Genomic DNA, 57,671 nt, shown 5'->3' with positions numbered 1-57,671 from the left:
CGCTCCCAGGTGGCCATGGTGAGGGCGTCGGTCTCACCCGGTGTGGGGGCGATGGCGTGCACGTTCATGCCCGCCGAGTACGACGCCTCCCAGTAGGGACCGGCGGCGGTGATGACGACCGCCGCGGGGTCGTCGATGAGCAGGATCAGGTGGGGGTTGCCGAGGTCGACGGTGAGGTCGCACCGGGGCGACGCCGCCAGCTGCGCCGAGGACAGTGCACCTGCGTCGACGGCGGCGAGGGCGCGATCGGGCTCGGGGCCGGGGCCGGCGGGGCCCATGTCGACCGAGACCAGCACGGTGGCGGGGTCATGACCGGGCGCGACGACGACGATCCGCTCGCCGCCGACGGTGAGGACCCGCAGCTCGGCCCGGTCGACGCCCCGACGGGTGGCCTCGGCCTGAGCCAGACAGCGGATGCCGTTGCCGCTCATCTCGGCCCGACTGCCGTCTGCGTTGTGCAGCGTCATCACGACATCGGCCCGGGGGTCGTCGATGACGCCCAGCAGCAGGCCGTCGGCACCGACACCGCGGTGGCGGTCGCACCAGCGGCGAGCCTCGTCGGCCCCGACCCCGGCCAGCTCGGCGGCGGCGCCGAGCAGCACGAGGAAGTCGTTCCCGAGGCCGTGGTGCTTGGTGAGGCGGTGAGGCATGGATCTCCGGGGCGCCGAGCGCAGCCGGTGCGCCGCGTGCGGGTGGTCGCCACAGTCTCGCAGGGCGAGGGACCGTTCCCCCACCGTTTCTCCCGAGTCCGCGCCCGAGGGCATCCACCGACCGGTCCGGCCGGGCGCGGAGGCGACGCGTTCCTGAAACCGCCACCACGGTGGGTCGCACGCTCCCAGCAGGGCGGCAGTTTGGCGGTCCGTGCCGGCGGACGACTGCGGTGAGCCCGTGGTGGCCGGCTCGGTCACCCCAGTGCGGCGGTGACGCGAGCCGTGAGGGCGGACGCGACCTCGTCCGGGTCGCGCTCGGCGTCGAACCAGCTGATGCGGGGGTCGCGCCGGAACCAGGACCGCTGGCGCCGGGCGAAGCGTCGGGTGCGCGCCACGGCGACGTCGAGGGCCTCGTCGAGCGATGTGTCGCCCCGACGGTGGGCGATCAGCTCCCGGTACCCGAGAGCTTGGGCCGCGCTGCGGCTGAGGGGCCGGTCGAGGGACAGCAGGGCGTCAACCTCGGCGAGGAAGCCGGCGGCCACCTGTTGGTGGTACCGCTCCTCGATCCGCTGCGCCACGACGGCGGAGGGCAACCGCACGCCCACCTGGGCAATGTCCGAAGGTGGATGGGTCTCGAGGCCGGGGCCGTAGGTGGAGAAGGGCCGCCCGCTGCCGAGGCTGACCTCAAGGGCCCGGATGGTGCGGCGCCGGTTGTCGGGCTCGATCCGCGCCGCGGCGGTCGGATCGAGCTCGACGAGGCGGGAGTGCAGGGCCGGGGTGTCGCCGTCGGCCTCCAGCTCGGCGCGGACCTCGGGGTACCGGCCCGGGATGTCGAGGTCGTCGACCACGGCGCGGAGGTAGAGCCCGGTCCCACCGACCAGCACCGCCCGCCGGCCCCGGTGGGCCACCTCGGCGAGAGCGGCCCGGGCGTCGGTCTGGAACCGGGCGACGGAGTAGTCCTCCCAGGGCTCCGCCAGGTCGAGGAGGTGGTGGGCCACCTCGGTCCGTTCGCCCTGCGTGGGCTTGGCCGTGCCGATGTCCATCCCCCGGTACACCTGCATCGAGTCGACCGAGACCAGCTCCACGTCGCGGAGGGTGCGGGCGAGGTGCAGGGCCAGGGCCGACTTGCCCGATGCGGTGGTGCCGACGAGGGCGACGGCGCGCGGTCGCGACGTCGACGCCCGGATCACCGGTCGGGACCGACGGGCGGATCACGCAGGTCGACGGTGGCCGACCCGGTGCCCGGGGTCGGCGCGGTGACCCCGATCGGGCCGGGCGCCGGGTGCGGGGAGCGATCGAGGCGGCCGCCCTCGACGCCGAGGTCACCCAGGAGCCGAAGCAGCACGCCGGCCACCGCCGCCGGGCGGGCGGCGGCGGCCATGTGCCCGCCCGGGTGGCGGCGCACCGCCCAACCCATCGCGTCGGCCGCCCGGGCCTCGGCCTCGTAGGTCAGCGCCAGGTAACCGACGGGGTGCCCCGGCCAGCCGCCCGGGACCTCCGGCACCACGTCGAGGAGCCGGCGCGGCACGGCCCGGCACCCGGCCGCGACGCGGCGGCGCAGGTCCCCGTCGCCCAGCTCGGCCGCCACCGCCGCGGGCGGCCACCACTGGGGCCACGGCGGCAGCATCCCGTCCGGTCCGGTCAGCGCGTCGAGGTGGGCGGCGAGCTCGGGGGGCGTGGCCGACGGCACGCACGGCGCCACCGGAGGCAGGACGGCATCAAGGAACACGGTGGCCGCGACGGTCCAGCCCACGGGGTGCAGGGCGGCTCCGATCGCCGGCAGCCAGGCGCCGGCCCGGCTGTGGCCGACCAGCACGACCCGGTGGTCGTCGGGCCCGGAGGGGCCGAGGGCCTCGATCACGAGCCGTGCCGCGGTCGCCCGATCTCCGGTGGCGACCGGGCGGAGGTCGGGCACCGACGTCGACCACCCGCCCTGGGCCAGCACGAGGGCGAGCGGGAGGAGCGTCTCGGGGCCCACCACGGGGCTGTGGGCGAGGAGGACCACCGGTCGCACCGGGCCATGATGCCCCGGCTCGACCCGCGTGCCGCCTCAACGATCGGGTGGCCGAGACGGGGACCGACGGGTTCTGGGCGCCGAGCCCCCCGCAGGGTAGCCTCCGGCGTCCGGGCGCCGCTGCGACGCGACGGGAACCGGCCTGTCGCCGCTCCCGCCAGGATCCGTCCGCCGTCCCCCCGTCCCGGAGGTCGAGGTGCACCCTGACCTGACCCGGCGGCTGGCGGCCGAGGGCATCGGCACCGCCTGGCTCGTGCTCGGTGGGTGCGGCACCGCCGTGCTCGCCGGCGACCACGTCGGGGTGCTCGGTGTCTCTCTCGCCTTCGGGCTGAGCGTGTTGACGATGGCCTACGCCCTCGGCCACATCTCCGGCGGGCACTTCAACCCTGCCGTCACCCTCGGCCACGTGGTGGCCAAGCGCTTCGCGCCCAGGGACGCCCTGCCCTACATGGCCGCCCAGGTCGTGGGCGCGGTGCTGGGCGCGGGCATCTTGCTGGTCATCGCCAACGGCGCGCCCGACTTCTCCTCGAGCGACAACTTCCTCGCCGCCAACGGCTTCGGGGCCGACGGCTCGCCGGAGGCCTACAGCCTCCTGGCCGCCGTGGTGGCCGAGGTGGTGCTGAGCTTCGGCTTCCTCCTCGTGTTCCTCGGCGCCACCGACCGCCGGGATCACCCGGCCCTGGCGGGCCTGGCGATCGGTCTGGCGCTGACCCTGGTCCACCTCATCTCGATCCCGGTCACCAACACCTCGGTGAACCCGGCCCGCTCGATCGGCCCGGCGCTCTTCGTCGGCGACATCTGGATCACCCAGCTGTGGCTCTTCATCGTCGCCCCCCTGGCGGGCGGCGCCCTGGCCGGCTCGTCTACCCGGCGTTGTTCGGCCACGACCCGGGCGACACCAGCGCGGCGTGAACGTCTCGTCGACGCCCACGGTGAAGCCGTGCCGGTCGACGGCGTCTCCCCGCACCGGGGTCGGGGCGACCGGCGGGGCGACCGGCGGGGCGGACGCCTCAGGCCGTCGCCGGTGAGAGCGACCGCGGGTCGGCGGCGGTGAGGTCAAGGGCGAACGAACGCGACAGGGCCTCGTCCGCGTACTTGCCGTAGGGCGAGATGGGGTGCCACCCGGCGGACCGGTAGAGGGCCATGGCCTCGGCCTGGCGGGTTCCGGTCTCGAGCACGAGGCCGGTGTAGCCCAGGTCGGTGGCGACGGATACGAGCCGGCTCAGCACAGCCCGTCCCACGCCTCGGCCCCGAGCCCCCGGCGCGGTGTACATGCGCTTGATCTCACCGATGCCCTCAGGTCCGCCGGGCAGGGGGCGCAGAGCGCCGCAGCCGACCGGGCGGCCGGCGAAGCGGGCGATCACGAACGCTCCGCGAGGCCGCACGAGGCTCTCTCCCGCCACCGCCCACCGGGGGTCACCGGTCGGGGCCGACGCTGGCGCCGGGCCGGCATCGGGCGGTGGAGGCGGATCGGCGGCGGTGGCCTCCTTCGCGTACCGCGCTCCGAGGTCGACGAGCAGGGCATCGATGAGGGCCACGCCCTCGGGGGCGCCCCACTCGGCCTCGACCACTTCGGGGGCGGAGACAGCGGGCGATCGGGGCACGCCTGCCATCATGGCGCCCAATCGCGACCTCCCAGCGCCGACCGCAGCTGCAACCGCCATTGCGCCTGCGGGGCGGCGACCGCTTCCCGTTCCAGACATCCAGGCCCTTTGCTCAGGCGCTCAGGCTTCGAGGTCGTTGCTCAGGTCGAGGCGACCGGGATGCGGGTGCGGTGGCGGGCCGCACCGACCACGTCGACCAGATCGCCGCGCAGGTGGTGGGCGGCGGCGCCCGTGACCCGAACGGTGGCGTAGGTGCCCACCCGCAACGGGGCCGGCGCTGGGAAGTGCAGGAGCTTGTTCTGGCCGGTCCGCCCCGTGAGCACCGACGGGTCCTTGCGGGACGGGCCCTCGACGGTGACCTCCTCGACCCGGCCGATGCGGGCGTGGTGCCGGGCCACCGCCGAGCGCTCGACCACAACCGTGAGCCGTTCGAAGCGTTCGGCGACGACCTCCGGGGGCACCTCCTGGTCGGCCATGGCCGCCGCCTCGGTGCCCGGTCGCGGGGAGTACACGAAGGTGTAGGCCGAGTCGTAGCCGGCCTCCGCGGCGACCTCGAGGGTGCGGGTGAAGTCGGCCTCGGTCTCACCCGGGAAGCCCACGATGATGTCGGTGGTGACGGCCAGGTCCGCAATGGCAGCCCGCGCCGATGCGAGTCGCTCGAGGTAGCGCTCGGCGGTGTAGCCCCGGTGCATGGCGGCGAGCACCCGGTTGCTGCCGGACTGGAGTGGAAGGTGCAGGTGGTTGCACACCTCGGGCACCTCGGCCATGGCCGCGATCGTCTCGGGCCGGAGGTCCTTCGGGTGGGGGCTGGTAAAGCGAACCCGGCGGATGCCGTCGACCGCCCCGGCGGCCCGCAGCAGGTCCGCGAACAGGGGGCGGACCCGCACCTCGGCGCCGGCCCGCCGCTGGGCGAGGGTGAGGTCCCGCCCGTAGGAGTTCACGTTCTGGCCCAGCAGGGTGATCTCGCTGACCCCGTCGGCGGCCAGCGCACGGACCTCGTCGACCAGGGCCTCGAAGGGGCGGCTCGCCTCGGGGCCGCGCACCGCGGGCACGATGCAAAAGGCGCAGGCGTTGTCGCACCCGACCTGGATGGTGACCCACGCGTTGTGGCCGTGGCCTCTCCGGCCCTGCAGCGCCGAGGGGAACATGGTGGCATCGTCAGCCACCGCGGCGTCGAGGATCTCGGTGATCGGCCCCCCGGCCCGGGCGCGGGCGACCAGCTCGGAGGCCCGGTGGACGTTGTGGGTGCCGAGCACGACGTCGACGTACGGCGCCCGTTCCCGTACCCCGTCGCGATCCTTCTGGGCCAGGCAGCCCCCGACGACGATCTGCAGCTCGGGGCGGGCGTCCTTGCGCGACTTCAGGTGCCCCAGGGTGCCGTAGAGCTTGTTGTCGGCGTTCTCCCGGATGCAGCAGGTGTTCAGCACCACGACATCTGCGTCGTCCTCGCTCGTGGCCGGGACCAGGCCGTCGGCCTCGAGCAGACCGGCGATGCGCTCGGAGTCGTGCTCGTTCATCTGGCACCCGAAGGTCCGCACCAGGTAGCGCCGAGCGGGTGCGTCAGTCGTGGTCTCCATGGGGGCTGCCAGCCTACGGGTCACGGTACGGCCGCCCCCAGCCTCCGTCTTCGACCGAGCCCGCCCCGGGCCCCTGCGTCAGGGACGACGAGGACCCATCGATGGCGCGACCGCGCCATGGGTCGAAGGCCGAGAGGCGTCGGGCAGCGGCCGGCGCCGGTCGCGATCTTCGAGCCGCAAGCGGAGCGCGGTGCGAGCCTCGCCGTCGATCTCGATGTCGGCGAAGGACGGGGTGACGACGATGTCGAGCCCACTGGCCGAGAGGATGCCGCGGGCGATCACCGATGCCTTGGTGGCCTGGTTCAGCGCCCCGGCTCCGACGACCTGGATCCACACCGCCCCCGAGGACCGGATGGCTCCGGCGATGGCGCCGGCGACCGAGTTGGGGTTCGACGTGGTCGAGACCTTGAGGGTCTCGACGTTTGTGGTGGCGGGCACCGACAAGGGGTTCGACAGCGCGGAGGTCACTCCTCCCGCCGAGCGCCATCTCACCGTCCCGGGTGCTCACGGGGCCCAGAGGCCAGTGCCCCGGCGGCGCGGCAGCTCCGCCGACGCGAGGCGGACCCGCTCCCGTCCAGGAACGGCACGACCCGCCCGGGAGGGTGCTCCGGGCGGGTCGCGCCGGGCCGAGGGCAGGCGGCAGCCATGTGGGGCAGAGCCACCACCCGCCCGACCAGTGGGACGGACGAGGCCGAGGCCCCGGCCCGCCCCGGCCGGATCACTCCTCGAGGTCGAGGGCGATCGGCTCGTCGTCGGCGTCGGACATCTCGTCATCGGTCGCTTCGAGCTCGTCGCCGATGCCCATCTCCCGACGGATGCGCTCGGAGACCTCGACCATCACCTCGGCGTTGTCGAGGAGGAAGCCCTTGGCGTTCTCGCGGCCCTGACCGAGCTGCTCGCCCTCGTAGGTGTACCAGGCCCCCGACTTCTTCACGATGCCGAGGTCGACGCCGATGTCGAGGACCGAGCCCTCGCGGCTGACGCCCTTGCCGTACATGATGTCGAACTCGGCCTGCTTGAAGGGCGGGGCGCACTTGTTCTTCACGACCTTGACCCGGGTGCGGTTGCCCACGACCTCGACGCCGTCCTTGATGGACTCGATGCGGCGGATGTCGAGCCGGACCGACGAGTAGAACTTGAGCGCCCGGCCGCCGGGCGTGGTCTCCGGGCTGTTGTGCACCATCACCCCGTCGGCGAAGTAGTTGTGGGTGCCCTCGATCTCGAGGTCGTAGCGGTCGCCCCGGTGCATCGCGGTCGTGGCCTTGGGGGCGATCGACAGGATGGGAAGCGGCACCAGCTCGTCGTGGACCGGCGCGAAGGTCGGCTCGACCGCGAACCGTCCGCGGTAGCGGGGAAGCAGCTTGTACTGCATCGACGGATGGACGAACGGAGCGATGAGGGCGTGGAGCTTGGCCGTCTCGTCCTTCGGGAAGGTGAGCACGGCCATCCCCCGGGCTCCTCTCTCCGTGAGCCGAGCGTGGAGGCCCCAGGTGTCGGAGAGGTAATCCCGGAGACGCTCGCGTGAGCCCGGCGAGAACGCCTGGACACAGATCTCCGAGCGCCCGCTGCCGCCGACGGTACGGGCTTCGAGACCCTTCGACCGCAGGGTGAAGCCGCCGTCGTCCTGATACCAGATGGCCAGCGACAGCGGCGTCAGGGCCTTGAGGTAGTCGTCGCTCAGGACCTTGTCGCCGCCCATGTAGACGGAGCGACGAAGCTCGGCCAGCTCTGCGAGGGGCTGCACGTCGTGGAACACCGCACCCTTGGGGTTGGTCGACCGGCTCACCGTCAGGTTGGCGAAGAGAGACGTCTTCCAATCGCCGTACTCGGACTGCCCCGCCCCGTGGCCCCACCGGAACCGGGCGGCATGCCCGGTTCGACTGGGCGACAGAGCGCCGTCGCCCATCACGCCCCCCAGGATGACCTCCCACTGGTGGCCGGAGAGGTGGTGCGGCACGGATTGCATGACCCGATCGCCGACGGCCAGCTCTCGCGCCTCACGCCAGCCGCCCGGCGTCATGATCTGGTGGTTGGGGGTGACGGCGAAGCCGAGGTGGGCACCGGATCCCATCGCCCGCGGGACCCGGAAGTGCAAGAAGTCGTCCGCCGGGCCGTTGTTGAACCAGTTGACCACCTTGCGGGGGACGACGTGACCCGTCTCGAAGTCATACGAGAGCACCTCGACCGGCAACTTCTGGTTGACGATGGTGGCGATGCGCCTCTGGGTGCCATCGGACAGGGTCACCTTGGTGTCGCCCGACAGGCACCCGAACATGACACCGATCTTCTCCCGCAGCTGGTTGATGAAGATGCAGATCGTCTGGGTCTTGCTCAGGTTGCCGGTGAGCTTGCGCAGGGCCTGGGACATGAGCCGGGCCTGGAGGCCGACGTGGGTGTCGCCCATCTCGCCCTCGATCTCGGCCCGCGGCGTGAGGGCGGCCACCGAGTCGATGACGACCACGTCGAGAGCCCCCGAGCGGACGAGCATGTCGCAGATCTCGAGGGCCTGCTCACCCGTGTCGGGCTGGGAGATGAGCAGCTCGTCGACGTCGACGCCGATGTTGCCGGCGTAGATCGGGTCCATGGCGTGCTCGGCGTCGATGTAGGCGCAGATGCCGCCGTTGCGCTGGGCCTCGGCCACCACGTGCATGGCGAGGGTGGACTTGCCCGAGGACTCGGGGCCGTAGATCTCGACCACCCGGCCCCGGGGCAGGCCGCCGATGCCGAGGGCGAGGTCGAGGGCCAGGGCGCCGGTGGGCACCGAGTCGATGGCCATCGAGCCCTTCTCGCCCATCTTCATGACCGCGCCCTTGCCGAACTGCTTCTCGATGCTGCCGAGCGTCGTGTCGAGTGCCTTGTGCCGATCCACGTTCATGGTGGTCCTTTCGTGGGTGGCCCCCATCGGGGGCCGGAGAGGTGCGGCTGCGGAACGCCGCAGCGATCGATGGGGGTGACCCTACGGAGGGGGTGTGACAGTCAGCCGCCGGAGGGGTCCGGCCCGGGGCCGCTGCGGGAGGGAGGGACGACAGGACTGTAGTTTCGAACAATCGTTCGGTCAAGGATCCCGGCCCGGGCGGACGACCGGCGACCGGCCCCGTCCGAGCGCGGGCGCGCCGCCGCGGTGGGCGGCGTCCCTGAGCCGCCGCCCACCGCGATCCGACCGGCGATCAGCCCAGCACGAGCAGTCGCACCGGCACCGCCACCGGCCCGTCGGTGCGGGCGCGGGTGGCAGGCATGGGCTGGACGCGGTCGTAGAACTCCCGGGAGATCACGAGGGAGGCCCAGAAGCGCTGCTCGTCACCGGTGGCGCCCAGCACGTCGACCCAGAACGCCAGGCCCTCCGCGTCGGGCGTCCGTCCGAGGAAGCCATCGAAGGCCAGCCGGACGTCGAGACGGCGGGCCTCGGACGAACCGAGGAAGCCCCGGGCGACCGTGCCGGGGGGTGTGCCGGCCTCGAGCTCACCGACCCAGAAGTCGGTGTCGGCCGACGACGGGGCCCGGCGCAGGACCACGTCGTAGTACGCGTCGATGAGATCCTCCGGGGTCGAGCCGGCCCGGCTCTGGAACTCGGGGGAGCCGAGGAGGCGGGCCTCGAAGGATCGCAGTGTCGCGCCGCGCTGCTGGAGGAAGTCGAGCCAGAACGTCGCCCCTTCGGCCTCGGGGGTCCGGCCGAGGATCCCGAGGTACTCGGCCTCCACGAGCTGGGTCTCGAGCTCCTCGCTACCGGCGAGGGGCACCACCAACGAGCTGCGGGATCCACCTCCTCCGAGCGTCGCGACCCAGGTCGCGGTCTCGTCCTCGGTCGCGTCCCGGCCGACCAGGGCCCGGTGGGCACCATCGGCATACGCGGCGTCGGAGGCCGGGTCGGCCCCGGCCGGCGGCCCGCCCGCCACCAGGGCGAGGACCGTCGCGACAGCGGAGGCGAGGACGGCAGCCGAACGGCGCCGGGGGTGGCGAGGGGGGGCGGGGTGGGACACGGGTGCTCCTGGGGTGCGGGTCGGTCGGAAGGCGGGTGCGGGTGCGGTCACTCGGGGGTCACGATCTCGATGCGGCCGTCGCCACCGGGGACGTAGCGGGGATCCGACGCCGGGATCGTCGGTCGGCCACTGCTGCCGGCGGGGAACGACAGCAGGTACTCGACCCAGGCCTGCTCGTAGGTGAGCGTCACGCCGTCGGCGTCGAAGAGCTGGACCTTGCGATCGGCCGGGATGTCGCGCAGCGTCGTGTAGCTGTCGCCGCCCCCGGCGGTGAAGGTGTTCGTCACGATGTCGACCGCGGGGGCACCGGGCACGGGCACACCGGCGACGATCAGGTCGGTGCCGTCGACCAGCTCGGCGTCGGTGACCCGCGTGCCGGGTGTGGCGACGGTCTGGTCGGGCGGGTCGCCGGTGAGCGTCTGGGGCTGGCCGGACGTGTCGTAGGTGACCCGGATGCCGCCGATCTGGAGGAAGGCGCCGCTGCTGGCGGGCAGGGCGGCCGCGGAGCGCTCGAGGATCTCCTCCAGCTCGGTGGGCGTCACGTCCTCGACCACGGTCATGGTGTTGAAGAAGGCGAGGACGTTGCGGGTGTCGAGGCGGCTGATCGACCCCGGGACGGTGCCCGTCGTCGGCAGCGTGTTGCCGGCGCCCTGGCGGATGCCGCCGCTGTTCTGGATGCCAATCACCGGGTTGTCCGGGCTCGGGGCGGGGAGGCCGTTGGCCGCCGCGTACCGCGTGTAGGCGTCGATGAAGCCGTCGGCGATGCTGTTGCCGGCGTTGCTCTCCCGGCTGCGGACGCCGGGGTTGGACACGTCGAGCAGCACCTCGGTCTCCACGATGGGCTGGGCCAGCTCCTCGAGGCACTCCTCCACGGGGTCGACCGCCACCTCCTCGATCTCGGCGTCGGGCACCACCGCGTCGCTGATCCCCAGCTCGGTTGCCTCGGCGCTGGCGGGCACGACCCGCTTCGGGCCGCTGTCCTCGAGCACCCCGACGACCTCCCCGTCGGCGTCGAAGCTCAGGTCGAGGCGACCGAGGTACTTGTAGTTGCCCGCCGTGGTCACGATGGGGACGTTGCGACCATCGGCGTCGGTGCCGTTCAGCGGGTAGGCGGCGCGGATGTCCTGGGACTCGCCGGGGAGCAGCTCCTCGTCGTCGTTGGCCAGCAGGTCGTCGCCCCCGCCGGCGACGGTGACATCGACGTCGGAGAGCAGCGCCACCAGCTCCTCGTCGTTGGCCACCGCCTGGAGGTGGCTGACGAGGATGATCTTCTCGACTCCGAAGGCGCCGGTCAGCCGGTCGATCTCCCCCTGGACGACATCGGCGGTCGAGGCCAGGTCGGAGGAGGTGACCTCGACGTCGCGGGGCGAGGAGATCGCCGGCAGGTCGGGGGTCGTGGCCCCGACGACGCCGAACCGGGCGCCCGTGAAGGGATCGGTGTGGATGAGCGACCGAGCGACGGTGCGCCCGTCGGAGGCCCGACCGACGATGAGCCCGTCGTCATCGATGAGATCAGACCAGGTGGGCTCGCCGGAGAAGTCGAGGTTGGCCGAGAGGAACGGCTGGTTCCGCACGCCGTTGATGTCCGAGCTCCGGACGAAGCGCTCCAGGAAGTCCGGCGAGTAGTCGAACTCGTGGTTGCCGAAGATGTGGGCGTCGTAGCCCATCCGCTTCTGGGCCTCGGCGTCGTAGATCGGGGTCGTCGCCGGGTTGGGCGGCAGGCTGCACGACAGCGCCGCGCTGGCCAGGTAGGCGTCGCCGGCGTAGACGTTGAGCACCGAGCTCAGATCCGCACGGGCATCGGCGCGCTCGCGGTCGGTCACCGCGGCGTAGGCCGACATCCCGGCCACCGGGTACTCGGTGCCATCGGCGTTGTAGGTCAGCGGGGTGATGGTGGACTCGCCGTCGTTGTTGTGCAGCAGCGAGAGGGTGCCGGCGCCGTCGGGGTCGCTGACCCGGTACACGGTCACGGTGCCGGTGACCTCGTTGCTCGACAGGAGGAGGGGCGCGCCGCCCGGCGCCGCGGAGGCGGGCACGAACTCGAGGCCCTCGGGGCCGCTGTCGGGGCCGACCTCGGCGCCGCCGAACACCCGGGGGTTGACGTACTGGTGGAACACCGGGGCAGTGGGGTCGGTGACGTCGTAGGCCATGATGCCTCCGACCCGCTCGAGGCCCACGAAGGCGTAGGTGCGACCGTCGATCGCACCGGTGGTGACGGCCTCGGGCTCGGGTCCCTTGTCGTCGCTGCGGGTGTCGAAGCCGTCCTCGTCGTTGTTCGAGTTGAAGAACTCCGGGTTGGTCTCGGCGGTGATGCGCTCGAAGTCGTCGCCGCTGTCGAAGACCCGCGCCCCGGTCGCCGCGTCCCAGATCGAGAACGAGCGGGTGCCGAAGGCGGTGATGCGCTCGTAGTCGCCGTCACCGTCGGTGTCGCCCGACGCGGTGGTCACGTTGAGCCGCCCGAGCACGTCGTCGGCCTTGAGGGCCGCGGCATCGGGGTAGGCGTCGGGATCGAGGACGTAGTCGTCGTCGCCGACCCTGACCCCCTCTTCGTAGTCGCCCCACTCGCGCGCGTCGCCCTCGTTGGCGGTCATGTAGTACGTGGAGCCCCCGGAGGCGATCGACGCGATGGCGTCGGGCATCGGGAGGCCGGTCACCGGGTGGTTGGCGATGGCCACGGTGCCGTCGCGGTTGCTGGGGTCGAGGCCGCCCCCGCCCGAGAAGTCCCGCCCGGCGAGGGCGTCGATGCGCGTGACCCGGCCACCGGCGAGGTCGATGGTGGCGACCGCGTTGTTCTCCTGGAGGGTGACGTAGCCGGTGCTGGAGCCGGGGCTCACGGCGACGTACTCGGGCTCGAGGTCCTGGGCCACCGAGGCCCCGGGGCCGAAGATCCGGACGCCGCTCCCGAGCTCGTCGTGACGGCGGGCGCCCTCGTTGAACGCGGTGAAGCGGACCTGGCGCACGGCGCCGGGGGTGGTTCGCTTCCACGCCGACTGGGCAGATGTGAACAGCGGCGCCTTGATGACCGTGACCGACCCCTCGGGGTCGACCGTGTAGTCGTCGTTGGGCTCACCCTCGTTGGCGACCACCGCGAAGCGCCCGTCGGGGCTGAAGGTGACCATGTCGGGCTGAGCGCCGGCGGGGGCGGTGCTGATGAAGCGGCCGTCGATGTCGAAGAAGACGGCCTGGCCCCGTGCCGTCTTGGTCGCACCCTCGACGGCGGCCACCACCGCCGTGCCCCGGACGTCGACGCTGTTGACGCTGCCGCCGTAGGGGCTCATGTCGACCTGTTCGCTGAGCGTCGGGGTCGTGGGGTCCGACAGGTTTACGAAGTCGAGGGAGTTGTCCGCCGAGTTGACCACCACCATGACCCCCTCGCCGTAGGCGACGATCTCGGCGCCGCCCTCGCCCTGGCCGGTGTCGTAGCGCCCGACCGGCGTCAGCGCCCAGTCCGGGTCGTCGGGGACCGACGGGGCCTGGCCCGGTGCGCCGGTGCCCGGCGCCGGGGCCGGCGGCGGGGTGGCGGGCTGGCAGGCCGCGAGCACGGCGACGAGCACGATCGCAGCGAGGACGGGACGGGAGCGACGCATCGGTTCTCCGGAGGGTCGGGGGACGCCCCCGATGCTGGGACAGCCGGGTGAGGCCCACGCCGCCGCCGCCCCACGCCTGGGCGACCGTCAGGTGAACTTCCCGGACCCGGCACCCGCCCACCACCACCCACCGATGGTGCGCCTGCGGATCAGTAGGGCGTCGTGTTGTCGGTCGTGGCATCGCCGGCGAGGCGGGCGGCCAGGCGGGCACGAAGGATGCCGAGGCCCGAGATCACCGAGAACTGACGCACCCGCAGACGATCGCCCGGGAGCTGGAGGCGGATCGACGACACCTCGCCGTCGATGTCGAGCCCGACGAACACCGTGCCCGGCACCTCGCCGTCCTGCGGCTCGGGGCCGGCCACACCGGTGAACGAGAGGCCGACGTCGGCCCCGAGGACCGAGCGGACGCCGGTGGCCATGGCCTCGGCGGCGGCCGCGCTGACCACGGGGCCGTCGGGCACGGCGAGCAGGTCGACCTTGACCGCGGAGGAGTAGGAGACGAGCGCGCCGCGGAAGCTCGCCGAGGCGCCGGGCACGTCGGTGATCCGCGAGGCGGCCAACCCCCCGGTGAGCGACTCGGCCAGGCCGAGGGTGAGCCCGGTGTGCCCGAGCAGCATCAGCACCGCGCTCTCCATGGTCTCGTCGTCGAGCCCGAAGACGAGGTCGGGGCCGAGGATTCCGCGCACCTCGAGCTCCTCGGCCGCGAGCAGCGCCTCGGCTGCGTCGGTGGACACGGCCTTGGCCGTCAGGCGCACCTTGAGCCCTTCGATGCCCGAGGCCAGGAAGGCAATGGTCACCGCGCCGGCGGCGTCGCCCGACGCCGCGGCGCGGTCGAGCTCGGTGATGCGACCGGCGAGGCGCTCGGCGAGGCCCGACTCGCTCTCGCCCCAGGTCCGGAGGGTCCGGCTGCGGATCACCGCCTGCACCCCGGCGCGCGCCTGGAGGTCGGGGAAGATGGCCCCGACCATGATCTCGGTCATCTCATGGGGCACCCCGGGCACCGCGTAGATGACCTTGGCGACCGGGGTGCCGCCGGGGCCGGGCCGGGTGAAGGGGCAGATCAGACCCGGCGCGGTGCCCGGTTGCGGGTCCGAGATGGCGGTGGCGCCGACGGGCACCTCGGCCTGGCGGAGGTTGTTCATCGGCATGCGCCGGCCCCGCCCGCCGAACATGGCCTCGATGCGCGCCGCGACCTCATCGTCAAGCTCCAGCTGAACGCCCATCACCCGGGCGATGGCGTCGCGGGTGATGTCGTCCTGGGTGGGTCCCAGTCCGCCGCACACGATGACGGCATCGGCTCGGTCCACCGCCTCGCCGATGACCGCCACGACGCGATCCAGGTTGTCGCCCACCTTGGTCTGGCGGAGCGAGTCGATGCCCACCAGCGCCAGCTGCTCGCCGATCCACGACGAGTTGGTGTCCACGATCTGGCCGAGCAGCAGCTCGGTCCCCACGGCCACGACCTCACAGCGCACGGCGGGCAACCTACCCGCGCCCCCACTGGTCCCCGGCCCCCACCCGCGCCTCCACTGGTCCGCGGTCCCCCACCCGGCCCCCACCCACCCCGAACTGGTCACGGGATCGGGCGTCCCAACCCCCGAAACCGCTACCAGTTGGGCGACGGGGACGCCGCCAACCCGAACTGGTACCAGAATCGGGCGTCCCGCCCCCCAGATCGGCGACCAGTTGGGGATGGGTGCCGGAACGGTCGGCGGCGGGACTGTCAGCGGCGGGACTGTCAGAGGGCGATGCCGACGTACTTGGTCTCGAGGTACTCGTCGATGCCCTCGGCTCCGCCCTCGCGACCGAAGCCGGAGTGCTTGACGCCACCGAACGGCGCGGCCGGGTTCGACACGATGCCCTGGTTGAGCCCGACCATGCCCGTCTGAAGCGCCTCGCAGACGGTGATGGCCCGGTTGAGGTCGCGGGTGTAGACGTAGGACACCAGGCCGAACTCGGTGTCGTTGGCCCCGGCGATGGCCTCCTCGTCGGATGTGAACGTCGTGATCGGGGCGACGGGCCCGAAGATCTCCTCTTTCAACAGGCGGGCGTCGCCGGGCACATCGCCCAGCACCGTCGGGGCGTAGAAGTAGCCCCGGTCGCCGACCGCCTCCCCGCCGGTGAGCACCGTGGCGCCCCGGTCGACGGCGTCGGACACCAGCTCGGACACCTTGTCGCGCGTGTCGGCATCGACCAGCGGCCCCACCTCGACGCCCTCCTCGCTCCCGCGCCCCACCCGCAGGGCGCCCATGCGCTCGGTGAGCGCCGCGGTGAACTCCTCGGCCACCGCCTCGTGGACGAGGAACCGGTTCGCCGAGGTGCAGGCCTCGCCGCCGTTGCGCATCTTGGCGACCATGGCTCCGTCCACCGCGGCGCTGACGTCGGCATCGTCGAACACGACGAACGGCGCGTTGCCGCCCAGCTCCATGGAGAGCCGCAGCAGCTGCTCGGCCGACTGCTCGACCAGGCTGCGCCCGACCTCGGTCGATCCGGTGAATGACAGCTTGCGCAGCCGCGGGTCGCGCACGAGGGGCTCGATGACCTTGCCGGTGGTCGACGTGGTGAGGACGTTGAGCACGCCGTCGGGCAGGCCCGCCTCGGCCAGGATCTCGGCCAGCTTCAACATGGTGAGCGGGGTGGAGCGAGCGGGCTTGATGACCATGGTGCAGCCGGCGGCGATGGCGGGACCGATCTTGCGGGTGCCCATGGCCAGCGGGAAGTTCCACGGCGTGACGAACAGGCACGGGCCGACGGGCTGGCGCATGGTGACCAGCCGGGCGGCGCCGTTGGGGGCGGTCGACCAGCGGCCCGATATGCGCACCGCCTCCTCGGAGAACCAACGGAAGAACTCGGCGCCGTAGGTGATCTCGGCCTTGGAGTCGGTGAGGGCCTTGCCGTTCTCGAGGGTCATCAGCAGGGCCAGGTCGTCGGCCGCCTCGGTGATCGCCTCGAAGGCCGAGCGCAGGATCTCGCCCCGGTCACGCGGCGGCGTGCGGCCCCACTCGTCCTGGGCGGCAACCGCCGCGGCCAGGGCCGCGTCGCCGTCGCCAGGGGTGGCGTCGGCGACGGTGGTGATGACCTCGCCGGTGGAGGGGTCCTCGACCTCGATCTCGGCCCCGCCCGAGCCGGGCCGCCACTCCCCGCCGATCAGCAGGCCCTGAGGCACCGCCTTCACGACCTCAGCCTCGTGTCCGGTGAGCGGGCTGGACGATGCCATGGAAGACCTCCGTGTCTGGGTCGGCGCAAGAACGGTCGCCGGGCCAGTTGGCTTCCCGCTCATCCGCCCCCGACACAGACGAGGTCCCAGCCGCACCTCGGGCCGCTCACACCCTGACGGCGTGGCGCTCAAAAGGCGCGGCCGCCCGGCCCGCTGCGGTAGTGGTACCGATTCCGGGGGCGGGAGCCCCCGATTCCCCTACCAGTACGACGATGGGGACCAGGACGGACCGTCGTGGTAGCGGTCCTGGGGGCCAGGGCCCCCGAATCCCCTACCAGTTCGACGGGGGTCGACGGCAGACCGCACGCGGCACCCGGACGGGTGCGGTTTCTCGCCCTCGCGGCCCGCGTCCTAGGTTCCACGGCGACGCCGAACGCTCCCCGGAGGACACCGTGCGCAGCCCCAAGGACTTCTTCCGCCCCCTCGCCGTGGGGGCTCCCGAGCCGCTTCGGGAGATCCCGGTCCGGCCGTCGCGGATGATCCACTTCTTCCCGCCGTCGAACGCCAAGATGGTCTCCAAGGTGCCGGACATGGCGGCCAAGGTCGACGTGTTGCTCGCCAACCTCGAGGATGCGGTGCCCGCCGATGAGAAGGAGGCCGCCCGAGCCGGGCTGGTCGAGGTGGGCCGCGCCTGGGACAGCACCGACACCCAGCTGTGGACCCGGGTCAACGCCCTCGACTCGCCCTGGGGGCTCGACGACCTCACCACCGCGATCACCGAGGTCGGCGACAAGCTCGACGTGGTCATGATCCCGAAGGTCGAGGGACCCGAGGACATCCACTACGTCGACCGCTTGCTGGCCCAGCTCGAGGCCAGGGCCGGCCTCGAGCGGCCCGTGCTCGTCCACGCCCTGCTCGAGACGGCCCGGGGCGTGGCCAACGTCGAGGAGATCTGCGCCGCCAGCCCCCGGATGCAGGGCCTGTCGCTCGGCCCCGCCGACCTGGCCGCCAACCGGCGCATGAAGACCACCCGCGTCGGCGGCGGCCACCCCGGCTACCTCGTGCGCCAGGACCCGGTCGAGGGCGCCCCCGAGGCGGCCCGCACCACCTACCAGCAGGACCTCTGGCACTACACCATCGCCCGCATGGTCGACGCCTGCGCGGCCAACGGGATTCTCCCCTACTACGGCCCCTTCGGCGACATCGCCGACACCGTGGCCTGCGAGGACCAGTTCCGCAACGCCTACCTGCTCGGCTGCGTCGGGGCCTGGAGCCTCCACCCGGTGCAGATCGACATCGCCAAGCGGGTGTTCAGCCCGGACCCCGCCGATGTCGCCCACGCCCGGCGCGTGGTCGAGGCCATGGGCGACGGCACCGGTGCGATCATGCTCGACGGGAAGATGGAGGACGACGCCTCGGTCAAGCAGTGCCTGGTCATCCTCTCCCTCGCCGAGGAGCTGGCCGAGGGTGACCCCGAGCTGGCCGAGCGCTACGGCCTCGCCGGCTCGGAGGCCTGATCGCCGTGGCCGACGACACGTCCACCGACCCCACCCACCGCCCTGGTGGAGTCGGCTCCGCCGACGCCGATCCAACGCGTCGCCCGCGCCGCTCGGTGCTCTACATGCCCGGGGCCAACGAGCGGGCCCTCGAGAAGGCCAAGGGGCTGCCCGCCGACGCGATCATCTTCGACCTCGAGGACGCGGTCGCGCCCGACGCCAAGGCCGAGGCGCGGGATCGGGTGTGTGCCGCGGTGACCTCGGGCGCCTACGGCCACCGCGAGCTGGCGATCCGGGTCAACGGGCTCGACACCGAGTGGCACTCCGACGACGTCCGGGCCGCGGCCGAGGCCGGGCCCGCGGCGATCGTGGTGCCCAAGGTCGCCTCGGTGGCTGACGTGGCCGCCATCGAACAACGCCTCGAAGCCGCCGGCGCACCCGACCGCACCCGGATCTGGGCCATGGTCGAGACCCCGGTGGCGATGCTCCACGCCGAGGAGATCGCGGCCTGCTCAGAGCGCCTCACGGTGCTGGTGATGGGAACCAACGACCTGGCCAAGGAGCTCCACGCCGAGCACGTCGGGGGCCGTCAGCCGCTGCTGGCCGGCCTCGGCCTGTGCCTCTTGGCCGCCCGGGCCACCGGCAAGGTGATCCTCGACGGCGTGTACAACGACATCAAGGATCCCGACGGCTTCGAGGCCGAGTGCGTCCAGGGCCGCCAGATGGGGTTCGACGGCAAGACGCTCATCCACCCGAGCCAGCTGGAGCCGGCCAACCGGGTGTGGGCGCCGGCTCCCGACGCGGTCGACGACGCCCGTGCTCTCATCGCCACCTTCGACGAGGGGGTCGCCGCCGGGAAGGGCGTCGTCACCCACGGGGGCCGCATGATCGAGAACATGCACGTGGAGAACGCCCAGCGTCTCATCGCCCTGGCCGACGCCATCGCCGCGCTCGACGAGGGTTGAGCTCCCCCGCCGCGCCGCGCCCGGTCAGGACGGGGCGCGGTTTCGGTGGCCGAGGGTGGTGGCGGCCCCCCGGCCGTCGAAGAGGTATTGCGCTCCGCTCACCAGGGTGAAGCCGACGGCGATCCACAGCGCGACGTCGGCGACGGTGGGGTGGTCGACGGTGAGCGGCAGCAGGGCCAGGAACACCGCGAGCTCCTGCACCACGGTCTTGACCTTGGCCAGGGTGCGCGCCGGCACCGCCAGCCCCGAGCGGCCGAGGTGCATCCGGTACACCGAGATGGCCAGCTCGCGGGCGCTGACGATGACCACCGGCAGCCAACCGAACCGTCCGGCGGCCACGAGGGCGTAGAGCGCGCCGAGCACCAGCACCTTGTCGGCGAGGGGGTCGAGGAACGCGCCGGAACGCGTGGTGCCGTGGCGGCGGGCCAGGAACCCGTCGATGCCGTCGGTGAACCCGAGGGCGAACCACAGGCCCACGGCCAGCCAGGAGCTGGGTTCCCGCACGATCATCACCAGCAGGGCGGGTGAGAACAGGAGCCGGATGACCGTCACCGCGTTGGCCGGCGTCATCAGGGCCGACGGCCCGTAGCGGCCGTCGTCGACGAACGCCCCGTCGTGCTGATCGGTGGCTCGTGGTGGCTCGCGCGTTGCGTCCCCCATGGTCTCTGGATACTGCCACGCGTCGCGCCGTTCCACGGACATCCGACCCGCCCCGGCGGCCCGAGGTCACATCGGCCCGGAGTGGCCCGCAAGGCGTGCGTCTCCCGCTCCGCCGGACCACCGTTCTCCCGCGATCAGGAGGCGTCCACGCACCCCACCGCGCGAGAAGGGAGGCCCTGTCAGTCGGCGTCGAGGTCGGGGCCGGCGGCGCCGGTGACGGTCAGGCGCACGATGTCGCCGACCGGGAGGTGGTCGGGAACGGTGATGATCCCGTCGATCTCGGGGGCTTCGCGGTGGCTGCGCCCGACCCCGGGGGCGTCGACGAGCACATCGACGGCCTCACCGATGAGGTCGGCCCGACGGTGCTCGGTGATGGCGTCCTGGGTCTCGCGCAGCTCGGCCAGGCGCTCGGCCACCAGCGCGGCCGGAACCGCCCCGTCGAGGCCGGCGGCGTAGGTGCCCTCCTCATCGGAGTAGGAGAAGAACCCGCACCAGTCGAGCTCCACGTCGGTGACGAAGCGCAGGAGGGCGTCGTGATCCTCCTCGGTCTCGCCGGGGTAGCCGACGATGAAGTTCGAGCGCAGAGCGGCCTCGGGCTCGCGCCGCCGGATGTCGTCGATGCGGGCCCGGAACCGGTCACCGTCGCCCCAGCGTCGCATGCGCCGCATCAACGGGCGCGACACGTGCTGGAGGGAGAGGTCGAAGTAGGGCACGCCCGAGGCGCAGATGGCGTCGATCAGCCCGTCGGTGAGATCCGAGGGGTAGAGGTAGAGCAGTCGAACCCGCGCCACCCGCTCGGCCACGGCGCCCACGAGGGGAACGAGGCCCCGCTCGCCGACGCCCTGGTCCCGACCGTAGGAGGCGAGGTCCTGGGCGACCAGCACGATCTCCTGGGCCCCCAGCTGGTCGACCTCGGCCAGGATCGACTCCGGGGTCCGGCTGCGCTGCGGGCCGCGGAAGCTGGGGATGGCGCAGAAGCCACACGCCCGGTCGCAGCCCTCGGCGATCTTCACGTACGCCCACGGCGCCGAGGCCGCCGGCCGGGGCAGGTTGAGCAGGTCGAAGTCGGGCACGCCCGCCACCAGCTCACCTCCGGCGGTGCCGACCCGGGGGCGCAGCAGCACCGGCACCGACAGCGACGGAGGTGCTGCGCCGGTCGCGATCACGCCGGGGCCGAGGAGCGACTGGCCGAACCCGACGACGGCGTCGACCTCGGGCAGCTCGGCGGCCAGCTCGTCGCCGTAGCGTTCGGCCATGCAGCCGGTGACCACGAGGCGCGACCCCTCGCGGCGAACGTCGGCCAGGGCGAGGATGGTGTCGATGGACTCCTGGCGGGCCTCGTCGATGAACGCGCACGTGTTGACGACCACGACGTCGGCATCGGTGGGCTCGGAGGCCTCGATCAGCCCGTCGGCGACGAGGCGCCCGGTGAGCTTCTCCGAGTCGACCTGGTTCTTGGGGCAGCCGAGCGTCTCGACGTGGTAGGAGCGGGCGGGCACGACGAGCGATACTACCGGCGTCGTGCTCGGCGTCCCCCGGTCGGGCCGACGGCGACCGGACGAGGGACCGGGCTCACCGGGCCCGCTGCGGGGGGCCGGCGAGGCGCTCCTCGTGGACGGTGACGAGGTCGGCGCGGCCGTCGGGGTCGTGGCGGCTGCGCTCGAAGCGGACGGTCGCGGTGCGCCCGTCGAAGGTGAGGCTGGCGACGAAGTTACCGAACCACGGACCCTCGTCGAGGCGCCAGTCGACCGGCTCGTCACCGTGGGCGGCGGTGCGGCGAGCGAGGTGCCCGGCCAGTCTCCCGACCCGGGAGGACGCGAGCCGGAGCACCCGCTGGAGGTTGGCGGGCACACCGTTGCGCAGCGGCGAGCAGACCAGCTGGACCACACGAGCCGGGGCACCGCCGTCGGGCCCGCCGGAGCCGGTGGCCGCGGCCGAGGCCAGGTCGGATCCGTCGGAGGTGTCGACCTCGGCCCAGGCCAGGTAGCTGAAGTGCACGTCGCCGGAGAGGACCAGCACCGACGACGGCGGCGGGCCCTGCGCGCCGGACGCGACGGACGTGATCAGCGCGGCCAGGGCCTCGAACGAGTCACCGAAGCTGGCCCAGTGCTCGAGGTCGCCGGCCCGGCGCGCCCGCTCGGCCAGCCACCGCCCCAGCGGACCCCAGCGCCCGCCGCCGAGCGCGTCGGCCGAGCGTTCGACGTCGTGGACCCCTTCGGGCAGCAACCACGGCAACGGCGACCCGATCAGCAGGTGGTCGAGGCCGTCGCGGTCGACGCGCGCCCGGTCCTCGATCCAGGCCATCTCGTCGTCGTCGACGATGGCCCGGTCGCCCTCGGTGAGGCGCCGCGAGTTTCGGGTGTCGACCATCACCAGCCGCACCGTGGCCGAGCCCATGATGTCACGGGTGGTGCTCCACCGGTGAGCGCGAGGGTCGGAGCGATCGAGGCGCCACCCGTCGGCCAGCTCGGTGAGGAGGTCGGTCGCATCGTCGCTCCCGGCCACCGCGACCGAGACCGGATCGTCGGCCAGCGCCGACGGCGGGAGGTTCCCCCAGTGCTGGTAGATCCAGTACGACACCAGGCCGCCGGAGATGCGGTCGTCCCACCACGGCTGACGGGCGATGCGGGCGAGCCATGCGGCCGAGAGGTTCCAGTCGTCGACGATGTCGTGGTCGTCGAACACCATTGTCGACGGCACCGTCGACAGCAGCCAGCGGACGTGCGGGGTCGACCAGGTCCGGTGGTACACCTCGACGTAGCCGTCGAGGTCGGCCACCGATCTCGGTGGTGCGCCATCGGGGCCGCGGTCGGGGCGCTCGCCGTGCCCGTCGACGACGGCATCGGCGTAGATCTGGTCGCCCAGCAGGGCGAGGAGGTCCGGCCGGTCGTCGGTCTCGCCCCGGGCCAGACGGCGGGCCAGAGCGTCGAGGGCGTCGACCCCCATGCCCCGCTCGTCGGTGGTGTGGGGACCGTCCCACGGCGGCTCGTGGGGCGCGTCGATGCGACACGACCCGAACACGACCTGCACCGGGCGGGACGGATCGGCGGTGCGGATGACGCTGGGGGGCAGGTCAGCTCCGGCCTCGGGCCAGACCGCCTCGCCATCGAGCGCCACCGTGTAGGGGGTGCCCGCGGCCGGGGGTAGGTCCCGCACGACGACCAGGGCGTAGTGGCGGCCGGCCACCGCCACCGTGTGCGCCGTCCCGCGACCGGGTCCGGCGTCGACCTCCACCTCGCAGGGAGCATCGACCTCGACCCACACCGTCGCCGAGGTCCCCTCAACACAACGCAGCAGCGGTCCCAGCACCAGTCCGACCATGGGTGGCGCCCTACCCGCACACGCCCGGGGCGACCCACCTCCGCCCCGGTCGCGGTCAGCGGTCGCGGACTCGGTCGCACCGGTTCGTCACGTCGGTACCCTCCCCGACGACACCGGTGCATCGTCATGTCCGGGTGCGTGGTCGGCACGGCCACGTCGCCGTTGCCCCAGACCCGGCCGGGGAGGCGCGCGACGCCGCTCCTAGGGTGGTGGGGGTGTCAGCTGCCGAGCGATGGATCCCGTTCCGGCTGCGGGACCTGGTCGACATCCTGGCCACCGAGTCATCCGAGCCGGAGCGGTTCCGCGAGCTGCACCGCATCGTGGCCGCCGTCGTGCACCACGAGTACCGCCAGGAGCTGGAGCGGCTGAAGGACGCCTACGCGCCGTTCAACCCCGACGCCGATCACCGGGTGATCCGCACCTGGAGCGATGACGAGCGCACCGAGTGCCAGCGGGTGCTGGTGGCCGCGCTCACAGACCTGGTCGAGGCGGCCAACTACGAGGCCGTCGGTCGCGAGGTGCTGGGCGGCGCCGTCGAGGGCGAGTCGCTGCTCAAGCTCCGCCTGCACGTCGACCTCGACGACTTCGACGAGATCCTCTTCTTCCGTCGGGGCCTGTCGAGGCGCACCGAAGAGGTGAGCCACCTCTTCGGGCTGAGGCACAAGCCGGTCGAGTTCACCAACTGCGCCCGGATTCTCATCTACCTGAAGTTCCGCGACGCCGAGCACTTCGAGGCCGCCGGGCGCCGTGACCTTCCGTTCGAGCCCGGTTCCACCATCATCAAGCTCTTCCAGGACGTGCCGCGGGCCGACCTGGAGATGCTGCTGCCCAACACCGAGGTGCGGATGCGCACCACCGACAAGCTCGTCATCGGGGTCCCGGCCCTGCTGAGCGGGCTGGTGGTCCTCGTCACCAAGGTGGCGTCGTCGCTCGGCCTGCTGGTGCTGCTGGTGCTGTTCTGGGTCGGCGTGCGCGACGACGAGGTGGACATCGGCCAGACCCAGCTCGCCGCCATCGCCCTGGGCCTCGGGTCGCTCCTCGCCTTCGGTTGGCGCCAGTGGACCAAGTTCAAGAACCGGCGCATCCAGTTCATGAAGACGTTGTCCGAGAACCTCTACTTCCGGAACCTCGACAACGACGTGGGCGTCTTCCACCACCTGCTCGACGCCGCCGCCGAGGAGGAGATCAAGGAGATACTGCTCGCCCTGCACTTCTTGACCGACGGACCCGAGACCGCCGACGGCCTCGACGAACGGATCGAGGCGTGGTCGGCCGAGCACCTGGACTGCGTCTTCGACTTCGATGTGCGAGACGCCCTCGACAAGCTGGGCGACCTTGGCCTCATCGAGGTGCGCGACGACGAGCACCACGCCGTGTCGCTCGACGAGGCCCGGCGCCGCCTCGACCAGCGCTGGGACGCGTACTTCGCCGCCCCCGCCCTCCCGCGCTGAGCGGTCGCGCCACTCGGGAGCGGCGTCGCCCGGTGCGTCATCACCGGCTGCGTCGTCACCCGGTGCGTCGTCGCCCGGTGCCATACGGTGACCGGCGTGCAACACGCCCTCTACGTCGCGCCCTTCGCGGAGCTGAGCGATCCGGCCCGGATGATCGACCTCGCCGAAGCCGCCGAGGGTGGCGGGTGGGACGGCCTGTTCCTCTGGGACCACGTGCACCGCGACCCGGGCGAGGTCCGCGACATCGCCGATGTGTGGACCATGCTGGCCGCCGTTGCGGTGCGGTCCTGGCGGCTGCGGCTGGGCCCCATGGTCACGCCCATCTCCCGGCGGCGCATCGCCCCCCTGGTCCGCCAGACCGTCACCCTCGACCACCTGAGCGCCGGGCGCCTCGTCGTCGGCCTCGGCCTCGGGGTCGACACCGCCGGTGAGCTGACCCGATTCGGCGAGGTGGTCGACCCCGTCGCCCGGGGCGCCATCCTCGACGAGGGCGCCGACCTGCTGGCCCGAGCCTGGAGTGGCCAGCACGTCTCGCACCGCGGGCCCAACTTCACCGTCGACGGCGTCACCTTCTCCCCCACCCCGCTCCAGGCGCCCCGGATCCCCCTGTGGTTCGCCGCCCGCGATCGCGCCCTGCGCCCGGTGCGGCGCGCAGCGCGCTACGACGGCATGTTCATCATCGAGGTCGACGTCACTCTGCTGCAGCGCGCCCTCGACGAGGTGGTCGCCGTGCGGGGGTCCCTCGATGGCTTCGACGTGGCCGTCCGGGTGTCGCCCTTCGACGATCCGGCCCTGCTCGACGTGCCCGGCGTGACGTGGGCGTTGCACTCCTACCCGCCCGACGCGGAGGCCGCATGGGTCCTCGCCGACGCCGCTGCGGGCCCGCCCCGCTGACGCGATCCCGAGCAGCAGGGTCCGGCGCTGTGGGGTCCGGTGGGCGAGTCGGCGCAGGGGTGCGGGCTCATCGAACGCGCGGCTCCGCCGCCGGAACCCCACGACGCAGGCGCTGGGCTCCTGCGCCTCAAGGACGTCCTGGCGACCGGGCGCCTCCGCCTGGAGTGACCAGGCGACCTCAGAAGGCGTCGTCAGACGGCTTCGGGGCCGAGCCGTCGGCACTGGGAGCCATGTCGCCGCTGCCGCTGCTGCTGGCGCCGGGGGCGCCTTCGAGCTCGGCGACGGTCATCAGCACGTCGCGGGCCTTCGACCCGATCGACGGGCCGACCACCCCCCGCTGCTCGAGGAGGTCCATGATGCGCCCGGCCCGGGCGAAGCCGACCTTGAGCTTGCGCTGCAACATGGAGGTCGACCCCAGCTGGCTCCGGACCACCAGCTCGGTGGCCTGGAGCAGCAGCTCGTCGTCATCGTCGCCGCCGCCACCAGAGCTCGCCGAGGAGCCGCGAGCCGAGGACCCGCCGGCCTCGTCGGAGCCGAGCACCGTCTCGTCGTAGCTGACCTCGGGTGACTGGCGGCGCCAGTGGGCGACGACCTGGCGGACCTCCTCCTCGGTGACCCACGAGCCCTGCACCCGGTGCGCCACGCTGGAAGATGGCCCCATGAGCAACATGTCGCCCTTGCCCAGCAGCCGCTCGGCGCCCTGCTGGTCGAGGATGACCCGGCTGTCGGTGCTGCTGGAGACGGCGAAGGCCCAGCGACTCGGCACGTTGGCCTTGATCAGGCCGGTGATCACGTTGACCGACGGGCGCTGGGTGGCGATGACCAGGTGGATGCCCACAGCGCGGGCCTTCTGGGCGATGCGGGTGATGGACTCCTCCACGTCGCGAGCCGCGACCATCATGAGGTCGGCCAGCTCGTCGATCACGACGAGGATGAACGGGAGACGGGGGTAGGTCGGGTCCGACGGCTTCTCGGGCTGGAGCATGCCCTTGTCGTGGGCCGCGTTGTAGCCGGTGATGTCGCGGAAGCCGACATCCGCGAGCAGGTCGTAGCGCCGCTCCATCTCTCGCACCGCCCAGGCCAGGGCGTTGGCCGCCTTCTTGGGGTCGGTGACGACCTCGGTGAGCAGGTGGGGCAGCCGGTTGTACTGGCCCATCTCGACCTGCTTGGGGTCGACGAGGATCATCCGCACCTGGTCGGGTGTGGCCCGCATCAGCACCGAGGTGAGCAACGAGTTGATGCACGACGACTTGCCGGCACCGGTCGCGCCGGCGATGAGGACGTGGGGCATCGCCGCCAGCGCGGCCATGACCGCCTTGCCGTCGATGTCGCGCCCGACGGCGACCTCGAGGGGATGGGTGGCGGCCCGGGCCTCGGGGCTGGCCAGGATGTCGCCCACGGTGACCAGCTGCTTGCTGGCGTTGGGGATCTCGACGCCGATGGCCTGCTTGCCGGGGATGGGCGCGAGGATGCGGACATCGGGCGTGGCCATGGCGTAGGCGATGTCGCGGTGGAGGCTGGTGACCCGGGCGACCTTGACGCCGGGGCCGAGCTCGAGCTCGTAGCGGGTGACGGTGGGGCCGACGGTCATGCCGACGAGGCGGGTCTCGACGCTGTGCTCGGCCAGGGCGTGGGCCAGGTGGCGTCCGACGTCCTCGACGGCCTTGCGGTCGACGGCCTGGGCCCCGACCCGGGTGAGCACCTTGGCCGACGGCAGCTTCCACGCCGAGGGCGAGGCGCCGGGTCCGAGGTCGATCTCGAGCTGCTCGGGCTCGGCGGCCGGCTCTGGCGGCAGGCGCCGACGCCGCCGGGGCGCGGCAGCCGCTTCCATCTCCGCCTCGAAGTCGTAGATGCCCCCGTTCCCGTCGGCGGCCCCGTCGGTGAGGTCGACGGCGCCACCGGCGGAGAACGCGGGGCCGTCGCCGCCACCGTCGGCCTCGCGGGTCTCGCGCTCGAGGTGGAACAGGGAGCCGAAGGCACGCTTGGCGCTGGTGGCGGCGGGCCGGGCCCCGGCGGCCACCCCGGTGGCAACAGTGCGCGATGCGACGCGAAGGGTGAGATCGGCGACGAGGACGCCGCCGGCGATGGTCAGGGCGGCGAGCACGGCGAGAGCCCCCCCGGTGGCGACGAGATCCTGAAGGGGCTCGCCCACCGACGCCCCGAGGAACCCGGCGGCCTCGACGAGGTCGTCGCCGGACGCGTCGAGAGAGGGTGCGCCCCGGCCCAGGTGCAGGAGGCCCAACCCGGCGACGACCAGCAGGACGCTGCCCAGGGCCCGGCGGGCGGGGCCGTGGGCGGCGAGGGGGATCTCGCCGGTCTCGGGGTCGGGCACGGGCCCGGGCGCGGTACGGCCTCGGATGAGCAGGGCGCCGACACCCAGCAGGGCCGGGGGCGCGAGGATGCGGGCGCCTCCGACGAGGAGGCCGATGCCGCGAGCCACACCCCGGCCGAGCGGTCCGCCGAGATCACCTCCGTAGACACCGAGGGCGGCGATGATGGCCAGGAGGATCAACACGAGACCGGCCAGATCGGCGCGGTGGCCCGCGGTGGCCCGCGACGTGGCCTTGGCCATCCGCACCAGCGTGGTGTCGCCGATGGGCCCCCGACCGGCGGGAGCCCGGCCCCGGGCGGTGGTGCTCGAGCGCGTCGAGGCGCCCTTGCCCTTGGCGGTGGCCTTGCGCTTCCCCTTGGTCGGCGGCTTGCCTCCCGCGCCGGGGCCGCGCCCCGAGGACGCAGCGCGGGAGCGGGACGATCCGGAGCCTCCGGACCCGCCCCGACCCGCCGAGCGGGGGCTACGGCTGGTGGCGGTCACAGTGCCGTGACGCTACCAGCGACCGCCCACCGTGGGGCGGACACCCGCGCGCCCGGTGGCTACCTGACCGCTCCGACGCGTCGGGCCCGGCGGGCCACTCCCGGCCACGAGCTTCGATGATGGGTAACCGGCATCGCCGAGGTGGTGGTGCCCGGTGGCCTTGTCGGATCGTGTGGGGGGTTCGTGTCCGACTGGTTCAGTGCCTGTCGAGGACGTGGATGGTGATGTCCATCTCGGTGGCGATCGTGGTCAGGGAGCGGCCGACGTTGCGGTCGAGTCCGAACCAGAGGTGGTGGCCGTGGGTCAGTCCGGCGCCGAGGGTTTCGGCGATCAGCACCACACCTCGGCCAGCACCCCGTCGGTGGGCCGACGCCCGCGACGGTCCGCAGGTCCTTCACTGCTCGATCCCCCTCTCGCCCGCGGGGATGCGCATCGAGGAGACCTGGGACAGCCTCGGGTTGCGGGACACGGGCTCGCACACCGTCGTGCTCGATGACAGCCGGACCTGTGTGCTCGAGCGGCTGCACCGCGACGCCGTGGGAGCCATGTTCCACCCCTGCCCCCAGCCAAGCAGGCGCGCTTCACCGGGCGCGTCGCGCTCGGCATGTCGCCCGTCGGCTGAGCTCACCAGGGGCGGCACTGTCGTCCCGCCCCGCGACGGGGCCGGCCAGATCGGGGGGCCCGCACCACGCGGTGACCGACGGGTGATGGTCGCCAGCCAGTCGCCCCGAGGCCCACATCCGAGGCTCGGGCCACAGCCCGCCGCCACAGCCGAGGCCCGAAGGCGCCGGGCCACGTCTTCCGCTGATCCACGAGCGCGACCCACGGCGTGCCCTCGCTCTGCGCCCAGGCCGAGCCACCTGCACATGACCCGCGGCGACGACGTCGCCGGATCAGCCGGAAGATGACGGCACTCCGCGCCTGCGCTCAGGCAGGCGGCCCGCGAGATCCGTCGGGTCCGAGGACGCCCGCGAGCCACGAGCTGCGTACGCCCGTGAACCCCGGTGGCACACATCCGTACGACGTTCAGGCGCTCAGGCCTCAAGGACGACCGGGACGATCATGGGGCGACGGCGGGTGCGGTCGCTCACGAACTTGCCGGTGACCCGGCGCACGATGCGGCCCAGGGCCTCGACGTCGGACTTCTGCCCGCCCGACAGCGCCCGCTTCACCTCGTCGGTGATCAGCAGGCGGCACTCGTCGAGCATGTCCTCGGCCTCTGAGGCATGGACCCACCCGCGGGTGATGATCTCGGGGCCGAGCAACATCGATGCCGAATCAGAGTCGACGGTGAGGATCACGACGACGACGCCCTCCTCGGCGAGCACCTTGCGGTCGCGCAGCACGCCGTGTCCGATGTCGCCGACGCCCGAACCGTCGACGTAGAGGTAGCTGGCCGGCACCCGGCCGACCTTCTTGACGCCCTTGTCGGAGATCTCCACGCGGTCGCCGTCCTCGCAGACGATCGCCTTGTCCTTCTTCACGCCCATCTGGCGGGCCAGCCCGGCGTGGGCCGTGAGGTGGCGGAACTCGCCGTGGACGGGGATGAACCACTCGGGCTTGGCGATCGAGAGGAGCGTCTTGAGCTCGTCGGCCTTGGCGTGACCGGTGGCGTGCACGTCCTCGATGCCCGAGTGCACGACCTGCACGCCGAGGCGCACGAGCCCGTCGATCACCTTGGACACGTTCATCTCGTTGCCGGGGATCGGGTGCGAGCTGAGGATCACCGTGTCGCTGGCGTCGAGGTCGATGAACTTCGACTCCTTGGCCGCCATCTTGGCCAGCGCCGACATGGGCTCGCCCTGGGAACCGGTCGAGATGACGCACACCTTGCCGGGGTCCGTGTCCCTCACGTCCTCGATGTCGCGCAGGTGCGAGTCGGGGATGGTCAAGAGACCCATCTCGCGGGCCAGGCGCACGTTCTTGCGCATCGACATGCCGAGGGTGGCCACCACCCGGTCGAAGGCGATGGCGGCGTCGGCCACCTGCTGCACCCGGTGGATGTGGCTGGCGAAGCAGGTCGTGATGATGCGCCGGCCCTCGTGGGCGTGGAACAGGTCGTAGAGGACCTTGCCGACGGTGGTCTCGCTGCGGGAGTGGCCGTGCTGATCTGCGTTGGTGGAGTCCGAGAGCAGCAGGCGGATGCCCTCGTCCTCGGCGATGGCCCCGATGGCGGCCAGGTCGGTGAGGCGGCCGTCGACCGGCGTGAGGTCGAGCTTCCAGTCGCCGGAGTGGACGATGGTGCCCTGCGGCGTGTGGATGGCGGTCGAGAAGCCGTGGGGCACCGAGTGGGTGACGGGGATGAACTCGCAGTCGAAGGGGCCGAACGTGCGGCGCTCACGGTCCTTGACGACGATCATCTCGGTGCGGTCGAGGAGGCCGGCCTCCTCGATGCGGTTCCGGGCCAGGGCCAGCGACAGGGCCGAGCCGATGAGGGGGAACGACAGGTCCCGGAGCAGGAACGACAGGGCGCCGTGGTGGTCCTCGTGGCCGTGGGTGACGATGCACCCCTCGATGCGGTCCGCGTTCTCCTTCAGCCAGGTGAAGTCGGGCAGCACCAGGTCGACCCCGAGCATGTCGGCGTCGGGGAACATCAGCCCACAGTCGATGAGCAGGATCCGGCCCTCGTACTCGACCGCCGCGCAGTTGCGCCCGATCTCACCGAGCCCTCCGAGGAACGTGACGTGGACGGAAGGGCGTGGGGTCATCACCACCCGACACTAGGGGCCGCGGTGCACGCCCCCCTGCGTCTGGTCACCGACGATGTCGGCCGCCGTTCTCGTCGCCGGCATCGGTGGCCGCGCCCGGGTCGGCCGCGGGTAGGGTCCGCAGCTGTGCCGTCTGGGTGCCGCGCCGGCCCGGAGGAGACCCCCTTGGCGACCGATGGCCAGCTGCTCGCCACGCCGTGATCGTTCGTCGTGTCCGCGGGCTGGGGGGCAAGCTCTGGCGTGGAGGGCGGCCGACCGATGGCGCCCTGGCCACCCTCCCGTTGCTGCTCCTCGTCGCCATGGCCTGGGATCAGCGGTGGATGTCCGACGACGGTTTCATCAACCTGCGGGTCGTCTCGCAGGTCGTGGCGGGCAACGGACCGGTCTTCAACTCGGGTGAGCGGGTCGAGGTGGCGACCAGCCCGGCCTGGATCGCGGTGCTCTCGGGGGCGGATGCGGCGCTGCCGCTCCGCCTCGAGTGGATCGCCGTGCTCCTCGGGATCGCCCTCACCCTCACCGGGCTGGGACTCTCGATCGCCGCCGCCGCGGAGCTGTGGCGTCGCCCGGCCGACGGTGTTCCGCTGGTCCCAGTGGGTGCCCTGTGCCTGGCTGTGCTGCCTCCGGTGTGGGACTACGCGAGCTCGGGCCTCGAGGGCGGGTTGGCCTGGGCCTGGCTCGGGGCCTCCTTCTTCGCCTTGGTGCGCTGGTCGCGGTCACCCGTCGAACGGGTGGCGCCGTGGACGGCGGTGCTCGTTGGGATCGGCCCGCTGATCCGCCCCGACTACGCGATCTTCACCCTGGTCTTCGTCGTCGCCGTGAGCGCCGGAGAGGTCGGAAGGTGGAGGGCCCGGGTCCGGCCGTTCTGGCTTGCCGCGGTGGTGCCGGTCACCTTCCAGCTGTTTCGCATGGGGTACTACGGGGCCCTCACGCCCAACACGTACTTCGCCAAGGAGGGGGGTGAGCCCCGGTGGGACCAGGGCTGGGCCTACCTGGGGGACTTCGTCGGCACATACTGGGTCTGGATCCCCGTGGCGGCGCTCGGGCTCGGCGGAGTGGTCCCGCTCGTGGCCGGGCTCCGGCAGAGCGGTGAGCGACGGGGTGCGCTGGTGGCTGCGGCCCTGCCGGTGTCGGGGATCCTGGCCTGTCTCGCCATCGTGCGGTTCGGCGGGGACTTCATGCACGCCCGGCTGTTCCTTCCGCCGCTGCTCGCCGTGATCGCACCCGCCGCCGTGGTGCCTGTCCGGCGGGCCCAGGTGGTGGTCCTGGCCGCCCTCGTGTGGGCGCTGGTCTGTCTCGTCGCCCTCCGGCCGCCTCCCCTGACGGCGGAGCGGTTGAGTCGGGTGCACGACAATCGCGCCGCGTCTCTCTTCTACGCTCAGCATCCCCATCCGGTGACCATCGAGGACTGGGGCTACGACCCGGGCGGTCCTCGCCACATCCGTCTGGACCCCACCCACCGCCTCTACGAGGGGTCCCGGCCGCTCGAGCTCGGCGGGGAGCCGGTGCCTCTGGCTCCCGGCTCCCCGCCGGTCGTCGTGTTGGCCTACGGCGTGGGGGCTGTCAGCTACTCCCTCGACACCGATGCGTACGTCGCCGATCTGCTCGGGCTGGGCGACGTCCTCACGGCCCGCCTCGACCTCGACGCTCGTGGTCGCCCCGGTCACGAGAAGGCGCTGCCGCCCGCCTGGGTGTGGGCTCGGTACATCGATCCCGATCTGGCCCCCGATCCCTCGCTCATAGAGGCGCCCGCCGTCATCCGGGCCGACGCGCCGACCCTTGCGTCCGTCGATGACGCCGAGCTGGCTCGTGACGTCGCGATCGCGCGGGCGGTGTTGGGGTGTCAGCCCCTTGCCCGTCTCGAGGACACCGCGACCGAGCCCTTGACCGCCGGTCGCGTCGTCGACAACGCCGTCGCCGCCGTCACGCTGTTCCCCTTGCGAATCTCCCCGGACCCCTCGGCGGCGCAAGCCGAGCTGTGTTGAGGCACCGCCGGAAGACCGCAAGAGCTCGTACGGGAGGGCGCAACGGTCGCGCGCCTGCGGCCCGGGCCCGGGTCACGTCGCGGTCAGACGAGCCCGATCTCGGCGGCGACGGCGGCGGCTCGGTCCGCGGTGCCCGCCGGTGCGGGGCCGAGGGGCAGCCGGCACTCGCCCACGGGGACACCGAGCTCGGCCATCATCACCTTGACCGCCTGAGAGAACACGCAGTCGTCGGTGTTCATGTAGGCATACGAGGGCAGGAGCCGGGCGTTGATGCGCCGCGCCGTCGCCACGTCGCCGGCCTCAAAGGCGGTGACCATCTCGGCCTGGAGCGCCGCCGTCCAGTGGCTGGACACCCCGACGACGCCCACGGCGCCGTAGGCGAGGAAGCCGAGGGTCAGGGGCTCGTCGCCGCTGTAGACCTCGAAGTCATCAGGGGTCTCGGCGACCACGCGGGCGGTGGCCGCCGGGTCGCCGCCGGCGTCCTTCAGGGCGACGATGGTGGGCACCTCCCGGGCGAGGGTGACGATGGTGTCGGTGGCGATCTTGCGCCCGGTGCGCCCGGGGACGTCGTACAGCATGACCGGCAGGTCCGACGCGGCGGCCACGGCCCGGAAGTGAGCGGCCAGACCGGCCTGGGACGGCTTGTTGTAGTACGGCGTCACGGCCAGGACGGCGTCGACTCCGACCTCGGCTGCGGCCCGGGTCATGGCCACGCTGTGGGCGGTGTCGTTGGTGGTGGCGCCGGCGATGAGCGGCACGTCGACCGCGGCGCGCACCGAACCGAAGAGCTCGATGCGCTCGTCGTCGGTCAGCACCGGGCTCTCGCCGGTGGTGCCGGCGACGACGAGGCCGTCGTTGCCGTGGGCGACGAGCCACCGGGCCAGGTCCGCCGCGCCCTTGGCATCGAGCTCACCCTCGGGGGTGAACGGGGTGGCCATGGCGGTGATCACCCGCCCGAAGCGGGCCATCAACGACGTGGGAAGGCAGAGAACATCAGGGTGACCCTACCTGTCGATGTCGGCCCGGCGATGCGCTGATCGCCGGGCGGGCGCCCGGGGCGGGGGCCCTCAGCCCTTCACGCCGCTGTTGGCCTCGCCCTCGGCCAGGGCGAACATCTCGTACTCCTCGCCGGTATCCGCGAGGTCCTCGAACTGGATGACGCCGATCTCGCCGAACTTCTGACGCAGCCAGCCGTCGCCGGCGTCGAGCAGGCCCAGCTTCTTGCAGTTCGGGACGATCTTGGTGAACAGCATCTGCTGGAACAGCTGCCGTGAGGGGGCCTGCTGCACGAGGGGGAGCACCTCGGCGGGCTTCACGCCCATGCGCTCCCACACCTCCTGCTGCATGAAGCGGTCCCGCATGCGCACCGCGGCCTCGAAGGCGAACTCCTGACGCTCTCGCAGCTCCGCCGCGTTCAGCTCTCCGTAGTACTCCTTGAGGGTGAGAACGCCGAAGGCCACGTGGCGGGCCTCGTCGCTCATGACGTACCGCAGCAGCTTCTTCAACAGAGGCTCGGTGGTCATCTGGTGCATGAACCCGAAGGCGGCGAGGGCCAGGCCCTCGACCATGATCTGCATGCCGAGGTAGGTCATGTCCCAACGGCTCTCGGTGACGATGTCGTCGAGCAGCAGTCCGAGGTGGGCGTTGATCGGGTAGCTGCCCTCGAGCTTGGTGTTGAGGTACTTGGCGAAGACCTCGACGTGGCGGGCCTCGTCCATCACCTGGGTGGCGGCGTAGTACTTGGCGTCGATCCACGGCACCGTCTCGACGATCTTCGCGGTGCAGAGCAGAGCGCCCTGCTCACCGTGGAGGAACTGGCTGAGGGTCCAGGCCTGGCTCTCGATCCCCAGCTCGAGCCACTCCTTGTCGCCCCACTTCTCGAACGGGGTGCCGCTGACGTCCATGTCGGCGTCGATGGCGAGCCCGGCCGCCGCGTTCGCCGCGACCACGGCCTCGACGTCGACGTCGAGCTCCCACGGCAGGTCGGTCTCGCCGTTCCACTGTGAGGTCTTGGCCTTCTCGTAGAGCTTCTCGAGCGGCTTGCGCTCACCCTTGTTGTAGTTCCAGGTGAAGATGGCGTCCGCGTTGTCCTCGACGGCGCGGATCGTGGCGTGCACGTCGGTGTTGGTGATGGACAGGATCTCGGCCAGGTCGTTGGCATCGGCGCGGCCGATGATGTCCTGGGTGGAGGACATGGCTTGGGGGGTGGCGTCGGTCGTGGACATGGCGGGCTCCTAGTGGATCGGGACGGGCGGGGAAGCGGCGTGCGATGGGACGGTGCCTCGGTCGACCGGGGCGGTCGACCGGGCGGCGAAGGCGGGGGCGAGGTAGCGGCGCACCAGTCGGTGGCAGACCTCGGGGTCGGCCAGATGGAACGCCGGGGTCGGGCTGACCAGGGCCGAGAGGAACACGCGGGCGAGCCACTCGGCGGCCCACCCCGCGTCGGGAGCGTCGAGGAAGCGCACCAGGTGGGGAGCCAGGGCCCGGCGCACGACCCGCAACAGGCGGTCCATCTCGGCGAAGCCGAGCACCGCGGTCGCCAGGTCGGGCTCGTGGTCGAGCACGAAGCGCAGCGCGGCGTGGCCGTCGAAGGCGCGAGCCGCGGCGTGGAGCCCGGCGGCGAGGGCGGTGGGCAGGTCGCCGGCGGCGTCGACGGCGTCGGCCACGGCACCGAGGAGCCGCGCCACCTCGCGCTGGGCGAGCAGGTCGAAGAGCTCGTCCTTGCCCCCCGGGAAGCACCGGTACAGCGTCGCCCGGCTCATGGCGGCGGCGCGGGCCACGTCGCCCAGGGTGGTCTTGGTGACGCCCCAGCGGGCCACGAGCTCGACCGCGGCGTCGAGAGCACGCTCCTGGGAAGAGGTCGTCACGACCGCGGACGGGGCCACAGGTGAGACGTTACGACGAGGGTTGTCTCATTGCGACGGTCGTCGGTCACACCCGGCGGCGGGCGCGACGGGCGCGGCGAGGATGCCGGCGAGCAGGTTGTCGCGGACCAGGCGTCGCACCGCGTCGGGGTCGTCGAGGTCCCACCCACCGCTGGCCATGAGGAACGACAGGACGTTGCGGCCCAGCCAATCGGCCGCCTCCTCCGGGTCGGTGCCCGGAACCAGATCCGCCGCCTCGAGGTGCGGCCGGAGGTGGTCGCGCACCGCGGCCTGCACCAGCGGGGCGCTCTGGCTGAGGTGGGGCAGGAGACGCTCGGGCTCGGTGTCGACGACGCGCTGGATCACCGCGTGCTCGGCCATCAGCACCCGGCCCCGGCTGATGCCCTGCTCGAGTCGGCCGGCCAGGTCGGCGATGTCGTCGATCAGAGCGACGAGGGCGATGAGGAAGCGCGCCACCTCGAAGGTGACCGCCTCGGCCGTCACCTGTTCGCGGCCGCCGGGGAAGTGCCGGTACACCGTGGCCCGGGCCACCCCCGCCCGCCGGGCGACGTCATCCACGCGGAGTCGGGCGAGCCCGGAGGACCCGGCCTGGTCCACCGCCGCGACCAGGATGCGGGTGCGCACGTCGAGGGGGTCGTCCCCGGCGGCTCCGCAGGCTCCGCCGCCAGAGAGCCCGTGCTGTCTGGTTCGCTCGCTTCGCTCGCTCATTGGCGCACCATCCCGTCGTGGGTCACATCGGGCCGAGATCGCATCGCCGGGCACCAATGAGCGCTGCCGGCTCCGCAGGCTCCGCCGCCAGAGAGCCCGTGCTGTCTGGTTCGCTCGCTTCGCTCGCTCACGGGGCGGTCGAGGCGTCGAGGCGGGGGTCGCCCGGCGACGGCCGGTCGTCGGGGTCGGGCTCGTCGAGCCCGGGAGCGTCGTCGGAGCTGCGTACGCCGGCGTGCTCCCGGGCCGCCCGGCGCAAGATCATCGGGTACCCGCCCAGCGCGATCGACGCGAAGATGAACCACTGCACCGCGTAGCTCAGGTGCGACCCCTCGTCGTTGACGACCGGTGGGGCCAGGGGCGTCGGCGACGGATCGGGAGCGGCGAGCTCCGCCTCGGTGAGCTGCACCCACACCGGCAGCAGGTCACCGTCGACCTGCTGGTCGAGACGGTCGAGATCGACCCGCGCCAGGCTCTCCAGCACCCCGTCAGGCGGGTCGGTCGCCCCCAGCGTGCCGCGCTCCTGGGAGCCGTGGAGCAGACCGGAGACCTCGACCTCGCCATCGGGGACGTCGTAGGTGTCGGGCACGGCGCGGAAGCGGCCGTCGTTGCGGATCCAGCCCCGGTTCACGGCCACGACGCGACCGTCGTCGAGCTCGAGGGGCACCACGACCCACGAGCCGGGGGCATCGTCGAGGCTGCGGCCTCGGATGAGCACCTGCTCATCGGCGCGGTACCGGCCCGTGGCCGTCACCCGCCGCTCGGTCGCCTGCGCCGCGGTCGCCTCGGGCGCACCGTCGGGCACGAGGTCGGCGACGGGCACCTCGGCCTGGGCCAGACGGGTGGCGAGGCGAACGTTGCGGTCCCGCGCCTCATCGAGGCGACGCAGCTGCCACAGGCCGAGGCTCACGAACGAGACGACGAGGGCGAGCACGACGAGGTGCGAGACGATCCACCATGGACGCAGGGCGAACCGGTACACGACGGGAACACTACGGAGCCACCCCGGCCCGCTCCACTCGCCCCCGGTCCGACTGGCATGATCGGGACTTGCCCGACGACGCCCCAGCTCCTGCGCCCACCCGCCCGAGCGGCCCGCCCAGCCCCCTGGCCCGCAACGTGGTGGTGGGCTCGGCCATCGGTTTCTTCGTGCTCGCCCTGGCCGGCGACACCCTGCTGCTGCCGAACTTCGACCGGTACCCCGAGCTGTTCATCGCCGCCAACTCCCGGAACCGCAACCTGGTGCTGGCCAAGCCTGAGCTCGCGTGGTGGGCGTTCTTCGGCATCGCCACGGTGCGGCTGCTCGCGTCGGACCCGCTGTTCTTCCTGATCGGCCGCTGGTACGGCGACGCCGGGGTGCGCTGGATCGAGAAGCGCAGCGCCACCTACGGCCCGATCGCTCGCCGCGCCGAGAAGTGGTTCGGTAAGGCCTCGTACCCGCTGATCCTCATCGCCCCCAACAACTACGTCTGCCTCTTCGCCGGCGCCGGCGGCATGGCCGTCCCGGTCTTCGTGGCCCTCAACGTGGTGGGCACGGTGGCCCGCCTCACCGTCCTGTGGTTCGTCACCGACTCGGTGTCCGAGCCCCTCGACGTGCTCCGCGGCTTGATCACCGAGAACCGGACGCTCGTGTTCGGCATCAGTCTCGGCCTGCTGGCCCTGTCGCTGTGGAGCGACCGGCGCGCCGGCGGCGGAGAGGTCGGTGGCCTGCTCCACCTCGACGAGGAGATCAGCGAGATCGAGGCCGAGGCGGCCACCGCCGAGGCCACCGAACCCGGCGGCCCGGCCGCGCCGGGAGAGGTGCCCGCCGTCGACGGCCGCGGACCGACCCCTCGCCCCCCGGGCTGAACCGGCAGGGCGCTCCGGTCTCCGCCCGAGGTCGGCGCAGGTGCGGCGCGGCCTGACCCGCCCCTTCGGTCCTGGGGCACGGGATGGACGCAGGGGCGACCACGAGGCGCCCCAGTTCGCCCCGGTGACCCGCTAACCGGGGGCGGGCGGCTCGAGGCCGAGCAGGCGGTCGAGGCCGACGGTGACACCCGGGTGGTCGGCGACGGCCTTCACGGCCAGCACCACGCCCGGCATGAACGAGGCCCGGTCGTAGCTGTCGTGGCGGATCGTGAGTGACTGGCCGGTGGTGCCCAGCACGATCTCCTGGTGGGCGACCATGCCCCGCACGCGCAGGGAGTGGAGGTGGATGCCGGCGTGCTCCGCGCCTCGGGCGCCCTCGAGCACGCGGTTGGTGGTCGGGTCGTCGGCCCACGTCGATGACGCCGCCGCCATCCGCTCGGCGGTGGCCACGGCTGTGCCCGACGGCGCGTCGACCTTGGCGTCGTGGTGGGTCTCGACGATGTCGGCGGTCTCGAACCAGGGAGCCGCGAGCTCGGCGAAGTGCATCATCAGCACCGCGCCGACGGCGAAGTTGGGAGCGATCACGCAGTTGCTGGTCGTGAACGCCGTCCGGGCCCGATCCAGATCCGCGTCGCTGAAGCCGCTGGTGCCCACCACGGCGTGCACCCCGTGGCGGGCGCACCACGCCAGGTTCTGGCGGGCCGCGTCGATCAGGGTGAAGTCGACCGCCACCTGGGCATCGGACGTCCTCAGGGCCTGGGCGTCGGAGCTCACCACCAGGTCGGTGTCGAGGCGCGTCACCTGGCGCAGGTCGATGCCGGCGTGAAAGGGGTCGACGGCGGCGACGAGCTCCAGGGCCGGATCATCGATGATGGCCCGGCACACGGTGCTCCCCATCCGTCCACCGGCTCCGAACACTGCGACGCGAAGGGCCATGGGCGCGCACGCTACCGGACCGCTCCGAGCGGCCCGCTGGGGCGCAGCCGCCGCCGTTGTCGTTCAGGCTGGTGCCGAAGGGGTCCCCCGTGGCGGACCGGACGGCGAGGGCAGCTCGGTCGGTGGGATCGGAGCCGTCGGCGGCTCGGCGTCGAGAGGTGCGAGCGGTGGCGCAGGCGGGGCGGCCTCCGTTGGGGCGGCCGGGGGCGGGGCGGGGGTGAGGGGCTCGCCCGGGCCGGGGGGGGCCATCGGGCCGAGCGAGGGGCCCGGGGTGGGCACGGCCGGTTGGGGGATCGTTGCCGATGGGCCCGCTGGCACCGGGGTGGGGCGGGCGTCGCCCGGCGGGCTGAAGGTCCCCGGGATCGACGCCCCCGGACCATCCGCCGCAGGCCCGAACGTCCCCGGGATCGGGGCCGCCGGACCATCCGCCGCAGGCCCGAACGTCCCCGGGATCGGGGCCGCCGGAGCATCGGCGAGCGCCCCTGGGTCCGGTGCCGGCGCAGTCGGGGCAGCGCCCGGCGACGCGAGGGGCAGGGGGACCAGGGCGCCGTTGTGCTGCTCCCACTGCTGGAGCTGCTGGACGCGGAGGTTGACCTCGGCCGCAGCGCGCGGGTCGCGACCCATGCGATCGGCGTACGCCCACTGGCCGAGCTCCTTGAGCCAGGTGTCAGCCACCTGGCCCTGCTGGCCCTGGTTCGCGTTGGCGGTGGCGCTGTTCATCTTGGCCTCCGCCTGCTGGGCGGCCGCCTTGGCCTTGTCGAGGAAACCCATGGGCCCTGCCTCCTGAGATCGGACTGCGCCTCGCAGCATGCACCATCGACCGCGAGCCGCGCCGAGCGCGGCCCGGGGCACCCTCCCCGGCTGCGTGCGCCGGCCGGTCGCACCCTTCCCGCCTCATCCTCGGCCAGCTGTCCACTCCTGCCGTTCTTGCGCCCGATCACCGCGCCGAACCCAGCATCCCGGCGCAAGAAGCGTGCACGCCGGATCCCGACCCACTGGATGGGAGGCCGATGCGCAGCGCGCCGTCCCCTCTTCGAGCCCGACCGGGTCCACGACGGGTCAGATCTCGGCCGCGCCTCGGACCCCTCGTCAGCCGTTGTCCGCAGGCCCGACATCAGGGCGCGTGGCGACCGATCAGCCGTCGCGAGGCGCGGCGGATAGCCACCGGGCGCCGGCGCCGACAGTCCCGCCGACGAGGAACCCAGTGGTGATGATTCCGGCCCACAGCTCGCGCACCCAGACCAGATCGCCGCGGGCCCCGACGAGCAGGAACATGACCGTCCACATGGCGGCTACCGCCACCCCGGTGGCCGCCGGATGAGGGCGTGCTCGAGTGGCGGTGAGGTCCGAGAGCAGACCGTAGGTGACCAGGGCGGCGGTGAGGGGCAGCGGCCCGGTCCACGTCGAGCTTCCGGTGGGGCTGGAAAGCGCCGCCAACGGGGGGGCGAGGCCGAGGAGGCCGAAGCTGACGGTCCAGGTCCCCGCGACCGGGGCGGTGCGGGCCCGGATGCCCACGACCACCACGCTCATCAGGACGCTGAACCACAGGGCCACACCCAGGCTGCGCGAGATGTCGTAGTCGAGCAGGCTGGTGCCGATCAGGGGCTCGGTGTAGGCGCCGGCCTGGAACTGGCTGCCGCCGATCAGCGGCGTCAGGTAGCCGGTGAACAGCGAGATCACCAGCAGCAGGGAGGTCACCGACAGGGCGAGGACCAGGGAGTGGACCGGGTCGAGCGGCCGGTTGGGGCCGTCGGCGAGGGCCCCGATCGGGGCCACCATCAACAGGACCAGGCCCATGAAGATCAGGAGGTGGGGCGGGCTCACCAGGGCCTGGAGCGCGGCCTCCACGCCGAAGACCTCGTGCCATATCGCGTCGGCCGCGCCGCCGACGGTGAGCGTCGCCACCCCGGCGGTGGCGGTGGGCAACATCCGCACCGGGGCGCGGGGGTCGCGCTGCACCGCCAGGAGCCCGATCACCACGGCGGCGCCTGCGATCCCGCTGTAGAGCACCAGGTGCCACCCGGAGAGGAAGTCGTCGTCGTCGAGGGTGACAGCGAACGAGACGTGGCTGGCGATGTCGCCGGCCAGCCCGACGGCGGCCACGGTGTTGGCGACCATGAGCGCCACCAGCGATCCGAAGCCGACGCGATCCGGCGGCTCGACCCATGCGAGGCGTGCACGACGGGGTTCGGCGCGGTCGTCGGTTCGGGGGTCGTCGAGACCCGTCATCGCACCTCCTGGGTGGCCCGCCACCGTACCGCCGGGCCCCGTTCTCCAGTCAGCCGGCCCCAGTGCCGCCGGCGGCGGTGAGCCCCGCGGTGCCGGTCGACCACAGTCGATCGGCCAGATCCAGCAGGGCAACGGCCAGCGGGCCGGCCGACGGCCCCGGCGTGGGGCCCGCACCGGGGCGGGCCGCGACGCGGCTCATCACGACTGCGCCCGTGGCCGCCCTGCCCACGAGGAGCTCGCCGTCGGGCTCCTCACCGTCGGCTGCCACGCGCGCCGTCTGACCGTCGATGCAGACCGCCACCGACGCCGGCGTCCCCGGCGGCAGCGCGGGCAGCACGCGGACCAGCCGCAGCGCGCGGTCGGCCTCGAGAAGGGGACGCAGCGTGGACTCGATCACCGCCGAGGTCAGCGCGCCGTCGTCCCACCCCTCGACGATTGCTGCGTTCAGCAACCCGACCGGCACTGTGAGCCCCTTCAGCATCCCGAAGCCGCCCGAGGCGCGGGTGTTGACCTCGGTGGCCCGCCAGCCGGCGGCAGTGACGATGCCGTCGACGGAGAAGGCGCCCCGATACCCGACCCGGCGACGGAGTTCCTCGCCGACCCTGCGAGCGGCCTCCGCCATCGACCGCTGCACCCCGACCGGCGGGTCGTACACCGAGGACACGCCGGAGTAGAGGAAGCGACGCCCGTCGCGCAGCACCAGGTTCTCGACCGAGCGCAGCACGGCCACGCCGTCCGCGGTGACCACGGCACCGATGCTGCACGGCACGCCCTCGACGAAGGGGGCGACCCGGAAGAGGCCGAGGCCCGGGCCCCGCGCCCCGGGGACGTCCATCTCACCGGTGACCGCCCAGCACCAGAGCCGTCCGGTCGGGGTCGAAGGCGTCGAGCGAGGCGTGCTGGTCGGCGGTGAGCTCGTCGGTCATGGTCTCGGCCGCCAGCACCTCCTGGGTCATGGTGGTGGCTCGGTGGCCGAGGCCGATCCGGCGGACGGCGCCGTCGAGCGGCGGTCCCGTTCCCTCCCCGGCGGCGACGACGAGGACCCGCACCGCGCCCATCTCGTTCAGCGCGGCGACCATCGGCCCGGCCCCCCGCACCGCGGTGACCAGCACGACGACGGCCCGACCGGCCACCCCGGCACGCACCACGCGCTCGATCGTCTCCTGCGCAGCAGCGTCGCTCGGCTCCACCGCTCCAGCATGGCCGTCGCCGACCCGGTCGATCCCGAGGGTTTCGGCTCCGGGCGGGTCCTCTCCGTGGTGCCTGGGGTCACAGGCTATGGTTTCGCTCACGACTGCGCCGCCCTCTGTCCCTCGGCCCGGATCCGGGCCCCGACCCGGCCCGGCGTGGCAACGGGTGGCGCTCGTCATCGCGCTGACGCTGGTGCTGGCGTGTCGCGCCGCCCCCAGCGCCGACGAGGCCGCAGCGCGCTCCCGGCGGGCGGGTCCGGCGGTCCCCACCGCGAGCACTGCCCCGGCGGCAGGGTCGACCCGGGCGCCCACCTCACCGGACATCGCGCCGCGGGGTGGAGACCGGCGCGACGAAGCGACGCCAGAACCGGGCGGGACGGGCGGCACCCCCACCACGACCGCACCTCCCCCGGTGGAGGTGACCCTCGCCTTCGGCGGCGACCTGTTGACCCACATGCCGCTCGTCGCCGCCGCCGGCCGCTACGGCGCCACCGCCGGACGACCGTATGACTTCGGGCCCATGTTCGCGCCGCTGGCCCCCGTGATCGGCGATGTGGACCTCGCCCTGTGCCACCTCGAGGTGCCGCTGGTCGGCGACGGGCAAGAGATCACGGGCTACCCCGCGTTCCACGCCCCTCGGGAGCTGGCCGACGCCGTCGACGCGTCGGGCTACGACGGCTGCTCGACCGCCTCGAACCACAGCCTCGACGGCGGCCGCCCCGCCATCACCGCCACCCTCGACGCGTTCGACGGGCTCGGGTTGGGGCACGTGGGCACGGCCCGAAGCGCCGAGGAGGACCTGCAACCCCGGCTCTACGACGTGGCCGGGGCGCGCATCGCTCACCTCTCGTACTCCTACGGCTTCAACGGCTACCCGCTTCCCACCGACGCGCCGTGGGCGGCAGACCTCATCGACCCCGCCCGGATCGAAGCCGACGCCGCTGCCGCACGCGCCGCCGGTGCCCAGCTGGTGGTGGTGAGCGTCCACTGGGGCACCGAGTACCAATCCGACCCCGACGGCTACCAACAGGAGCTCGCCGGGCGGCTGGCCTTCATGGCCGACGTCGACCTGGTGATCGGCCACCACGCCCACGTGGTGCAACCCATCGAGCGCATCGGCGACACCTGGGTCGTGTTCGGGCTGGGCAACCAGCTGAGCAACCAGAGCCAGCCCGAGCGCCGGGATGGCCTGACCGTGGTCGTCACCGTCGGCGGCCCGGCGGGCGGCCCGCTCGACGTCCGCACCATCGAGGCCGTCCCCACCTGGGTCGACCTCGCGACCTACGAGGTCCTCCCCGCGGCCGAGACCCTCGACCGCGGGGACCTTCCCCTTGCTCTCCGCACCGAGCTCGAGGGGTCCATCGCTCGCACCATGGAGGTCGTCAGCCGGCGCGGCGCGGCGATCCCCGTCCGGGCCTGGTCCTGACGGAGCGGGAACGACCGACCCCCCCGAACTGGTCGCCGATTCGGGGGCTCGGGCCCCCAGAAGCCTGACCACTTCGGGGCTCAGGCGCTGCGATGGCTACAGGTGGAGGCGCCGGGGGACGGGGCCCACCGCGACCACCGACGGGGTGACGGCCAGACGCGCCGCGGCGGCCCGGGCCTGGTCGACGGTGACCTCGCGGTACGACGCGATGCGCTCCGACGCGGGACGCACCCCGCCCCGCTCGAGCTCCTCGACGGCCACGCGCCAGGCCCGGGTGGCCGAGTCCTCGAGGGCGAGGGTGTAGGAGCCCGACAGGTAACCGCGGGCGACGGTGACCTCGCGGTCGGTGGGACCGTCCGCGGCCAGGCGAGCGACCTCGCCCGCCACCAGGTCCCGCACCTCGGCCACCGACCGGGGCGCGCACCCGGCATACGCGGTGAGGGCCCCGGCGTCGACGTGGAGGGCGAGCGACGAGTCGACGGCGTAGGCGAGCCCCCGCTCGTCGCGCACCGACCGGAAGAGCCGGCTGGCCGGTCCCCCGCCGAGGATGTGGGCCACGACCGAGAGGGCGGCGCGCTCGGCCCGGTCGACGGGACCCACCGGCCAGCCCAGCACCAGGTGGACCTGCTCGCCGGGTCGACGCAGGACGCAGGTCGAGGGGCTCCGGGGCACGGGGGCCTCCCGGGTCGGTACCAGGAGGGCCTCGGGCGCGGGGCCGTCGCCCGCCTCGGACTCCCACCGATCCACCATGTCGACCACCGCGTCGTGCTCGATGGCCCCGGCGGCGGCCACGACCATCGAGCGGGGGCGGTAGCGCGCCGCGTGGAAGGCACCGATCTCCTCCGGCCCCATCGACGCGAGTGTCGCCCGGTCGCCGATGACCTCACGCCCCAGTGGGTGCTCGCCGTAGAGGGCCGCGGCCGAGAGCGTGTGGGCTCGATCCTCGGGGTCCTCTTCGGCCTGGGCCAGCTCCTCGAGGATGACCTTGCGCTCCACCTCGACCTCGGTCGGGCGCAGCGCCGGGTGCAGGACGAGATCGCCCAGCAGGTCGAGGGCGAAGGCGGCATCGCCGGCGGGCACCCGCACCTGCACTGCGGTGCGCTCGCGATCGGTGAGGGCGTCGAGGTCACCGCCGCGGGCATCGATCGACTCGGCCACCTCGGCGGCGGGACGCCCGGGGCTGCCCTTGCAGAGCAGGTGCTCGAGGAAGTGCGACACGCCGGCGAGGGGCGAAGGCTCGTCGCGCCCGCCCACACCCACCAGGGCTACGACGGTGGCCGACGCCGCCCCCGGCATGCGGTCGGTGACCACGCGCCGGCCCGAGGCCAGGGTGGTCATCGAGACGTCACCCGCCGGTGCGGGTGGGGCGGGGGCGTCGTCGGATGCAGGGCTGCGCCCGACGACGCCCGTCACCCGCGCACCTCAGCGGCGCCGACGACGGCGCCCGCCGTCACGGTCACCGCCACCGGGGGGACCGGAACCGCCGCGGCGATCGTCACCGGCGGGGCCCAGGTCGCCGAACTCAGCGGCGACCTCGGCGTCGAAGGAGTCCTCGAAGGACACGACCTCGGCCACCGGAGCGGCGTCGCTGCTCGCGCTGCTCGAGCTGCTCTCACGGCGGGGGCCCCGGTCGCGGTCACGACCGCCGTCGCGACCACCACCGTCGCGACCACCACGGTCGCCACGATCGCCGCGGTCGCTCTTGGGCTTGGCCTCCTCGACGGGCTGATCGGCCGGGGTCAGCGAGACCTTGCCGTTCGGGTCGACGTCGTCGACGCGGACCTCGAGCTCGTCGCCCAGGCTGACCACGTCCTCGACCCGGTCGATGCGCTTGCCGCCGCCGAGCTTGGAGATGTGGACGAGGCCGTCGCGTCCCGGGAGGATGTTGACGAACGCACCGAACTTGGTGATGTTGACGACGCGGCCCGTGTAGACGGCCCCCACATCGGCGGTGGGCGGGTCGAGGATGAGCTTGATCTGGCGCTCAGCCTCGGCCACCGCGCCCCGGTCGCTGGAGCCAATGGCCACGGTGCCGACGGTGCCGTCGTCATCGACGCTGATGTCGGCGCCGGTCTCGGCCTGGATGGCGTTGATGACCTTGCCCTTGGGGCCGATGACCTCGCCGATCTTGTCGATCGGGATCTCGAAGCTGATCATCTTCGGGGCCGTCTCACCGACATCGGCGCGGGCGGCGGGGATCGTGGCGTTCATGACCTCGAGGATCGCCAGCCGGGCCTCACGGGCCTGGTCGAGCGCACCGGCGAGCACGTCGGCGGGCAGCCCGTCGATCTTGGTGTCGAGCTGGAGGGCGGTGATGAAGTCCTCGGTGCCGGCGATCTTGAAGTCCATGTCGCCGAAGGCATCCTCGGCACCGAGGATGTCGGTCAGGGTGATGAACTGGTCACCCTCCTTGATGAGGCCCATGGCGATGCCGGCGACGGGAGCCTTGATCGGCACGCCACCATCCATCAGCGACAGGGACGAGGAGCAGACCGAGCCCATCGACGTCGAGCCGTTGGACGACAGCACCTCGGACACGAGGCGCAGGGCGTAGGGCCACTCCAGGAGGGAGGGCACGACCGGCAGCAGCGCCCGCTCGGCGAGCATGCCGTGGCCGACCTCGCGGCGCTTGGTGCCACCGATGCGACCCGTCTCGCCGTTGGAGTACGGCGGCATGTTGTAGTGGTGCATGTAGCGCTTCTTGGTCTCGATCCCGAGGGTGTCGAGCATCTGGTCCATGCGGGGCATGCCCAGGGTGAGCACGTTGAGGACCTGGGTCTCACCGCGCTGGAACAGACCGGTGCCGTGCGCCGTGGGGATCACGCCCACCTGGGCGGTGACGGGGCGCAGGTCGCGCGGGCCGCGGCCGTCCATGCGGACGCCCTCGTTGACGAGGCGCTCGCGGATGACCTTCTTGGTCACGGCGCGGATGGCGTTGCGGATCTCCTTGCCCCGCCCGGCGAGGGGCGCGCCATCGGCATCGAGGTCACCGAGGATGCGGTCGCGCAGGCCCGTGGTGGCGTCGTTGCGCTCGGCCTTGTCCTTGACGGTGTTGGCCGTCAGGACGTCGTCTCGATACGCGCTGACGGCCTCGAGGACCGTGTCGTCGTAGTCGAGCTGCGCCTCGAAGTCGAGGGCGGGGCGCACGCCGGCCTCGGCGACGAGCTCACGCTGGAGGGCGATGGCCTCACCGATCCAGACCTTGCACCTCTCGAGGCCCTCTGCGATGACCGCCTCGGTGACCTTGGGGGCACCGGCGGAGTAGTAGCTCCACGCCTTCTCGGTGCCGTTGCCCTCGACCATCATGATGGCGACGTCGTCGCCGTCGCCGACCGAGCGGCCGGCCACCACGAGCTGGAAGGTCGACTCGTCGATCTCCTGGTAGGTCGGGTGCGGGATCCACTCGCCGTCGGTGGAGTAGGCGAGGCGCACGGCCCCGAGCGGACCGTCGAAGGGCAGGCCCGAGAGCATCAGGGCGGCCGACGCGCCGGTGATGGAGATGACGTCGTGGGGGTTGACCTGATCCGCGCCGAGGATGGTGCTGACGACCTGGGTCTCGTTGCGGTATCCGGCGCCGAAGCTGGGTCGCAGCGGCCGGTCGATGAGCCGGCAGGTGAGGACGGCCTGATCCGCGGGGCGACCCTCGCGGCGGAAGAACGAGCCGGGGATCTTGCCCACGGCGTACATCTTCTCCTCGACGTCGACGGTCAGCGGGAAGAAGTCGATGCCCTCGCGGGTGAACGACGCACCGTTGGCGGTGACGAGGGCCTGGGTGTTCCCGATGCGGGCCACGACGGCCCCCTGGGACTGGGGTGCGAGCACACCGGTGGTGAGCTCGAGGGTCTTGTCGGTGCCCGAGACGGGCGCGGACACGGTGATGGCATCAGCCATGGTGTCTCCTCTCGAGGCGGGTTGCGCCTCGGTCGGTGCGCCGGGCTGGCCAGCTCCCAGTCGGCATCTCCCCGATCGGGCACCTCGTGGTGGACCGGGATGAGGGCGACCGGCAACTGATCGGTGCCCGTGCGCAGTGGTTGGGTTGGAAAAGAGCGACGAGGGGTCCAAGGGGATCGGTCGGTCAGGCGGGATCGCCAGCGGGCCCTTCCTCGGCTAGCGCCTCGGAGAAGAACGGGCCGTACTGATGGGGTCGTCTCGCCTGTTGGCTCGCCTCCTGGGCCGCTCGTCAGGGTGTTGCTATCGGCGCAGGCCGAGCTTGGCGATGATCGCCCGGTAGCGCTCGACATCGTTCTTGGCGACGTAGTCGAGCAGGCGGCGACGCCGCCCCACCAGCATCAAGAGCCCCCGGCGGCTGTGGAAGTCCTTCTTGTGGAGCTTCAGGTGGCCGGTCAGGTGCTCGATGCGCTGGGTGAGCAGTGCGATCTGCACCTCGGGGGACCCGGTGTCGCTGTCGTGGAGGCGATGCTCCGCGATGACGCCGGGCTTGGCGCGGTCGGTGATCTCGGACAATGCGGTTCCTTCGGTGACGGGGCGCAGTGGCGACCCGGTGGGTGTCGGACCCGGCTCCATCGACCGTGTACTGCGGAGCAGCCTGGACGCATCGGAGAGCGGTCGCTCGAGCGCACGAGGGCGCTTCGAGCCAGCGCGAACGATAGCAGCCCCCCGCCCGAACGGGCCGCATCGCCGCCGGCTCTGGGGTCGGCGTCGACCGCGGACCCCCCGGGGACAACCCACTGGGAGCGAGGATCAGGCCGGGAGCCGGGTGACGTTGTCGGGCCGGGGCTCGGGGGCCCGGTCGATCACGCTCCAGCGGTACCGGGGACGGCCCAGGCGGGGCAGGGTGTCGGGCCCCTCGGCTGGGGGCGGTGAGAGCGCCAGCAGCAGCGCGTCGGGGTCGAGGTAGGCCGCGTCGAGGTCGTCGAGGCTGATCTCGTCGAGGTCGTCGGGGCTCGACAGGCCCGCATCCGCGGCGATGCGGGCGAGGATGGCCTCGCCGACGTGGCTGGCGATCAGCGCGTCGAGGATGGCGGGCAGGGTTCGGGGGTCGCGCAGGAGCCACGAGTGCCGGGCCTTCTCGACGGTGACGAGGGTTCCGTGGCCGCGCCGGGCCGCATCGCGGGCGGTGGCCAGCGGGACGGCCACGTCTCGCTCGCCGTGGATCACCACCAGCGGGATCTCATCGGCCGCGATGCGATCGAGCATCCACCCCGAGCCCTGTGAGCGCAGGATCGACACCGCCGGGCCCATCATCCGCCACGGGCGGCGCAGGTGCCCGGCGATGACAGGGGCCACCAGACGGCCGAGCTTGCGGGCCTGGCCGGGGTCACGGAGGAGCGGCAGGGTGCTGATGCTGTCGAGCAGGAGGATCCCGCCCACGCCGGCGAGCAGCGGCGGCGCCACCCGGAAGACGTTGACCATGCGGTCCCAGGTGTCACCCACGATGGCGTCGAGCAGCACCACGGCGATGGCCCGGTCGGGCTCCTGGGCGGCCAGCTCGGTGACCAGGCGCCCACCCATGGAGTGGCCGGCCAGCACGGCGCGACGGATGCCGAGCTCGTCGAGCACCCGGCCCAGGAGGCGGGTGTAGGCCTCCATGCTGGCGCCACCGGTGGGGAGCCCGAGGGTGCCGCCGTGGCCGGCGGTGTCGATGGCGATCACCCGGAACCCGGCGCCGACCAGGCGCGAGAGGGTCTGGGCGTAGAGCATGCCCTCGGCGCTGAACCCGTGGACCAGCACCAGGGGCACCCCTCGGCCGCAGACCGCGACGCCCACCTCGTGGCCGTCGGAGAGGGTGACGGTGTGGCGGGCCAGGCGGGGCAGGCGCCGGGAGCGGATCTGCTCGGGCCGTTCGGCCGGGCCGATGACCGGTGCGGTGTCGGAGGAGGTTCGGACCCCGGTGATGCGCGCCGAGGGCGGGTTGGACCCCCGGCCTCGGTCCCGTCTGCCGTCGGCCATGACCTTCAGCATGCCATCCGCCATCCGCGGGGTCCGACACCCTCCCGGTCGGCGAGGAGCGGACCTCATGCCGTTCTGGGTGCAGGGTTCGGCCTCGTGCGTGAACCGCGCCCTCAGAACCGGCGGCGGCCCAAGGCATTCCCGTCCTGAACGCAGGATTCCGCCTCGTGCGTGAACCGCGCCCTCAGAACGGCCGAGAGGGCAGGCGTCGGCTACTCGCCGGTGGTGCCGTCGAGCAGCTCGCGGAGCACGTCGAGGTGGCCGAGGTGGCGGGCCGTCTCCTCCAGCAGGTGGACCACGGCCCAGCGAAGGGTGAAGTCCCCTCCGGGGGTCTCGGCGGGGTCGTCGAGGCCGTGGGCGGCGGTGACCTCCCGGGAGCGGCCGCACGCCGCCCGGTAGAGGGCTATCGAGTCGGCCAGCGACTCATGGGGCGCGGTGTGGAACTCCCAGTCGGGATCGTCGCCCCAGGGCGCCGACGCCCAGGGTTCGGGCTCGGGCCGGCCCGCGAACCGGTGAGTGAACCACGAGTCCTCGACCAGGGCCAGGTGCTTGACGAGGCCGGCGATGGTGGTCCCGCTGCGCAGCGGCGAGGCGGCAGCCAGGTGTGGGGCCAGGCCCTCGACCTTGAGCAGCACCCCGTCGCGGTACCAGTCGAGCATCCCGGTGAGCGCCTCCCGCTCGGCCGCGGCGCGGACCGGCGGCATTTCCCGTTCGCCGGTGTCGACCGGCGTCGGCGTGCCCCGCTCGGCCGCGGAGCGCTCGATGCAGACCTCGTTGCCCTCGGGGTCGGCCAGCACCACCCAACCGGACCCGTCGGGGAGGCGGCGGTCGGAGACCAGGGTGGCGCCTCGCGCCACGAGGTCGTCGACGGTGACATCGCGACCCTCCTCGGGTTGCAGGTCGAAGTGGATGCGGTTCTTGACGGCCTTGGGCTCCGGCACGCCAATGAAGAGGAGCCCGGGGTGTCGGCCCGTCGGGTCGACGATCAGGGCTTCGGTGTGCTCGAGGAGGTTGGGGTCGTCGGGATCGTCGGTGAAGCCGAGGACGGGGGCCCAGAAGCGGGCCAGCGAGTGGGGGGCGTGGCAGTCGATGGTGACGTGCCGGATGCGGGTGGGCATCGGTGTGGCTCTACTGAAGAAGGGAGCGCCCCGACCGCCGACGCGAGACGGGTCAGGCGGTGGCGGCGAGAGGCGCAGGATCATGGCGGAAGGTCGTCATGGCGCTCCTCTCGTCGGCTGGGCGGCCCAACCTACCTTATACCGGCCCGCCGGGGCGTGGGCGCAAGTTCCCGGGCATCAACCGGCCAGGACCTGGCGGGCCCGGTCGCAGTCGCGCTCGATGCCGGCCACGAGGGCCTCGACCGACTCGTACTTGACCTCGCCGTGGAGCCGGGCGACGAAGCGCACGGCGACCCGCTCTCCGTAGAGGTCGCCGTCGAAGTCGAGGACGTGGGCCTCCAGCAGCGAGGCGTGGGCCTGCTCGTAGAAGGTCGGCCGGCGCCCGAGGTTGATGGCGGTCGGAAGCCTGGTGCCGTCGGCCCGCATGAACCAGCCGGCGTAGATCCCGTCGGCGGGCATCAGGATCTCGCCCGGGACGGCGACGTTGGCGGTCGGGAAGCCGAGCTCGCGGCCCCTCTTGTCACCGGGTGACACCAGGCCCCGGATCTCGTGCGGGCGGCCGAGCAGGGCGGTGGCCCGCTCGATATCACCGGCGACGAGCGCGGCCCGGATCGCGGTCGAGGACACCTTCTCCTCGGGTGCGTCGCCCCCCACTGCATCGGTGGCGTCGGCCCAGATGGCCGCCGCCTCGGCTCCCACGTCGGTCGCCGAGCGCAGGCTCAGGCCCTCGACGGTGAAGCCGGCCTCGGCGCCCGTGGTGCGCAGGAGGGCGACGTTGCCCTGGCGGCGGTGGCCGAAGTGGAAGTCCTCGCCCACCACCACGACCTCGGCCGCCAGGCACCCGACGAGGACCTCGCTCACGAAGTCCTCGGCGCTCTCGGTCGCCCGTCCCTCGTCGAAGCGCACCACCAGGGCCACGTCGACTCCGGTGCCGGCGAGCAGCTCGAGCTTCTGGTCGAGGTCGGTGAGGAGCAGAGGAGCCGACTCGGGCCGCACGACCATCGCCGGGTGGCGGTCGAAGGTGACGACCGCGCTGCGCACGCCGAGCTCCTCGGCTCGGTGCCGGACCTCGGCGATGACCGCCCGGTGGCCCAGGTGCACACCGTCGTATGCGCCGATGGTGACCGCGGCCCCCACCTCGGGCACCGGACAGGGGCCGTCGGCCCGGATGATCTCCACGGCGAGCGACGCTAGACGGGGCCGCCCTCGTGTCCCACTCCCGGGGCCGTCTCCCCACGGGACCTCAACATGCCGGTCGGCTCCACCGTCGGAGATCGGACCGATGCTGTCCCCGGTCGGTGGCACCGAACCCTCCCCCGCCGCCCGCGTCGCCAGCCTCTCAGGCGGGGGACACACCGGTGACCTGATCCGGGGCCCGGAGGTCGACCGACGGAAGGTCGGGGGCGGCCTCGGGCGCACCGGCGACCACCCGCAGGGGGATCACTCCGGCCCAGATCGGGTGGGACAGATCCGCGTCGTCGTCGACCGGTCCCCCGGTGCGGGCCTTCACCGATGCGTCGGCGAGGGGCACCTCGAGCAGCATGGTCTGGCGGGTCTCGGAGCGGTCGGGGGCTCGCGCCTCGGCCGCCCGCCCGGGCACGGCGTGATCGACGAGACGTGTGAAGCCGGCGGCCAGGGCATCGGGGTCGCTCACCCGGCGGGCGAGGCCACGGATCACGACGCTGCGGTAGTTGACCGAGTGGTGGAAGGCGGAGCGGGCCAGCACCAGCCCGTCGATGTGGGTGACGGCGACGCTCACAGGGACGCCGACCTCGGCGTGGCGCATCAGCCGCGAGGCGACCGATCCGTGGAGCAGGAGGCTGTCGCCGTCACGGGCGTACACCATGGGGATCACGAACGGTTCGTTCGCATCAGCGATGCCCACGTGGGCCACGAACCCGGCATCGAGGACGGCGTGCACCGCGTCGCGGTCGTAGCGGGCGCGCGCCGGGGTGCGCTGCACGGTGCTGGCCTCCGACGGTGGTTCGGGGGCGGGGTCCGAAACGAGGGGCAGGTCGGAGGTCACGACCGCGATCCTGGCATCGCCGGGACCGGGTCTCCTCGGACTTTCGTCCAGAACGAGGCCCCCGACGGGCACCTCAGTCGGTGTCCGGCGCCCGCACGGCGCGCAGAGCGCCACGCAGGTCGCGGCCCCGGGCGAAGCCGCGCGCCTCGATCAACCCGACCGACTGCTCGGCGAGGGACAGGTCCTCGGGCGTCGAGGCGCCCAGGAGCGCCCTCAGGTCGGCGTGGTCGTTGGGTCGCTCGTCGTTGCGAGACAGCAGCTTGAGCGCGATCAGGTGACCGATCACGGCGACCGGGACATCGACGCCGGGAAGGAACTCGATGGACTCGGCGGCGGACACCACCTCGGGCTCGATCCCCGACAGCTCCACAGGCCGTCGGACTGTCAGGGGGCGATGACCAGCTCCGGCTTCACGGTGTCGTCGCGGTGGGCGATGTAGACCGCCCGCAGGGCGCCCTCCGCGTCGGTGACGGCCCAGGGTCCGTCGCCGCCGCGGTCGACGCCGAGGTCGGCCCGGGCCAGCACCTTGCCGTGGCCCACGGCGACAGCGATGTCGCCGTCGACGGCCACCTGGTCGAGGTGCGCCACCGCGGCGGTCATCGGCAACAGCCGATCGGGGCCGAGGGCGTCGAGGGGCACAGCGTCGGCGATCGTGTAGCCACCGACCGCCGTGCGCCGCAGAGCGCGAAGGTGCGCTCCCCCGCCGAGGAGATGGCCCAGGTCGGCGGCCAGGGTGCGCACGTAGGTTCCCGAGGAGCACGCGACCGCAGCGCGCAGCACACCCGGAACGTCGGGGACCTCGTCGAGGGTGAAGGAGTACACGGTGACGGGTCGGGCCTGGCGCTCGACCTCGATGCCCTCGCGGGCGAGCTCGTGGAGGCGGCGACCGTCGACCTTGATGGCGGAGACCATGGGCGGCACCTGCAGGATCGGCCCGGTGAGCGCCTCGGCGGCGATCCGGCGGGCGTCGACCAGGGTCACCCCCGTCATGTCATGGGTGGCGGTGACCTCGCCGGCGGCGTCGAGGGTCGTGGTCTCGGTGCCGAGGACGATCTCGGCCTCATACGTCTTGCCCAGGGCGGTGAGGTACCGCAGCAGGCGAGTCGCCCGGCCCACCCCCAGGACCAGCACGCCGGTGGCGTCGGGGTCGAGGGTGCCGGAGTGGCCGACCTTGCGGGTGCCGAGCAGGCCCCGGGAGCGCGCCACCACGTCGTGGCTCGTCCACCCCGCCGGTTTGTCGACCACCGCGACCCCGACGGGGCCCGGAGGCCGCGCCGAGCCCGACGTGCTCACCGGTGAGCCGCGGACGCCGGGGGCAACATCGCCGGGACCGCGAGCGCGGTACACCGGTGAGCGCTGTCGGCTCCGAGCGCTCCGCCGCCAGAGAGCCCGCACGTCCTGGTTCGCCCGCGGCGCTCGCTCACGCTTCGTCGGCGGAGCGCTCGGCCGAGTCTGGTCCGGCTCCGCGGGTCTCACCGGGCGGGTCGGCGTGGAGGCCGCGAAGCACGTCGTCGATGCGGGCCGCGGAGCGGACCACCGGGTCGGGCTCGAAGGTCAGCTTCGGCGTCTGCTTGAGCCGGGTCTCACGGTTGATCACCTTCTGGAGACGGGCCCGCAGCTCGTCGAAGGCCTCGAGCACCTGGTCGTCGGCTTCGGGGCCGTCGAGCACGTCGTAGTGCACCACCGCGTTGGCCAGATCGGCCTCGCACACGACGCTCGTGATGGCGACATCGGTGAGGCGCTCGTCGTCGATGTCGCGGACCGCGTCGGCCAGGACCTCTCGGAGCAGCTCGTTCACCCGCACCATGCGGGGGTAGCTCCGCTTCGGGTTCGATCGCTTCGCCATTGTCTAGTCCTCCTCGATCCAGGCCCGGGTGGCGTCGAGGACCTCGACGCCGGGGCGTGACCACACGTACCGCTCGACATCGTCGAGCACGCCCTCGACCTGGGCGGCGCTGCTGCTGACGACGGCGAAACCCAGGGCGCTCCGCTGCCACGTGTCCTGGTGGTCGACCTCGGCGGCCGAGATGCGGAACCGGTGGCGCACCCCGTCGAGGATCGGCCGGATCTCGGCCCGCTTGGCCTTCAGCGACGTGCTCTGGGGCAGGTGCAGATCGACACAGAGACTCCCGACCACCACGCCACGACCCTACGCGCCCTGCCGCTGCCGCCCACGCCCCGGTTCCGGGCCGCCAGGGTGCGACCAGGCCCAGCCCCCGGCCCGATCGCAGACGACCCGACCGACGCCCGGCACAAGCGCTGGGGTCAGGGGTCTCCCCGAGGAACTGCGACCAGGCCCAGCCCCCAGACCGATAGAAGGCGACCCGATCGACGCTCGGCGCAGCCGCTGGGGGACTGGGGGTCTCCCCCGGGAAGGGGCGCAGCCGATCCAGCTTGCTGGTCGGCGAAGCCAAGCCGTGCGAGCGCAGCGAGCCCGACAAAGCTCGTCGGAGTGGAGCGAGCGAACGACGACGAAACCTATGTGCGAGGGATCTCGCGCTCCTCGAAGGTCTCGATGACGTCGCCCTGCTTGAGGTCCTGGAAGTCGGTGAGGCCGATTCCGCACTCGAAGCCGGTCGCGACCTCGCGCACGTCTTCCTTGAACCGCTTGAGCGAGTTGACCGCGCCCTTCCAGATGATGGTGCCCTCCCGGAGGAAGCGCACCTTCGACCCCCGGGTGATGACCCCGTTGGTGACGTAGCAACCGGCGATGGCGCCGACGCGAGGGACCCGGAAGATCTCGCGCACCTCGGCGTCGCCGGTGACGACCTCCTCGAACTCCGGTGCCAGCATGCCGACCATCGCGCTCTCGATGTCCTCGATGAGCTTGTAGATGATCTCGTAGGTGCGGATCTCGACGCCCTCCTGGGCGGCGAGCTCGCGGGCCAGGCGGTCGGGGCGCACGTTGAAGCCGATGATCGTAGCGTTGGTGGCCACCGCCAGCTGGATGTCGTCCTTGGTAACGCCACCCACGCCGCGACGGGCGAAGGCCAGCTTGACGTCATCGCGCTCGAGCTTCCTCAGGCTCTCGGTGACCGCCTCGAGCGATCCGTTCACGTCGGCCTTGATGACCAGGTTGAGCGTCGCCGCCTCGCCGGCCTGGATCTGGCTGAAGATGTCCTCGAGCTTCATGCCGCTGCCCGAGGTGGCGGCGGTGCCCGAGATGGAGGCGACCCGCAGGTAGTGGGCGCGCTGGTCAGCGACGGCCCGGGCGGTGCGGTCGTCGGGGGCGACGACGAAGTCGTCACCGGCGGTGGCGACATCGGAGAGACCGAGCACGGAGACCGGCTTGGACGGCCCGGCCTCCTTGACGTTCTTTCCGGTGTCGTCGATCAGGGCGCGGACCCGGCCCCAGGCCGGGCCGGCGATCAGCGGATCGCCCACGCGTAGGGTGCCGCGCTGCACCAGCAGGGAGGCGACGGCACCGCGGCCGACGTCGAGGTGAGCCTCGAGCACGACGCCCTTGGCCCGACCCTCGGGGTTGGCCGACAGCTCCTCGACGTCCGCGACCACGAGAAGTTGCTCGAGCAGGTCGTCGATGCCCAGGTCCTGCAGCGCCGAGACCTCGACCATGATCGTGTCGCCACCCCAGGCCTCGGGGACCAGCTGGCGCTCGGCGAGCTGGCTCATGACCCTCTGGGGATCAGCGTTGTCACGGTCGATTTTGTTGACGGCGACGACGATCGGGACCCCGGCCGCCTTGGCGTGGTCGAGGGCCTCGACGGTCTGGGGCATGACGCCGTCGTCGGCTGCGACCACCAGCACCACCACGTCGGTGGCATCGGCGCCCCGGGCCCGCATGGCGCTGAACGCCTCGTGCCCGGGGGTGTCGATGAAGGTGATCAGACGCCCGTCCTTCTCGATCTGGTAGGCGCCGATGTGCTGGGTGATGCCACCGGCCTCGCCGGCGACCACGTTGGCGTTGCGGATCTGGTCGAGCAGCTTGGTCTTGCCGTGGTCGACGTGGCCCATGACGGTGATCACCGGCGGGCGCGAGATGGCGACCTCGCCGTCGGCGGCGTCGTCGAGGGCGGCGACACCCAGGCGCTTCTGGAGCTCGACCTCCTGCTCCTCGCCGGGGTCGGCCAGGCGGACCTCGGCGCCGACCTCGAGCGCGAACATCTCGATCATCTCGTCGGTGAGCGATTGGGTCGCGGTGATCATCTCGCCCTCGGCCATGAGGAACCGGACCACGTCAGCCGCGGTGCGGTTGAAGCGGGGACCGATGTCCTGCGAGGTCGAGCCCCGCTCGATGACGATCTCGCCCTCGGGGACCGGGGTGTCCTCAGGGGTGTACTCCGGCATGTCCATGGGCCGCAGCTCTTCGCGGTTGCGACGGCGGCGTCCCTTGCGACGGGGCGGCCGACGACCCGCAGGGCCACCGGGACGACCGGGGCCACCGCCGGGGCCGCCACCGGGAGGCGGACCACCCATGGGGCCGCCGGGGCGTGAGCCGGGTGGACGGCTGGGGCCGGCGCCGGGACGGGCCCCGGGCCCACCACGGGCCGGACCGCCGGCACGGGTCGGCGACGGGCCGCGA

46 protein-coding genes and 1 pseudogene (1 of these 47 running past the window's edge) are annotated in these 57,671 nt (G+C 72.7%); 8 read left to right on the top strand and 39 right to left on the bottom strand.

Going from position 1 to position 57,671, the window contains the following annotated elements:
- The 3 genes from dapF to VNL12_RS06530 all read right to left on the bottom strand — a co-directional run.
- Window positions 1–650 carry the 5' portion of a diaminopimelate epimerase gene (gene dapF, locus VNL12_RS06540; protein ID WP_325592735.1) on the bottom strand. The gene continues 190 nt to the left of window position 1, outside the view, so 650 of the gene's 840 nt are visible here — the first part of the coding sequence; its start codon is at window positions 648–650; the stop codon falls past the left edge of the window.
- Window positions 651–904: 254 nt separating this feature from the next.
- Window positions 905–1,840 (bottom strand): tRNA (adenosine(37)-N6)-dimethylallyltransferase MiaA, encoded by a 936-nt coding sequence (gene miaA, locus VNL12_RS06535; RefSeq protein ID WP_325592733.1) that lies wholly within the window; start codon window positions 1,838–1,840, stop codon window positions 905–907.
- A complete protein-coding gene (locus tag VNL12_RS06530; protein ID WP_325592731.1) occupies window positions 1,837–2,664 on the bottom strand; it encodes a hypothetical protein in 828 nt (275 codons plus the stop codon). Before VNL12_RS06530 ends, miaA begins: the two co-directional genes overlap by 4 nt.
- A gap of 196 nt (window positions 2,665–2,860) precedes the next feature.
- On the opposite strand from VNL12_RS06530, the gene aqpZ reads away from it, so the two are divergent.
- Window positions 2,861–3,718 carry an aquaporin Z gene (gene aqpZ / locus VNL12_RS06525; RefSeq protein WP_325592729.1) on the top strand — a complete coding sequence of 286 codons (858 nt, stop codon included), beginning with the start codon at window positions 2,861–2,863 and terminating at the stop codon, window positions 3,716–3,718.
- On the opposite strand, the gene VNL12_RS06520 is transcribed toward aqpZ, so the two are convergent.
- From VNL12_RS06520 to VNL12_RS06485, 8 genes and pseudogenes are all read right to left on the bottom strand, one after another.
- Window positions 3,675–4,268, bottom strand: a complete 594-nt coding sequence (locus tag VNL12_RS06520; protein ID WP_325592727.1) for a GNAT family N-acetyltransferase — start codon at window positions 4,266–4,268, stop codon at window positions 3,675–3,677. The two genes, aqpZ and VNL12_RS06520, sit on opposite strands and share 44 nt — an antisense overlap.
- 140 nt (window positions 4,269–4,408) lie before the next feature.
- Window positions 4,409–5,845, bottom strand: a complete 1,437-nt coding sequence (miaB, locus tag VNL12_RS06515) for a tRNA (N6-isopentenyl adenosine(37)-C2)-methylthiotransferase MiaB (RefSeq protein ID WP_325592725.1) — start codon at window positions 5,843–5,845, stop codon at window positions 4,409–4,411.
- A gap of 162 nt (window positions 5,846–6,007) precedes the next feature.
- Window positions 6,008–6,283, bottom strand: a pseudogene (locus VNL12_RS06510) (stage V sporulation protein S); the annotation flags it as partial.
- Window positions 6,284–6,563: 280 nt separating this feature from the next.
- Window positions 6,564–8,720 carry a recombinase RecA gene (gene recA / locus VNL12_RS06505; RefSeq protein ID WP_325592723.1) on the bottom strand — a complete coding sequence of 719 codons (2,157 nt, stop codon included), beginning with the start codon at window positions 8,718–8,720 and terminating at the stop codon, window positions 6,564–6,566.
- A 292-nt stretch (window positions 8,721–9,012) separates the two neighbouring features.
- Window positions 9,013–9,822: a DUF4214 domain-containing protein gene (locus VNL12_RS06500; protein ID WP_325592721.1), complete on the bottom strand. Its 810-nt coding sequence runs from the start codon at window positions 9,820–9,822 to the stop codon at window positions 9,013–9,015.
- Between the two features lie 47 nt (window positions 9,823–9,869).
- A complete protein-coding gene (locus VNL12_RS06495; protein WP_325592718.1) occupies window positions 9,870–13,409 on the bottom strand; it encodes a choice-of-anchor I family protein in 3,540 nt (1,179 codons plus the stop codon).
- Window positions 13,410–13,558: 149 nt separating this feature from the next.
- The gene (locus tag VNL12_RS06490) at window positions 13,559–14,887 is read right to left on the bottom strand and encodes a CinA family nicotinamide mononucleotide deamidase-related protein (protein ID WP_325592716.1); all 1,329 of its coding nucleotides are present in this window, start codon (window positions 14,885–14,887) and stop codon (window positions 13,559–13,561) included.
- 263 nt (window positions 14,888–15,150) lie between these two features.
- On the bottom strand, window positions 15,151–16,629 hold the full coding sequence (locus VNL12_RS06485) for an NAD-dependent succinate-semialdehyde dehydrogenase (protein WP_349257809.1): 1,479 nt from the start codon (window positions 16,627–16,629) through the stop codon (window positions 15,151–15,153).
- A gap of 392 nt (window positions 16,630–17,021) precedes the next feature.
- On the opposite strand from VNL12_RS06485, the gene VNL12_RS06480 reads away from it, so the two are divergent.
- Together VNL12_RS06480 and VNL12_RS06475 are read left to right on the top strand one after the other, a co-directional pair.
- Window positions 17,022–18,086, top strand: a complete 1,065-nt coding sequence (locus tag VNL12_RS06480) for a CoA ester lyase (RefSeq protein ID WP_325592712.1) — start codon at window positions 17,022–17,024, stop codon at window positions 18,084–18,086.
- 104 nt (window positions 18,087–18,190) lie between these two features.
- Window positions 18,191–19,030: an HpcH/HpaI aldolase/citrate lyase family protein gene (locus tag VNL12_RS06475; RefSeq protein WP_414654856.1), complete on the top strand. Its 840-nt coding sequence runs from the start codon at window positions 18,191–18,193 to the stop codon at window positions 19,028–19,030.
- A gap of 24 nt (window positions 19,031–19,054) precedes the next feature.
- Here VNL12_RS06475 and pgsA read toward each other — a convergent pair whose 3' ends face one another.
- From pgsA to VNL12_RS06460, 3 genes are all read right to left on the bottom strand, one after another.
- Window positions 19,055–19,690: a CDP-diacylglycerol--glycerol-3-phosphate 3-phosphatidyltransferase gene (gene pgsA, locus VNL12_RS06470; RefSeq protein ID WP_325592707.1), complete on the bottom strand. Its 636-nt coding sequence runs from the start codon at window positions 19,688–19,690 to the stop codon at window positions 19,055–19,057.
- Window positions 19,691–19,869: 179 nt separating this feature from the next.
- The gene (gene rimO, locus VNL12_RS06465) at window positions 19,870–21,189 is read right to left on the bottom strand and encodes a 30S ribosomal protein S12 methylthiotransferase RimO (protein WP_325592705.1); all 1,320 of its coding nucleotides are present in this window, start codon (window positions 21,187–21,189) and stop codon (window positions 19,870–19,872) included.
- Window positions 21,190–21,262: 73 nt separating this feature from the next.
- A complete protein-coding gene (locus VNL12_RS06460; protein WP_325592702.1) occupies window positions 21,263–23,011 on the bottom strand; it encodes an alkaline phosphatase D family protein in 1,749 nt (582 codons plus the stop codon).
- Between the two features lie 215 nt (window positions 23,012–23,226).
- Between VNL12_RS06460 and VNL12_RS06455 the strand changes: the two genes are divergently transcribed.
- Window positions 23,227–24,462: a TMEM143 family protein gene (locus tag VNL12_RS06455; RefSeq protein ID WP_325592700.1), complete on the top strand. Its 1,236-nt coding sequence runs from the start codon at window positions 23,227–23,229 to the stop codon at window positions 24,460–24,462.
- 96 nt (window positions 24,463–24,558) lie between these two features.
- Window positions 24,559–25,356: an LLM class flavin-dependent oxidoreductase gene (locus VNL12_RS06450; protein WP_325592698.1), complete on the top strand. Its 798-nt coding sequence runs from the start codon at window positions 24,559–24,561 to the stop codon at window positions 25,354–25,356.
- 178 nt (window positions 25,357–25,534) lie between these two features.
- Here the strand turns inward: VNL12_RS06450 and VNL12_RS06445 are convergent, their stop codons facing one another.
- The 3 genes from VNL12_RS06445 to VNL12_RS06435 all read right to left on the bottom strand — a co-directional run bounded on the left by VNL12_RS06445 (window position 25,535) and on the right by VNL12_RS06435 (window position 30,876).
- On the bottom strand, window positions 25,535–28,168 hold the full coding sequence (locus VNL12_RS06445; protein ID WP_325592696.1) for a DNA translocase FtsK: 2,634 nt from the start codon (window positions 28,166–28,168) through the stop codon (window positions 25,535–25,537).
- A gap of 196 nt (window positions 28,169–28,364) precedes the next feature.
- Window positions 28,365–28,505, bottom strand: a complete 141-nt coding sequence (locus tag VNL12_RS06440) for a hypothetical protein (RefSeq protein ID WP_325592694.1) — start codon at window positions 28,503–28,505, stop codon at window positions 28,365–28,367.
- Window positions 28,506–29,202: 697 nt separating this feature from the next.
- Window positions 29,203–30,876, bottom strand: coding sequence for a ribonuclease J (locus VNL12_RS06435; protein ID WP_325592692.1), 1,674 nt, complete (start codon window positions 30,874–30,876; stop codon window positions 29,203–29,205).
- Window positions 30,877–31,073: 197 nt separating this feature from the next.
- Here VNL12_RS06435 and VNL12_RS06430 point away from each other — a divergent pair, with 197 nt between their 5' ends.
- Complete coding sequence (locus tag VNL12_RS06430) at window positions 31,074–32,858, top strand: hypothetical protein (RefSeq protein ID WP_325592690.1); 1,785 nt, start codon at window positions 31,074–31,076, stop codon at window positions 32,856–32,858.
- An 83-nt stretch (window positions 32,859–32,941) separates the two neighbouring features.
- Here the strand turns inward: VNL12_RS06430 and dapA are convergent, their stop codons facing one another.
- The 5 genes from dapA to VNL12_RS06405 all read right to left on the bottom strand — a co-directional run bounded on the left by dapA (window position 32,942) and on the right by VNL12_RS06405 (window position 37,430).
- Window positions 32,942–33,826 carry a 4-hydroxy-tetrahydrodipicolinate synthase gene (dapA, locus tag VNL12_RS06425; protein WP_325592688.1) on the bottom strand — a complete coding sequence of 295 codons (885 nt, stop codon included), beginning with the start codon at window positions 33,824–33,826 and terminating at the stop codon, window positions 32,942–32,944.
- A 99-nt stretch (window positions 33,827–33,925) separates the two neighbouring features.
- Window positions 33,926–35,083: a ferritin-like domain-containing protein gene (locus VNL12_RS06420; protein WP_325592686.1), complete on the bottom strand. Its 1,158-nt coding sequence runs from the start codon at window positions 35,081–35,083 to the stop codon at window positions 33,926–33,928.
- Between the two features lie 9 nt (window positions 35,084–35,092).
- Window positions 35,093–35,743: a helix-turn-helix domain-containing protein gene (locus tag VNL12_RS06415; RefSeq protein ID WP_325592684.1), complete on the bottom strand. Its 651-nt coding sequence runs from the start codon at window positions 35,741–35,743 to the stop codon at window positions 35,093–35,095.
- A gap of 27 nt (window positions 35,744–35,770) precedes the next feature.
- Window positions 35,771–36,367 (bottom strand): helix-turn-helix domain-containing protein, encoded by a 597-nt coding sequence (locus VNL12_RS06410; RefSeq protein ID WP_325592682.1) that lies wholly within the window; start codon window positions 36,365–36,367, stop codon window positions 35,771–35,773.
- 211 nt (window positions 36,368–36,578) lie between these two features.
- Window positions 36,579–37,430, bottom strand: a complete 852-nt coding sequence (locus tag VNL12_RS06405) for an SURF1 family protein (protein WP_325592680.1) — start codon at window positions 37,428–37,430, stop codon at window positions 36,579–36,581.
- 68 nt (window positions 37,431–37,498) lie between these two features.
- Between VNL12_RS06405 and VNL12_RS06400 the strand changes: the two genes are divergently transcribed.
- Complete coding sequence (locus tag VNL12_RS06400) at window positions 37,499–38,296, top strand: hypothetical protein (protein ID WP_325592678.1); 798 nt, start codon at window positions 37,499–37,501, stop codon at window positions 38,294–38,296.
- Window positions 38,297–38,428: 132 nt separating this feature from the next.
- Here VNL12_RS06400 and dapB read toward each other — a convergent pair whose 3' ends face one another.
- The 5 genes from dapB to VNL12_RS06375 form a co-directional block, all read right to left on the bottom strand.
- On the bottom strand, window positions 38,429–39,232 hold the full coding sequence (gene dapB / locus VNL12_RS06395; protein ID WP_325592676.1) for a 4-hydroxy-tetrahydrodipicolinate reductase: 804 nt from the start codon (window positions 39,230–39,232) through the stop codon (window positions 38,429–38,431).
- 63 nt (window positions 39,233–39,295) lie between these two features.
- Window positions 39,296–40,003, bottom strand: coding sequence for a hypothetical protein (locus VNL12_RS06390; RefSeq protein ID WP_325592674.1), 708 nt, complete (start codon window positions 40,001–40,003; stop codon window positions 39,296–39,298).
- 363 nt (window positions 40,004–40,366) lie between these two features.
- The gene (locus VNL12_RS06385) at window positions 40,367–41,461 is read right to left on the bottom strand and encodes a hypothetical protein (RefSeq protein ID WP_325592672.1); all 1,095 of its coding nucleotides are present in this window, start codon (window positions 41,459–41,461) and stop codon (window positions 40,367–40,369) included.
- Window positions 41,462–41,510: 49 nt separating this feature from the next.
- Entirely contained in the window at window positions 41,511–42,296 is a 786-nt protein-coding gene (locus VNL12_RS06380) for an ATP-grasp domain-containing protein (RefSeq protein ID WP_325592670.1), read from the bottom strand.
- A 1-nt stretch (window position 42,297) separates the two neighbouring features.
- Window positions 42,298–42,651: a hypothetical protein gene (locus tag VNL12_RS06375; RefSeq protein WP_325592668.1), complete on the bottom strand. Its 354-nt coding sequence runs from the start codon at window positions 42,649–42,651 to the stop codon at window positions 42,298–42,300.
- 166 nt (window positions 42,652–42,817) lie between these two features.
- On the opposite strand from VNL12_RS06375, the gene VNL12_RS06370 reads away from it, so the two are divergent.
- Window positions 42,818–44,077: a CapA family protein gene (locus VNL12_RS06370; protein WP_325592666.1), complete on the top strand. Its 1,260-nt coding sequence runs from the start codon at window positions 42,818–42,820 to the stop codon at window positions 44,075–44,077.
- A gap of 96 nt (window positions 44,078–44,173) precedes the next feature.
- Here the strand turns inward: VNL12_RS06370 and VNL12_RS06365 are convergent, their stop codons facing one another.
- The 12 genes from VNL12_RS06365 to infB all read right to left on the bottom strand — a co-directional run bounded on the left by VNL12_RS06365 (window position 44,174) and on the right by infB (window position 57,442).
- Complete coding sequence (locus VNL12_RS06365; RefSeq protein WP_325592664.1) at window positions 44,174–45,490, bottom strand: pitrilysin family protein; 1,317 nt, start codon at window positions 45,488–45,490, stop codon at window positions 44,174–44,176.
- Between the two features lie 9 nt (window positions 45,491–45,499).
- Window positions 45,500–47,968 (bottom strand): polyribonucleotide nucleotidyltransferase, encoded by a 2,469-nt coding sequence (locus VNL12_RS06360; protein WP_325592662.1) that lies wholly within the window; start codon window positions 47,966–47,968, stop codon window positions 45,500–45,502.
- Between the two features lie 300 nt (window positions 47,969–48,268).
- On the bottom strand, window positions 48,269–48,532 hold the full coding sequence (gene rpsO / locus VNL12_RS06355; RefSeq protein ID WP_325592854.1) for a 30S ribosomal protein S15: 264 nt from the start codon (window positions 48,530–48,532) through the stop codon (window positions 48,269–48,271).
- Between the two features lie 246 nt (window positions 48,533–48,778).
- Window positions 48,779–49,987 carry an alpha/beta hydrolase gene (locus VNL12_RS06350; protein WP_325592659.1) on the bottom strand — a complete coding sequence of 403 codons (1,209 nt, stop codon included), beginning with the start codon at window positions 49,985–49,987 and terminating at the stop codon, window positions 48,779–48,781.
- Between the two features lie 212 nt (window positions 49,988–50,199).
- Window positions 50,200–51,105 carry a DUF664 domain-containing protein gene (locus VNL12_RS06345; protein ID WP_325592657.1) on the bottom strand — a complete coding sequence of 302 codons (906 nt, stop codon included), beginning with the start codon at window positions 51,103–51,105 and terminating at the stop codon, window positions 50,200–50,202.
- A 177-nt stretch (window positions 51,106–51,282) separates the two neighbouring features.
- Window positions 51,283–52,284 carry a bifunctional riboflavin kinase/FAD synthetase gene (locus VNL12_RS06340; protein ID WP_325592655.1) on the bottom strand — a complete coding sequence of 334 codons (1,002 nt, stop codon included), beginning with the start codon at window positions 52,282–52,284 and terminating at the stop codon, window positions 51,283–51,285.
- A 160-nt stretch (window positions 52,285–52,444) separates the two neighbouring features.
- Window positions 52,445–53,131 carry a pyridoxamine 5'-phosphate oxidase family protein gene (locus VNL12_RS06335; protein WP_325592653.1) on the bottom strand — a complete coding sequence of 229 codons (687 nt, stop codon included), beginning with the start codon at window positions 53,129–53,131 and terminating at the stop codon, window positions 52,445–52,447.
- Window positions 53,132–53,204: 73 nt separating this feature from the next.
- Window positions 53,205–53,501, bottom strand: coding sequence for a hypothetical protein (locus tag VNL12_RS06330; protein WP_325592651.1), 297 nt, complete (start codon window positions 53,499–53,501; stop codon window positions 53,205–53,207).
- A gap of 14 nt (window positions 53,502–53,515) precedes the next feature.
- Window positions 53,516–54,376, bottom strand: coding sequence for a tRNA pseudouridine(55) synthase TruB (truB, locus tag VNL12_RS06325; protein ID WP_325592649.1), 861 nt, complete (start codon window positions 54,374–54,376; stop codon window positions 53,516–53,518).
- Between the two features lie 175 nt (window positions 54,377–54,551).
- A complete protein-coding gene (gene rbfA, locus VNL12_RS06320; RefSeq protein WP_325592647.1) occupies window positions 54,552–54,977 on the bottom strand; it encodes a 30S ribosome-binding factor RbfA in 426 nt (141 codons plus the stop codon).
- A 3-nt stretch (window positions 54,978–54,980) separates the two neighbouring features.
- Window positions 54,981–55,271 (bottom strand): DUF503 domain-containing protein, encoded by a 291-nt coding sequence (locus VNL12_RS06315; RefSeq protein WP_325592645.1) that lies wholly within the window; start codon window positions 55,269–55,271, stop codon window positions 54,981–54,983.
- 338 nt (window positions 55,272–55,609) lie between these two features.
- On the bottom strand, window positions 55,610–57,442 hold the full coding sequence (infB, locus tag VNL12_RS06310) for a translation initiation factor IF-2 (protein ID WP_325592642.1): 1,833 nt from the start codon (window positions 57,440–57,442) through the stop codon (window positions 55,610–55,612).
- Between the last annotated feature and the right edge of the window lie 229 nt (window positions 57,443–57,671).

Source organism: Iamia sp., from assembly GCF_035575815.1.
In the GTDB taxonomy this organism is placed as follows: Bacteria; Actinomycetota; Acidimicrobiia; order Acidimicrobiales; family Iamiaceae; genus Iamia.
The sequence above is the reverse complement of the archived record's forward strand: the minus strand, read 5'-3'. Positions and strand labels throughout refer to the sequence as shown.

Bases quoted from the DNA above. Each gene is read 5' to 3' on its own strand.
- dapB (WP_325592676.1), bottom strand. From the start codon at position 39,232: ATGGCCCTTCGCGTCGCAGTGTTCGGAGCCGGTGGACGGATGGGGAGC.
- VNL12_RS06390 (WP_325592674.1), bottom strand. From the start codon at position 40,003: ATGGGTTTCCTCGACAAGGCCAAGGCGGCCGCCCAGCAGGCGGAGGCC.
- pgsA (WP_325592707.1), bottom strand. From the start codon at position 19,690: ATGGGGGACGCAACGCGCGAGCCACCACGAGCCACCGATCAGCACGAC.
- VNL12_RS06380 (WP_325592670.1), bottom strand. From the start codon at position 42,296: ATGGACGTCCCCGGGGCGCGGGGCCCGGGCCTCGGCCTCTTCCGGGTC.
- VNL12_RS06420 (WP_325592686.1), bottom strand. From the start codon at position 35,083: ATGTCCACGACCGACGCCACCCCCCAAGCCATGTCCTCCACCCAGGAC.
- VNL12_RS06460 (WP_325592702.1), bottom strand. From the start codon at position 23,011: ATGGTCGGACTGGTGCTGGGACCGCTGCTGCGTTGTGTTGAGGGGACC.
- VNL12_RS06360 (WP_325592662.1), bottom strand. From the start codon at position 47,968: ATGGCTGATGCCATCACCGTGTCCGCGCCCGTCTCGGGCACCGACAAG.
- rbfA (WP_325592647.1), bottom strand. From the start codon at position 54,977: ATGGCGAAGCGATCGAACCCGAAGCGGAGCTACCCCCGCATGGTGCGG.
- VNL12_RS06345 (WP_325592657.1), bottom strand. From the start codon at position 51,105: ATGCCCACCCGCATCCGGCACGTCACCATCGACTGCCACGCCCCCCAC.
- VNL12_RS06350 (WP_325592659.1), bottom strand. From the start codon at position 49,987: ATGGCCGACGGCAGACGGGACCGAGGCCGGGGGTCCAACCCGCCCTCG.
- dapA (WP_325592688.1), bottom strand. From the start codon at position 33,826: ATGGCCCGCTTCGGGCGGGTGATCACCGCCATGGCCACCCCGTTCACC.
- VNL12_RS06485 (WP_349257809.1), bottom strand. From the start codon at position 16,629: ATGGCATCGTCCAGCCCGCTCACCGGACACGAGGCTGAGGTCGTGAAG.
- VNL12_RS06495 (WP_325592718.1), bottom strand. From the start codon at position 13,409: ATGCGTCGCTCCCGTCCCGTCCTCGCTGCGATCGTGCTCGTCGCCGTG.
- recA (WP_325592723.1), bottom strand. From the start codon at position 8,720: ATGAACGTGGATCGGCACAAGGCACTCGACACGACGCTCGGCAGCATC.
- VNL12_RS06435 (WP_325592692.1), bottom strand. From the start codon at position 30,876: ATGACCCCACGCCCTTCCGTCCACGTCACGTTCCTCGGAGGGCTCGGT.
- VNL12_RS06385 (WP_325592672.1), bottom strand. From the start codon at position 41,461: ATGACGGGTCTCGACGACCCCCGAACCGACGACCGCGCCGAACCCCGT.
- VNL12_RS06475 (WP_414654856.1), top strand. From the start codon at position 18,191: ATGCCCGGGGCCAACGAGCGGGCCCTCGAGAAGGCCAAGGGGCTGCCC.
- infB (WP_325592642.1), bottom strand. From the start codon at position 57,442: ATGGACATGCCGGAGTACACCCCTGAGGACACCCCGGTCCCCGAGGGC.
- miaB (WP_325592725.1), bottom strand. From the start codon at position 5,845: ATGGAGACCACGACTGACGCACCCGCTCGGCGCTACCTGGTGCGGACC.